The 43842-nt window shown below is 70.6% G+C and carries 44 protein-coding genes, 1 tRNA gene and 2 pseudogenes; 19 read left to right on the forward strand and 28 right to left on the reverse strand.

From position 1 onward, the window contains the following. Together DJ73_RS04560 and DJ73_RS04565 are read right to left on the reverse strand one after the other, a co-directional pair. Positions 1–644, reverse strand: a pseudogene (locus DJ73_RS04560) (sodium:solute symporter family protein); the annotation flags it as partial. Continuing rightward, positions 641–925 (reverse strand): hypothetical protein, encoded by a 285-nt coding sequence (locus DJ73_RS04565; RefSeq protein WP_094557395.1) that lies wholly within the window; start codon positions 923–925, stop codon positions 641–643. The pseudogene DJ73_RS04560 and the gene DJ73_RS04565, both read right to left, overlap by 4 nt. Positions 926–1099: 174 nt before the next feature. On the opposite strand from DJ73_RS04565, the gene dnaG reads away from it, so the two are divergent. Then, positions 1100–2755 carry a DNA primase DnaG gene (gene dnaG, locus DJ73_RS04570; protein WP_094557396.1) on the forward strand — a complete coding sequence of 552 codons (1656 nt, stop codon included), beginning with the start codon at positions 1100–1102 and terminating at the stop codon, positions 2753–2755. 50 nt (positions 2756–2805) lie between these two features. On the opposite strand, the gene DJ73_RS04575 is transcribed toward dnaG, so the two are convergent. From DJ73_RS04575 to gatD, 5 genes are all read right to left on the reverse strand, one after another. After that, a complete protein-coding gene (locus DJ73_RS04575; protein WP_094557397.1) occupies positions 2806–3813 on the reverse strand; it encodes an A24 family peptidase in 1008 nt (335 codons plus the stop codon). 81 nt (positions 3814–3894) lie between these two features. After that, entirely contained in the window at positions 3895–5172 is a 1278-nt protein-coding gene (locus DJ73_RS04580) for a DUF6498-containing protein (RefSeq protein ID WP_094557398.1), read from the reverse strand. A gap of 46 nt (positions 5173–5218) precedes the next feature. Beyond that, positions 5219–5434, reverse strand: coding sequence for a hypothetical protein (locus DJ73_RS04585; protein ID WP_094523515.1), 216 nt, complete (start codon positions 5432–5434; stop codon positions 5219–5221). A 24-nt stretch (positions 5435–5458) separates the two neighbouring features. Then, positions 5459–6574, reverse strand: a complete 1116-nt coding sequence (locus tag DJ73_RS04590; RefSeq protein ID WP_094557399.1) for a GNAT family N-acetyltransferase — start codon at positions 6572–6574, stop codon at positions 5459–5461. After that, the gene (gene gatD / locus DJ73_RS04595; protein WP_094523511.1) at positions 6571–7881 is read right to left on the reverse strand and encodes a Glu-tRNA(Gln) amidotransferase subunit GatD; all 1311 of its coding nucleotides are present in this window, start codon (positions 7879–7881) and stop codon (positions 6571–6573) included. The genes DJ73_RS04590 and gatD overlap by 4 nt, the downstream gene beginning before the upstream one ends. A gap of 234 nt (positions 7882–8115) precedes the next feature. Here gatD and DJ73_RS04600 point away from each other — a divergent pair, with 234 nt between their 5' ends. Together DJ73_RS04600 and deoC are read left to right on the forward strand one after the other, a co-directional pair. Beyond that, positions 8116–8484 carry an Hsp20/alpha crystallin family protein gene (locus tag DJ73_RS04600; RefSeq protein ID WP_170938243.1) on the forward strand — a complete coding sequence of 123 codons (369 nt, stop codon included), beginning with the start codon at positions 8116–8118 and terminating at the stop codon, positions 8482–8484. A gap of 89 nt (positions 8485–8573) precedes the next feature. Next, positions 8574–9221 carry a deoxyribose-phosphate aldolase gene (gene deoC / locus DJ73_RS04605; RefSeq protein ID WP_094523509.1) on the forward strand — a complete coding sequence of 216 codons (648 nt, stop codon included), beginning with the start codon at positions 8574–8576 and terminating at the stop codon, positions 9219–9221. On the opposite strand, the gene DJ73_RS04610 is transcribed toward deoC, so the two are convergent. Together DJ73_RS04610 and DJ73_RS04615 are read right to left on the reverse strand one after the other, a co-directional pair. Further along, positions 9218–11629, reverse strand: a complete 2412-nt coding sequence (locus DJ73_RS04610) for a methyl-accepting chemotaxis protein (RefSeq protein ID WP_094557400.1) — start codon at positions 11627–11629, stop codon at positions 9218–9220. The genes deoC and DJ73_RS04610 overlap by 4 nt on opposite strands. Further along, the gene (locus tag DJ73_RS04615) at positions 11629–12786 is read right to left on the reverse strand and encodes a BMP family protein (protein ID WP_094557401.1); all 1158 of its coding nucleotides are present in this window, start codon (positions 12784–12786) and stop codon (positions 11629–11631) included. The genes DJ73_RS04610 and DJ73_RS04615 overlap by 1 nt, the downstream gene beginning before the upstream one ends. A 186-nt stretch (positions 12787–12972) precedes the next feature. Here DJ73_RS04615 and DJ73_RS04620 point away from each other — a divergent pair, with 186 nt between their 5' ends. Further along, positions 12973–13203, forward strand: coding sequence for a hypothetical protein (locus DJ73_RS04620; RefSeq protein WP_094523503.1), 231 nt, complete (start codon positions 12973–12975; stop codon positions 13201–13203). Between the two features lie 192 nt (positions 13204–13395). Here the strand turns inward: DJ73_RS04620 and DJ73_RS04625 are convergent, their stop codons facing one another. Further along, positions 13396–14247, reverse strand: a complete 852-nt coding sequence (locus tag DJ73_RS04625) for a universal stress protein (protein WP_094557415.1) — start codon at positions 14245–14247, stop codon at positions 13396–13398. A gap of 177 nt (positions 14248–14424) precedes the next feature. Here DJ73_RS04625 and DJ73_RS04630 point away from each other — a divergent pair, with 177 nt between their 5' ends. Beyond that, complete coding sequence (locus tag DJ73_RS04630; protein WP_094523501.1) at positions 14425–14613, forward strand: hypothetical protein; 189 nt, start codon at positions 14425–14427, stop codon at positions 14611–14613. A 74-nt stretch (positions 14614–14687) separates the two neighbouring features. Here the strand turns inward: DJ73_RS04630 and DJ73_RS04635 are convergent, their stop codons facing one another. Genes DJ73_RS04635 through DJ73_RS04645 form a run of 3 tightly spaced genes read right to left on the reverse strand, consistent with a single transcriptional unit; the run spans position 14688 to position 17310 of the window. Beyond that, positions 14688–15497 (reverse strand): ABC transporter ATP-binding protein, encoded by an 810-nt coding sequence (locus DJ73_RS04635; RefSeq protein ID WP_094557402.1) that lies wholly within the window; start codon positions 15495–15497, stop codon positions 14688–14690. Continuing rightward, positions 15485–16288, reverse strand: a complete 804-nt coding sequence (locus DJ73_RS04640) for an ABC transporter permease (RefSeq protein WP_094523497.1) — start codon at positions 16286–16288, stop codon at positions 15485–15487. The genes DJ73_RS04635 and DJ73_RS04640 overlap by 13 nt, the downstream gene beginning before the upstream one ends. Then, positions 16288–17310: an ABC transporter substrate-binding protein gene (locus DJ73_RS04645; protein ID WP_094557403.1), complete on the reverse strand. Its 1023-nt coding sequence runs from the start codon at positions 17308–17310 to the stop codon at positions 16288–16290. Before DJ73_RS04645 ends, DJ73_RS04640 begins: the two co-directional genes overlap by 1 nt. Positions 17311–17536: 226 nt before the next feature. Between DJ73_RS04645 and DJ73_RS04650 the strand changes: the two genes are divergently transcribed. Together DJ73_RS04650 and DJ73_RS04655 are read left to right on the forward strand one after the other, a co-directional pair. After that, positions 17537–18448 carry a 1,4-dihydroxy-2-naphthoyl-CoA synthase gene (locus tag DJ73_RS04650; protein WP_094557404.1) on the forward strand — a complete coding sequence of 304 codons (912 nt, stop codon included), beginning with the start codon at positions 17537–17539 and terminating at the stop codon, positions 18446–18448. A gap of 45 nt (positions 18449–18493) precedes the next feature. Further along, a complete protein-coding gene (locus DJ73_RS04655) occupies positions 18494–18862 on the forward strand; it encodes a cupin domain-containing protein (protein WP_094523491.1) in 369 nt (122 codons plus the stop codon). 8 nt (positions 18863–18870) lie between these two features. Here the strand turns inward: DJ73_RS04655 and DJ73_RS04660 are convergent, their stop codons facing one another. After that, entirely contained in the window at positions 18871–19593 is a 723-nt protein-coding gene (locus DJ73_RS04660) for a hypothetical protein (protein WP_094523489.1), read from the reverse strand. 74 nt (positions 19594–19667) lie between these two features. After that, positions 19668–20219: a hypothetical protein gene (locus DJ73_RS04665; protein WP_094523487.1), complete on the reverse strand. Its 552-nt coding sequence runs from the start codon at positions 20217–20219 to the stop codon at positions 19668–19670. Between the two features lie 146 nt (positions 20220–20365). Between DJ73_RS04665 and DJ73_RS04670 the strand changes: the two genes are divergently transcribed. After that, positions 20366–23083 carry an AAA domain-containing protein gene (locus tag DJ73_RS04670; protein WP_094557416.1) on the forward strand — a complete coding sequence of 906 codons (2718 nt, stop codon included), beginning with the start codon at positions 20366–20368 and terminating at the stop codon, positions 23081–23083. Between the two features lie 33 nt (positions 23084–23116). Here the strand turns inward: DJ73_RS04670 and DJ73_RS04675 are convergent, their stop codons facing one another. Both DJ73_RS04675 and DJ73_RS04680 read right to left on the reverse strand, forming a co-directional pair. Next, positions 23117–23833 carry a DUF47 domain-containing protein gene (locus DJ73_RS04675; RefSeq protein WP_094557405.1) on the reverse strand — a complete coding sequence of 239 codons (717 nt, stop codon included), beginning with the start codon at positions 23831–23833 and terminating at the stop codon, positions 23117–23119. 100 nt (positions 23834–23933) lie between these two features. After that, a complete protein-coding gene (locus DJ73_RS04680; protein WP_094523483.1) occupies positions 23934–24983 on the reverse strand; it encodes a phosphoribosylaminoimidazolesuccinocarboxamide synthase in 1050 nt (349 codons plus the stop codon). A gap of 194 nt (positions 24984–25177) precedes the next feature. Between DJ73_RS04680 and DJ73_RS04685 the strand changes: the two genes are divergently transcribed. Then, on the forward strand, positions 25178–25765 hold the full coding sequence (locus tag DJ73_RS04685; protein ID WP_094557417.1) for a tRNA (cytidine(56)-2'-O)-methyltransferase: 588 nt from the start codon (positions 25178–25180) through the stop codon (positions 25763–25765). A gap of 35 nt (positions 25766–25800) precedes the next feature. Here the strand turns inward: DJ73_RS04685 and DJ73_RS04690 are convergent, their stop codons facing one another. After that, on the reverse strand, positions 25801–27282 hold the full coding sequence (locus tag DJ73_RS04690) for an ATPase domain-containing protein (protein WP_094557406.1): 1482 nt from the start codon (positions 27280–27282) through the stop codon (positions 25801–25803). Positions 27283–27356: 74 nt separating this feature from the next. On the opposite strand from DJ73_RS04690, the gene DJ73_RS04695 reads away from it, so the two are divergent. Next, positions 27357–28922: a PAS domain-containing protein gene (locus DJ73_RS04695; protein ID WP_094523477.1), complete on the forward strand. Its 1566-nt coding sequence runs from the start codon at positions 27357–27359 to the stop codon at positions 28920–28922. A gap of 40 nt (positions 28923–28962) precedes the next feature. On the opposite strand, the gene DJ73_RS04700 is transcribed toward DJ73_RS04695, so the two are convergent. Then, positions 28963–29961, reverse strand: a complete 999-nt coding sequence (locus DJ73_RS04700) for a hypothetical protein (protein WP_094557407.1) — start codon at positions 29959–29961, stop codon at positions 28963–28965. A gap of 245 nt (positions 29962–30206) precedes the next feature. On the opposite strand from DJ73_RS04700, the gene DJ73_RS04705 reads away from it, so the two are divergent. The 7 genes from DJ73_RS04705 (at position 30207) to DJ73_RS04735 (ending at position 35533) form a co-directional block, all read left to right on the forward strand. Then, positions 30207–30731, forward strand: coding sequence for a transcription factor (locus DJ73_RS04705; protein WP_094523473.1), 525 nt, complete (start codon positions 30207–30209; stop codon positions 30729–30731). Next, positions 30731–31426 (forward strand): DUF2110 family protein, encoded by a 696-nt coding sequence (locus DJ73_RS04710; protein ID WP_094526857.1) that lies wholly within the window; start codon positions 30731–30733, stop codon positions 31424–31426. The genes DJ73_RS04705 and DJ73_RS04710 overlap by 1 nt, the downstream gene beginning before the upstream one ends. Before the next feature lie 4 nt (positions 31427–31430). Continuing rightward, a complete protein-coding gene (locus DJ73_RS04715; RefSeq protein ID WP_094523469.1) occupies positions 31431–32195 on the forward strand; it encodes a DUF5803 family protein in 765 nt (254 codons plus the stop codon). Between the two features lie 83 nt (positions 32196–32278). Continuing rightward, on the forward strand, positions 32279–32971 hold the full coding sequence (locus tag DJ73_RS04720) for a molybdopterin-binding protein (protein ID WP_094523467.1): 693 nt from the start codon (positions 32279–32281) through the stop codon (positions 32969–32971). A gap of 318 nt (positions 32972–33289) precedes the next feature. Further along, on the forward strand, positions 33290–34429 hold the full coding sequence (locus tag DJ73_RS04725; protein ID WP_094557408.1) for an ATP-NAD kinase family protein: 1140 nt from the start codon (positions 33290–33292) through the stop codon (positions 34427–34429). Positions 34430–34604: 175 nt separating this feature from the next. Then, positions 34605–34955, forward strand: coding sequence for a 4a-hydroxytetrahydrobiopterin dehydratase (locus DJ73_RS04730; protein WP_094523463.1), 351 nt, complete (start codon positions 34605–34607; stop codon positions 34953–34955). Positions 34956–35050: 95 nt separating this feature from the next. Further along, entirely contained in the window at positions 35051–35533 is a 483-nt protein-coding gene (locus tag DJ73_RS04735; protein ID WP_094523461.1) for a hypothetical protein, read from the forward strand. Here DJ73_RS04735 and DJ73_RS20835 read toward each other — a convergent pair. From DJ73_RS20835 to DJ73_RS04760, 5 genes and pseudogenes are all read right to left on the reverse strand, one after another. After that, a pseudogene (locus DJ73_RS20835) lies at positions 35519–35683 on the reverse strand (RNA-guided endonuclease TnpB family protein); the annotation flags it as partial. The gene DJ73_RS04735 and the pseudogene DJ73_RS20835 overlap by 15 nt on opposite strands. A gap of 141 nt (positions 35684–35824) precedes the next feature. Further along, the gene (locus DJ73_RS04745; RefSeq protein ID WP_094557409.1) at positions 35825–36733 is read right to left on the reverse strand and encodes an ATPase; all 909 of its coding nucleotides are present in this window, start codon (positions 36731–36733) and stop codon (positions 35825–35827) included. Then, positions 36730–37065, reverse strand: coding sequence for a DUF5827 family protein (locus DJ73_RS04750; protein ID WP_094523457.1), 336 nt, complete (start codon positions 37063–37065; stop codon positions 36730–36732). The genes DJ73_RS04745 and DJ73_RS04750 overlap by 4 nt, the downstream gene beginning before the upstream one ends. A 190-nt stretch (positions 37066–37255) precedes the next feature. Continuing rightward, entirely contained in the window at positions 37256–37855 is a 600-nt protein-coding gene (gene sod / locus DJ73_RS04755) for a superoxide dismutase (RefSeq protein WP_094557410.1), read from the reverse strand. Positions 37856–38334: 479 nt separating this feature from the next. Beyond that, a tRNA-Ser gene (locus DJ73_RS04760) sits at positions 38335–38418 on the reverse strand. Between the two features lie 381 nt (positions 38419–38799). Here DJ73_RS04760 and DJ73_RS04770 point away from each other — a divergent pair. Continuing rightward, the gene (locus DJ73_RS04770) at positions 38800–39354 is read left to right on the forward strand and encodes an acyltransferase (RefSeq protein WP_254921587.1); all 555 of its coding nucleotides are present in this window, start codon (positions 38800–38802) and stop codon (positions 39352–39354) included. A 97-nt stretch (positions 39355–39451) separates the two neighbouring features. Here the strand turns inward: DJ73_RS04770 and DJ73_RS04775 are convergent, their stop codons facing one another. From DJ73_RS04775 to DJ73_RS04785, 3 genes are all read right to left on the reverse strand, one after another. Continuing rightward, entirely contained in the window at positions 39452–40432 is a 981-nt protein-coding gene (locus DJ73_RS04775; protein WP_141212902.1) for a type II CAAX prenyl endopeptidase Rce1 family protein, read from the reverse strand. A 63-nt stretch (positions 40433–40495) separates the two neighbouring features. After that, complete coding sequence (locus DJ73_RS04780) at positions 40496–41251, reverse strand: DUF2064 domain-containing protein (RefSeq protein WP_094557414.1); 756 nt, start codon at positions 41249–41251, stop codon at positions 40496–40498. An 84-nt stretch (positions 41252–41335) separates the two neighbouring features. Next, positions 41336–41932, reverse strand: coding sequence for an NUDIX domain-containing protein (locus tag DJ73_RS04785; RefSeq protein WP_094523451.1), 597 nt, complete (start codon positions 41930–41932; stop codon positions 41336–41338). A gap of 143 nt (positions 41933–42075) precedes the next feature. On the opposite strand from DJ73_RS04785, the gene DJ73_RS04790 reads away from it, so the two are divergent. Beyond that, positions 42076–43485, forward strand: coding sequence for an ATP-binding protein (locus DJ73_RS04790; protein WP_094523449.1), 1410 nt, complete (start codon positions 42076–42078; stop codon positions 43483–43485). A gap of 61 nt (positions 43486–43546) precedes the next feature. Here the strand turns inward: DJ73_RS04790 and DJ73_RS04795 are convergent. Next, positions 43547–43842: methyltransferase domain-containing protein (locus DJ73_RS04795; RefSeq protein ID WP_141212903.1), on the reverse strand; the 296-nt coding region annotated here is incomplete at its 5' end.

The raw sequence follows: 43842 nt of genomic DNA on the forward strand, positions 1-43842 counted from the left end.
GCCGCGCCGACGCCGCCGACGGCGGATACCACCCAGACCGCGGCGACCCAGACGACGGAGAGCATGAACAGCCCCTGGATCGTGTCCGTCCACGCGACCCCGCGCATCCCGGCGAGGACGACGTAGAGGATCATGAACGCCGTGATGAGCGCCGCGCCGCCCCAGTAGGGGACGACGCCGTTCGTGAGCCCGACGAGCGCCTCGCCGGCGCCCATCTGCTGGAGCATGACGTACGGGAACAGCCAGAGGAGGCTCACGCCGGCGACGAGCGCGCGGAGGCCCGTCGAGCCGAAGCGGTCGCCGAGCATCTCCCCGAGCGTCACGTAGCCGTTGCGGTTCCCGATCAGCCACTGCTTGTAGCCGATCGCGTACCACAGCACCGCGAACAGCACGCCGTCCAGCGTCCCCATCACGATCAGCCACTCCGGGCCGGCGGCGAACGCGAGGTTCGGACCGCCGAAGAAGGTGAACGCCGACAGCAGCGTGGCGAAGGTGGTGAAAAGCAGGACCACCGTCCCGATCGACCGGCTGGCCAGGTAGTAGTCCTCGGCCGTCGTCTCGGAGACGCGGTAGGCGACGAGGCCCACCGCGAGCGCGAGGAAGAGGTAGCCGACGACGATCCCGAGCGAGAGCCCGAGCGTCACGGCCGCTCACCCCCGGCGGCGGGGGCCCCCGCGTCGCCGCCCGCGGCCCGGTCGTCGCCGTCTCTGCCGGGGCGGAGCCCCATCCCGCGCTCCCACGCGCCGCTCCGAGCGAACCGGGAGAACAGGACCGTACACAGGCCGAGCCACGCGACGTGCCACCAGATCCACACCGGCAGCCCGGCGACGACGCGGTCGACGCCCCACAGCGGCCACGGCACCGCGAACGCGACGAGCAGTGCGAACGTCGGAATCCACACGATATCTCTCCGAGGTCTCCTCATGTCGAATCATAACTACTTTGAACGGATAAATCTTACCAAAAGAGTTCGATATTGGCTTTTGTAGAATATATTTCTTCAAAGGGCCTCGACGGAGGCGGGTGCGATAACTATTTTCGGCGACGCGCACAACAGCGCACGGGCGGCGACGCCGCCCGATCATCACCATTCACCATCATGAAAGACACAGAGAAATACCTGATACACGCCACCATCGCGGCGGACGGCGTCGTCGAGCGCAGCGACGTCGTCGGCGCGGTGTTCGGCCAGACGGAGGGGCTCCTCGGCGAGGAGCTGGACCTCCGCGACCTCCAGGAGTCGTCGCGGGTCGGCCGGATCGACGTCTCCGTCCAGTCCGAGAACGGGCAGTCGTTCGGCGAGGTCACCGTCGCGTCGAGCCTCGACAAAGTCGAGACGGCGATCCTCGCGGCGGCCTTGGAGACGATCGACCGCATCGGTCCCTGCCAGGCCTCCGTGGAGGTGACGAGCATCGAGGACGTGCGGGCGGCGAAGCGCCGCGAGGTCGTCGAGCGCGCCAAGGAGCTGATCGCCGGCGGCTTCGAGGAGACGAGCCTCGCGAGCGACGACATCCTCGAGGAGGTCCGCGAGGCCGCCCGCGTCGAGGGGATCGTCGACTACGAGGGGCTCCCGGCCGGCCCCCGCGTCGGCGACTCCGACGCCGTCATCGTCGTCGAGGGGCGCGCGGACGTGCTCACGCTGCTCGAGTGCGGAATTAAGAACGCGGTCGCCGTCGAGGGGACGAACGTCCCGGACGCGGTGGCCGAGCTCACCGCCGACCGGACCGTCACCGCCTTCCTCGACGGCGACCGCGGTGGCGAGCTCATCCTCCGCGAACTCGCGCAGGTGGGCGACGTCGACTACGTCGCGTTCGCGCCGCCCGGCGAGTCGGTCGAGGACCTCGACCGCAACGCCGTCTTCGAGTCGCTCCGCGGGAAGGTCCCGTACGACACCCTCGCCGACGAGCCCAACCTCCGCGAGGCGGCCGCGGACGACGAGGGTCCCGGGGACGTGGAACGCGAGAACGCCGGCGGTGCCGGGCGAGAGGGCGTCGGGGAGGACGACGCGGGTCGAGGGACCGGCGGCGACGCGGAGGACGGCGGGTCCGAGACGCCGGGCCCCGACGCCTCCGACCCCGGTTCGCCCGACCCCGAGGGTCCGGAGACCGACGGCGTCGTGGCCGGTGCGGCCAGCGACGAGACGGAGAGCGCCCTGGTCGAGGCCGTCGAGAAGCACCCCGCGACCGCGGGGGACGACGGGGGCGCCGACTCTGTCGAGGTCGACGTCGTCGACGCCGAGGCGACGGCCACCGAACCGGCGGACGACGGGTCCGCGGAGACGGCCGAAGCGGAGTCGGGGGCGGAGACCAGCGAGGGGTCGGGGACGAAACCCGGCGAGGAGCCGATGACGGAGACCGACGAGGAGCCGATGACGGAGACCGACGAGGGGTCGGGGACGGAGACCGACGAGGAGCCGGCCGAACCGTCAGACGACGCCCCCGTCGACGACGAGCCGCGATCGATCGAGGAGCACGTACAGGAGGTCGTCGACTCGGGGAGCGACCGCGCCCGCTTGCTCGGCGACGACCGCGGCGTCCTCGCGGAGGTCGACGCCGCCGACGCCTTCGACGCGGTCGAGGCGGCCGAGACGGCGCCGCACACGGTCGTCGTCGACGGCCGGATCGATCAGCGCCTCCTCGACGTGTCGGCCCAGCGCGGGGTCAGCGAACTGCTCGGCCGAGAGATCGGCGAGTTCGTGAAACGGCCCGTCGGGACCCGCGTGCTCACGGTCGGGGACCTCCGGGCCGGGAGCTGACAGCGCCGGGAGCTGGCGGCGCCGCGCGACGACCGTCCCGCGGGGTTCTCTCAGACCAGTCCGACGACGCCGAGCAGCGCGAACAGCGCGTCGCCGTACGTCAGCGCGACGACCAGCCCGACCGCCATCGGGACGACGAACGGCATGCCGGGCGACACCAGCACGCGGTCCTTCCGGGCGACGACCGCCAGTCCGCCGCGGAGCGTCTCGGCGTCGGTGCCGTACGCGCCGTGGTCGATCTCGGCGAGGAACCGCTCGGCGGCCCACGGGTCGTCGAACGCCGCCGGTCCGAGACCCGACTGCGAGGCGGCCTCGACGTCCGAGTCGGCCGCGGTCCCACCGTCGGTCAGGGGGCCGACGTGCGTCCCGCCGTCGGTCGGCTCGAACGTCTCGCCGACGCTCTCCGGGTCGCGGAGGCGGCCCGGGTCGGCGCGGACGTCGGCGAGCCGCAGTCCGCGCCACCGGAGGTACATCCGGAGCGCGTCCAGGTCCAGCCCGCTCCGGGTCTCCCCGTCGTCGTCCTCGAAGAGCCGACCGTGGCGGTCCGACAGCGACTCCGTCGCCACCGGGCGGGCGAGGAACATGTTCGCGGAGCGCTCGCCGCGCGCGAGGTTCACCGCGGCGAGGCCGAGGGGGTACGCGAGCCCGAGCAGCACCGTGTTCGTGAGGACCGTGAGCGAGAACACGCCGATCTGGGTCTCGACGAGCGGGAGTTCCGCGCCGGCGACGGCGTACTCCGGGAAGGTGGGAAAGATAATCGCGAGCGCGATCAGCGCCTTCGCGTCCGCCCCGCCGAACGCGCCGAGGAACCAGAACGCGTAGCCCAGCGGCGCGACGAACAGGAGGCTGATCGCGACCTGGACGGCGAACCGCGTCTCTTCTATCCCGGCGATCGGCCATATCGACGCCACCTCCCAGACCAACAGCAGCGCCCCGAACGCGTACAGCGGCGGCCAGATCCGGTTCGGGAGGCGTCGGGTCCGGACGTCCCGCAGCGCCGCCCACGCGAAGACGGGGACGACGAGCAGTCGCAGGAGGTCCGGCAGCGTGGCGACCATGTCTCCACGGCCGCCGCGGGCGTAATTAGGCGTTCGGGTTCGGGTATCGATATCGATAGCGGACCCGAGGGCGACGCGAAGTCAGTCGTCCGGTCGATCGGCGCGCCGATCGAACACCGCGAGCACCGTGTCCGGGTCCGACAGCCCCGGGACCCGGTGCTCCTCGTCGCGGAGTTCGATCACGACCGTCTCGGTGCCGAGCCGGCGGTCGAGCCACGTCCGTTCCACGCGCAAGCCGGTCTCATCCCACGACTCGACGCGCCACAGCGTCGCACCGAACAGGCGGTCGCGGGCGACGAGCGCGTCGTCGCCGGCGCGGTACGCGACGAGACCGTGCCGGAGCTCGTGGTCGACCGCGGCGAGAGAGAGCGGGACTGCGACGGCGACGACCGAGAGGACGGTGACGGTCGTCCAGTCGCCGCCGATCGCGAACAGCGCCGCGACGAACACGGGGACAGCGGCGAGCCACCACAGCCCCGGGTGGACGGAGACCGTCGCGAGCGCCCCGGCGAACCGCGAGCGCCGGGGAAGACGGACCGCATCGACCGGACCGTCGAGGGAGCTGTGGACCGAGTCGGTGGTCGGCGGGTCGTACGAGAACCCGAGGTCCAACGCCTGCGACTCGTCGAACGCGTCGAGCCGGTCGCGGTACAGCCCCGCGAGGTCGACGGCGGCCTTCAACCCGATCACGCCGAGCAGGAGGGGGAGGCCGACCGCGTCGGGATCGAGCGCCGATATCGGCGCGTCCCCGTCGAGCGTCGCCGCACCGACGAGCGCGACGGTGAACAGCGCGGCGAAGAACACGGCTCCGGCGTGGACGAACACGCCGCGAACGGCCGTCTGCGCGCTGTGGTCGCGGTACTCGCCGCCGGCGAAGTACTCGGCGAGCGTCGTCGCTCCCTCGCCGACGAAGACGGCGAGGACCGCGAGGGTCACGGTGTCGAGCGCGTCCGGCGAGAGGCCGCCGTCGGCGACGACGCCCACCGTGAGTCCCCCGACGAACAGCCAGACGGCACAGAGTATCGGAGCGATGACCGGGAGCACGAGCAGCGATGAGAGACGGATCTGAACTCCCGTGCGAGGGACGGAGAGCGCGGCGCGGCGGCTCGCGAGCGGCCCGGCGATCAGCGCGGTGCGCTCGATCTCGGACGGTCGGCCGGCGAACAGCGCGCGGACGAGGGCCCAGAGCGAGGCGATTCCGAGTTCGAACCAGTACAGCGTCATCAGCGCGGCCGCGTTCCAGCCGAGCGCGACGACGCCCGCGAGCGGGAGGAGATTCGAGACGAAGAGCGCGAGCGCCCTGAAGCGGCGACCCCGAGCGAGCGCGCTCAACGGACCGGAGCGAGCGGTAGAGGGCATTCCGATCGTCGATCTGTGTCCCGAGCCTAAAAACGGTCCGCGACGCTCACCGCGCCGGGCCGGCGTCGCGGTGGAGGTAGAGGTACGCGAGCACGGGGACGATGGTGAACGCGAGGGTCGCGACCGCCCAGAGGGGCGCGTAGCGGCTCCCGCGCTCCCTCGCGTCGCGGTAGATCCACGCCGCGGCGGCGACGACGACCCCGTAGACCACGAGCGTGAGCGGGAGCGACCACGGGAGGGCGACCCCGGAGAGGAGCGTCATGATACCCTGTTCGGCGGGCAACGCTTATAGTTCGCCCGTGAGGTCGGCCCGCATGACGAAGTCGGGCTCGCCGGCGACCGGCACCCGGTTCGCGCCGGTGTCGCTCACGTGCTCCACCGTCTCGGGGATCAGCACGCGCGCGGCGTCGGCGTCGACCGCGGCCGCGTCCGCGGCGATCGATTTATAAAGCGCGCCCGCCGCGTCGACGTCTCGCCAGGCGGCGGCGCCGTACACGGCGACGAGCTCGGGGGCGTCGTCCCCGTCGTCGCCCGGCCGCTCCGAGACGCGGGCGCGGACCGCGAACCCGGCGAGCGCGTCGGCGCCGGCGACCGCCAGGAGGCGGTCGTCGTCGGCCGCGACCCGGAGCCGCTCGCGAGTGAGTTCGGAACAGGCCCACGGCTCGCCGTCGTCGAGCGCGAGCCCGCCGAGGTGGTCGCGGGCGTCGCTGTCGGCCCAGAACGCCCACGCCGCGTTCGGGTCGGGGCCGTCGACGGCGCGGAGCCCGTCGGAGTCGGAGGCAGTCGCCGCGGTCTCCGGATCGCCGACGTCCGCCGCCGGCTCGGGCTCCGCGAACCGGAACTCCGTCGCCGGCTCGAAGCCGACCGCGCGCGACTGGCCGAGCCCGGCGATGTTCCACGAGAACACCATATTCCGGCAGACCGTCGCGCCGCGGTCGCGCGCCCAGTCGAGCGCGCCGGTCGAGAGGGCGGTCCCGACGCCGAAGCCGCGGGCGGCGGGGTCGACGCGGATCCCCTGTCCCCACGCCTCCCACTCGGTGAGCAGGGCGCCCCGGATGCAGCCGACGACGGCCTCCGGCTCGCCGGGGGCGGCGGCGCCCGCGCCGTCGCCCTCGATCACGGTGTCACCCGGATCGCGGTCGTCGTTCCCCGCGACCGCGTCGCTTCCGTCGATCGCCTCGGGCGGAAGCGTCGCGACGAAGGTGCCGCGGTCCGGGTCGTCGGCGGCGACCCACTCGGGGAACACCCGCGGGAGGTAGTCCTCGTGCCGCTCGCCCCACGTGTCCCGCGTGAACGCCGCGACCGCGTCGGCGTCGGCGGGGCGGGCCTCGCGGACGACGACGGTCGGTCCGGCGGGCGTCGAGCCGGGGGCGCGCGGCGGCTCCCCGTCCGACTCCGTCATCGCCAGGGCTGCGACTCCTCGGTGAGCTCGCCGGCGAGGTCGCGGGCCATCGCCTCGGCGGGGTCCGACAGGTTCGCGAGCGCCCACATGAGCTTCACCTTCGCGGTGCCGGGGAGGGTGTCGCCCGCCTCGACGACGCCCGCGTCGAGCAGGTCGCGGCCGGTGTCGTACACGCGGTCGCAGACGCGGCCGTCGAGGCACTGGCTCGTCATCGCGACGACGGTGCCGTCCTCGACCAGCTCCGCGATCCGCGGGACGAGGTCGGTGTGGACGTGGCCGAGACCAGTCCCCTCGATCACGACGCCGTCCTTGCCGTCGAGGTAGTCCCACGCGGCCGGGTCCATGCCCGGCGTGAACTTCGCGAGCTCCACGTCGCCGTCGAGGTCGGGCGCGAGGCCGGCCTCCGCGTCTCCGTCGCCCTCGCTCGCCTCACTCCCCCGCGGGAGCGGCTCTCGGTTCCACTCGATGGCGGCGTCGGCCGCGTCGCCCTCGGCGCCCGCCTCGGCCGCGGCCTCGTAGTCGATGACGCCGAGCGATCGGGCGCCGACCGTCTCGAAGGCGTCACGGCGAGAGGTGTGGTTCTTCCGGACGCGGGTGCCGCGGTGGAGCGCGCAGGCGTCGTCGGAGGGGCTCGCGTGCATGCAGACGAGCGTCTCCGCGTGGTCGGCCTTCGCGGCCTCGACCGCGCACACCGCGTTCATTACGTTGTCCGAGGAGGGGCGGTCCGCGGAGCGCTGGCTCCCGGTGAACACGACCGGAACGGGCGAGTCGAGCATGAAGGAGAGCGCGGAGGCGGAGTACTGCATCGTGTCGGTGCCGTGCATCACGACGACGCCGTCCGCGCCGGCCGCGACCTCCTCCGCGACCGCCTCGGCGAGCTCCCGCCAGATGGACGGCTCCATGTTCTCGGAGAGGATGTTGGCGACGACGCGCCCGCGGTAGTTCGCGCGGCCGGCCAGGTCGGGCACGGCCCGAAGCACGTCCTCGGCGTCGAACTGCGCGGTGACCGCGCCGGTCCGGTAGTCGACCGTAGAAGCGATCGTCCCGCCGGTCGAGATGAGCGACACCGTCGGCAGGTCGTCGTCGAAGGTGATCTCGGAGGCCTCGCCGCCGCCCGCGTCGGCCCCGTCGTCGACGTCGCGGGCGCCCGATTCGAGCACTTCGACGTCGGCCTCGTCGCGGTCGACGCCGACGTTGTACCCCCCGTCGAGCTTGACGACGAGGTGGTCGCGAGTCGTCGAGGGGAGCAGTACGCCCTCGTTCGTGACGTCCCCGCGCTCGACGCGGACGCGATCTCCCGGTTGCATACCACCCGCTTCCCCTGCGGCGGACTTGAATCCAACCGTTCGGCCGCGGCGACCGCTTCCGGGCGGCGACCGTTCCCAGGCCGGCGACGGCTCGCCCGCTTTTCACTCCCTCAGCCCCCTCCGCTCCCTCCGCTCCCTTAGCCCCAGGCTATAGTATTGCAAACAATCCACATGATTCAAAACATTCATATAGAATCGCTACCCTATAATTAACTGCATTCGAGGTGATGAGCAATGGCTCTGCCGACGCCGACCAGTTCGTGGACGCAGGGGTTCGACTTCCCGAACCGACTGTTCGAAACCGGTGGTAACGACTACGAACTGTACGAGGAGGAGGACGAGTTCGTCCTCTCCATAGAGCTCCCCGGGTTCGATCCCGAGGAGATCACGGCCTCGTGGGACGACGGCGTCCTCAACGTCGCCGCCGAACGCGAGGACGAACAGCGCGGCATGCGCCGGACCTACCACCGTCGGTTCCGCTTCCCGAAGACCGTCGACGAGGAGGCCATCGATGCCTCGTATCAGAACGGCATCCTCAGCGTTCGGCTGCCCGTCGTCGTCGACGCCGCGATGACCGGAACGGAGATCGAGATCGAGAGCTGACGCGGGCGTCTCGCCCGCTGGGACCGCTCGCGAATCGGTTCCCGTCCGGGGTCGGTACGCCTTTTACCGGTCGCGCAGACCGTGACGGCATGGACCGCGACGCGTTCGCCGCCAGCATCGACCACACCGTGCTCGGCCCGGAGACGACTTGGAGAGACGTCGAGGCAGTCCTCGCCGAGGCGGCCGACCACGGGATGAACGCCTGTATCCCGCCCTGCTACGTCGCAGAGGCGGCCGACTACGGGAACGCCCCGTCGACGATCGCGACCGTCGCGGGGTTCCCCCACGGTCAGCACGCGCCGGAGGCGAAGCGGGACGAGGCGGTCGGCGCGTGGGAGGACGGCGCCGACGAGATCGACCTGGTGATCAACGTCGGCCGCCTGAAGGCCGGCGAGGACGACGTCGTCGCCGCCGAGATCTCCGACGTGGTCGCCGCGGTGCCGGTCCCGGTGAAGGTGATCATCGAGACCGCGCTCCTGACCGACGACGAGAAGCGCCGCGCCTGCGAGGCCGCCGTCGAGGCCGACGCCGACATGGTGAAGACGTCGACGGGCTTCGCCGACGGCGGCGCGACCGTCGCCGACGTGGAACTGATGAGCGAGTACCTCCCGGTGAAGGCCTCCGGCGGCGTCGGCTCATACGAGGAGGCGAAAGCGATGCTCGACGCGGGCGCGGCGCGGATCGGCGCCTCCTCCGGCGTTGCGATCGTCGAAGGCCACCCCGAGAGCGGGGACTAGCGTTCGTCGGCCGACCGGTCTCGTCCGTCGCCGTCGGCGGCGAGGCCGTGTCCGGTTCGGTCGTCGCCGTCGGCGGCGAGGCCGTGTCCGGTTCGGTCGTCGCCGCCGACCCCGCCCTGCCCGGCGTTCTCGCCGTCCGTCTCGCTCTCGATATCGTCCGGGTCCACGTCGACCTCGAAGGCCGAGACGGACTCCGAGAGCGCCTCGGCCTGCTCCCGGAGCCGGTCGGCGTTTTCGGCGATCGTGGTGACGGTCGCCGTCTGCTGCTCGGCGGCGGCGGACACCTGCTCGGAGCCGGTGGCGACCTCCCCGCTCACCTCGGCGACGTCCTCCACCCCCTCGACCGCGCGCTGGGTCGACCGGGCCTGGTCCTCGGCGGCCTCGCTTATCTCCTGGACACCGTGATTCGTCTCCTCGACCGCGTCGACGACGGCCTCGAGGGACGACGACGCCTCGCGAACGGTGTCGGACCCCTCGTCGATCCGCGCGTTCGTCTCGCGGATGTCGTCGACTGTCTCGTCCGCCTCCCCGCGGACGGCGTCGATCTGCGACTCGATCTCGGCGGCCGCCTCCTGCGTCTCCTCCGCGAGGTCCTTGACCTCGTCGGCGACGACCGCGAAGCCCTCGCCGGCCTCGCCGGCGCGGGCGGCCTCGATGGAGGCGTTCAACGCGAGGATGTTCGTCTGCTCGGCCACGTCGGTGATGAACTCGACGACCTCGTCGATCTCGTCCATGCGGTCGTCGAGCGACTCCATCTGCTCGACCGCGGCCGCGGAGCGCTCCTCGATCGCGTCCATCTCGTCGAGCGCCTCCGCGGCGGCCTCGCGCCCGGTCGCGCCGCGTTCCGAGGCGGCCTCCGCGGTCTCCGCGACGGACGCGGCCGACGACGCGACCTCCTCGATGCTCGCGGAGAGGTCGCTCATTTCGCCGCTCACCGCGTCGAGCCGCTCGTCCTGTCTGACCGCCCCGTCGGCGATCTCCTGGATCTGCTCGCTGACGGTCCCGCTCGCGGTCTCGACCTCGTCGGCGCCGGTCGCGAGCTCCGCGCTCGCGTCGTCGACCTCGGCGGCGAAGGCGGCGACCCGCGCGGTGGTCCGTTCCAGCTGGGACACCATGTCGTTGAACTCCTCGGCGATCTCCCGCATCGCGTCGCGGTCCGCGTCGGGGTCCATCCGCCGGGTGAGATCGCCGTCCGCGACCGCTCCCATCACCTCGCTGTAGTCGGCCGCGCGGGTTTCCATGTCCCAGGTGACGGCCTCGGCCTCCTCGCGAGCCGCCTCCGCCTCGTCTGCCGCGGTCTCGGCCTCGGCGATCCGCTCGCGGAGCGCGTCCCGCATCTCGCCGAAGCTCGTGAACAGGCGACCGATCTCGTCGATCCGGCCGGTCGTCAGGTCGACGTCGAGGTCGCCCGACTCGATGCGCTCGGCGCGGTCTCGCAGCCGCGCGAGGGGGACGACCGTCCGGCTACCGAGCACGGCCCCGACGATACCCAGCGACGCGAGCGTGAGGAGGAGCAGCAGCAGCACCGAGTCCCCCACGTCGTTCCGGACGGCGAAGGCCGTCGACTGGTCGACGCTCGTGACCGCCACCCAGTCCGTGTCGGGGACCGACGCGTACGCGTGGACCTGGCCGTCGCCGATCCGCGTCGCGGTCGTTGCGTTCCCCTCTCGGACCGTCTCGACGGCGTCGGCGTGTTCGCCCTCGTCGACCGTGCCGTCGATGTCGAGGACGGTCTGCCCGGCGGCGTTGAGGATCATCGTCTCCTCGCCGGTGTCGGTGTTCTGGATCCGTTCGAGCTGCGGCTGGATGCGAGTCACCACGACGAGGTACCGACCGTCGGCCCGCGGCACGGAGCTGGCGAACGCCATCACCGGCCGGTCGTTGAGCACGGGCGACCGGTACGAGCGAGCCGACCGCCAGACGCGGTCGTCGCTCCCGACGCCCTCCGGGACGTCGGCGTCGCTCCACGGCGCGTCGAGGTCGCTCGGGGCGCGGCCCTCCAACGGCTGTTCCGTGCTTGCGACGACTCGGTCTTCCCCCGAGTCGACGAGGTGGATGCTGACGATGTCGTCGGAGAGCAGCTCGTCTTTCAACAGGATGTACGCCGGCGCGCGCCGGTCCGACCGGAGCGCGTCGGCCGCCGACATCGATCGGGTCTCCGTGCTCATCCGCTCGGTCCACGAGCCGATCGCGTCGGCCTGTAGGCCGCCGGTCTCGGCCAGTTGGGTCGTCGCGTCGGCCTCCACGGTCTCTCCGGTCTGGAGGTAAGTGAACGCGCCGCCCGCGACGACGACCGCCGCCACGACGAGGAACGCGAGCGCGAACTTGGCGGCGTACCGTCGCCGGACCGCGTCTGGAAGGACCCGACTCGCCGCCCGCGCCAGCCGGTCGATGACTCCGGGAGCCATCAGTTCAACTCCTCCGGGTCCGAGGGGACCGACAGGTCGCCGGCGACGATCCGGTCGCCGGACGCGGCGATTGCGGCGCGCACGTCGTCCGGGATCACCGGCCCGAGCGACGTGCCGTACACGAGCGCGACGCCGTCCTCGGCGAGGCCGAGCGCGGCCGTCTCACCCGTGCCGAGGTCGCCGTCGATGGTCCGTTCGGCGGCGTCGTAAACGGCGGTACCGACGCGTTTCACCATCGACGCGAGGATCACGTCCGCGTACCGCGGGTTGCTCCGCGACTGGTCGGAGTCGACGCCGATCGCGTACCGGCCGTACTCCTGTGCGGCCTGAAACACGCCGAGGCCGCTCCCGCCGGCCGCGTGATACACCACGTCGGCGCCCTGATCGTACATCTCCGCTGCGGCGGCGTACCCGCTCTCGGGGTCGTCGAATGCGCCGACGTACGTGGCGAGCGTCGACGCGTCCGCGGCCGCGTGGTCGACGCCGGCGCGGTAGCCGGCCTCGAACTTGCGCACGAGGTCCGACTCGACGCCGCCGACGAAGCCGACGGTCCGTTCGTCGGGAACGGTGGATCCCGCCCCGACCGACACGTCGCGGCCCGTCACCAGCCCGGCGAGGTGACCCGCCTGAAACGACCCCTCGTGTTCGCGGAACACGTAGCTCGCCACGTTGTCGCGGTCGACGGCGGAGTCGATGATCGCGTACCGCTGGTCCGGATGCTCGCTCGCGACCGCCGAGAGGCCGTCCGCCTGGAGGAACCCGACACAACAGATCAGGTCGTAATCGGGGTCGTTCGACTCCGACAGCGACGCCTGCTTGCTCCGAAGCTCCGGGAACGCGCTCGGCTCCTCGTTCGCGAACGCCACGTCGTGGTCGAGGCGCGCGCGTTGGATCCCCCTGTTGGCGGCGTCGTTGAACGATCGGTCGTCGAGTCCGCCGAGCGCGTAGATCATGCCGACCGTCGCGCTGGCGTCGCTCGCGTCGCCGATCGCCGATTCGTCGGCCGTCGTCGCCGCGTTCGTTCCGTCTCCGGCCGAAGTCGAACCGTCGCCGGGGTCGCCGCCCAGACACCCGGCGAGGCCGCCGGCCGCCGCGGCGCCGACTCCGGCGACGACCCGGCGACGTGAGACTGTCGTCAGCGATCGCGTATGCGTCATCTGATCTGGCGTCGACGGATCGGAGGGAAAACAGCTGCGCGTAAATTATCGACGATGATAGTAACTATTGACGAGGGATCGCGAGTCCGTCCGACGCGCCGCGACCCGAATCCGGCCCGTCCACGCATTCTCCGGGCGTGGGAACGCCCTCGTACCCATTTACCTATCGAGTCAGTATCAGGTGGTATGAGTCATTCGACCGGACCCGAATCGCGTGGTTTAGACCTCGACACGGCCTTCAAGGCGTTTGGCGCGGTGGGGATCCTCATCGCTATCGCCCTCACCGTCCTGGTATTCGCGCTGACGAACCCGTTCGGCGGCTACGTCGACGTCTCGCCGGCCGTGTACGGGAGCCTGCTTTCGACGGGCCTGCTCGCCGCCGTCGGCTACGCGACCTACGCGCTGCGGCGTCGCTGAGCGGTCGCCGAACGCTCCGGCCGAGAGGCCGACCGAGGCGGATCGTATCGACGCCCGTGCGGATCCGGCACGGGGCGGTCGGTCGCACGGCACGCTCCTGAGACGTAGTTGTGCGCGTACTATACAACAGCATTCAGCACCCGCCGCGGACGCGGCCGACGGCTCGTCCGCGGCGTGCGGCGCGCGGCGAGGTCACACCGACCGCGGCGGCGGCACGAGGAAGACGTTGCCCGTCGCCCGGGCGACCACTTCCTCGGAGACGCTGCCGAGCAGCAGTCGGCGCAGCCGGCTGCGACCCCGTGAGCCGATCATCAGCGTGCTCGGGTCGTGCTCCGCCTCTGCGGCGAGGATCTCGTCCGCGGGGTCGCCGCGGCGGATCTCCGTGCGGGCGTCGAGCTCCAGCTCGTCCAGCCGGTCGGCGAGGTCGCCGAGGCGGTCCTGCGGGTCGGCGCCCTCGCCCGTGTCGTCTTTCGGCGACTCGACGTGGACCAGCGTGACCTCCTTCGTCGCGTGCCGGAGGTACTCGAACGACCGAAACGCGCGCTCGGCGTTCTCAGAGAAGTCCGTCGCGAACAGCGTTCGCTTGAACAGGTGTCGGCGGACCGTCTCGGGCTCCTCGACGCCGCGCTCGATGCGGTCGACGATGAGCGGCACGACCGTCGTGCGGGCGAGGTTGCGCGCGGTCGACCCGATCACGCGGTTCTCGAGCGGGCTCTTCCCGCGCGAACCGACCATTATCAGGTCGGCGTTCACGGAGCCCGCGACCCCGTTGATCCGTCGGTGCGGCGTCCCGCGGACGACGTGCGTCTCGACGTCGAACCCGGCGTCTTCGACCGTCGAACTGTAGCGGCGAAGCGCCTCCTTCCGGCGCTTCTCGAACCCCATCCCTGGCATCCCCGAGTGGACGTTGGAGGGCACGACCGTCACGAGGTGGATCCGGTCGACGCCGATCTGTTCGAGGCAGTTCAGCCCGGTCTCCGACTGGATCATCGACTCGCTCGCCGTCGAGAGGTCCGTCGCGAGCACCGCCGACTTCCCGGTCATCGTCCCCACCCCGGCAGAACCGTCGCGCGACGGTTATCAATATTTCTCATACTGTACAATACTGTTGCTCGCATTATAAAACGCTCGGTCGGTTCCGATCCGGGCGATCCGGCGCGAACGGCGTGCGGTGCGCCCCGAGTCCTGAAGTATAACGGCCCGGAGAGCGAACCGGTGTCCATGAGCGACGAGTCGATCGAGGCCGCGGTCGAGCGGTTCCTCGACGAGACCGAGTCCGCGCTGAACGACTACGATCAGGGGTACGCCGACGCCGACGCGACGCTGTCGGTGGTCCGGACCCGCATCGACGAACTGGCCGCCGCCGCCGACGAGTCCGACGGAGCGGAGCCGCCCGAAGGTGGAGAGTAGCCGACGAAGGAGGGAAGAGTAGCCGACGAGGGAGGGGAGAGGAGAGAAGAGCCGCCGGGACGAGGAGCGACCGACTACGGTCGCGCGCCGATCAGCTCCCGGACGCGGGCCACGTGCTCCCCGAAGGCCGGGTCGCCGCGCTCTCGGGGCCGATCGACGCCGACGTCGACGACCTCGGCGACGCGGCCCGGCTCGGCGGCCATCACGACGATCCGGTCGGCGAGCGTCACCGCCTCGGCGACGTCGTGAGTGACGAACAGGACCGTCTTTCCGGTCGAGGCCCACACGTCGAGCAGTTCCCGCTGGAGCATCTCCCGCGTCTGCGCGTCCACCGCGCCGAACGGCTCGTCCATCAGGAGCAGTTCCGGGTCCACGGCGAGCGCCCGCGCGATGGCGACGCGCTGTTTCATGCCGCCCGAGAGCGACTTCGGGTACGACTCCCGGAACTCCGAGAGCCCGACGAGTTCGAGCATCTCGTCGACCCGACTCGCGCGCTCCGCCTCGGACCGGTCGCTCCGTTCGAGCCCGTAGCCGACGTTCTCCTCGACCGTGAGCCACGGGAACAGGTGGTACTCCTGGAAGACGACCCCCATGTCCGTCGTCGGCCCGGTGACCGGGGCGCCGGCGAGGCGGACCTGCCCGTCGGTGGCCCCGGTGAGCCCGGCGATGATCCGGAACAGCGTCGTCTTCCCGCAGCCGGACGGGCCGACGAGACAGACGAACTCGCCGCCGTCGACCCCGAAGGAGACGTCGTCGAGCGCCCGGACCGGGTTCCCGTCGCCGTCGTACGTCTTGCCGACGCCGTCGACGACGACGCCGGACTCTCCGGCGATCGCGCCCGTGCGGTCGTCGCCCGTGGTCGGCCCCTCGTTCACGCCCGCCACACTAACACCCTCCGTTGGACCGCGCGGAACGCCACGTCGACGAGGAGGTACATCAGGCTCAACACGAGGATGTACGCGATCACGGTGTCGACGAGCAGGTTGTTGCTCGCGCGCAGGATCTCGCGGCCGACGCCCGGCACGCCGAATATCTCGGAGGCCACCACGAGCATCCAGCAGCGTCCGAGCCCGGTCCGGATCCCGGTGAGGATCCCCGGCAGCGAGGCCGGGAGGACGATCGACCGGACCATGTCGAGGTCGCCGCGGACCCCGAGCGTGCGGCCCACGTCGAGCAGGTCCTCCGAGACCCCCTCGACGGCCTCGTACGCCGCGTAGTAGTTGATCCAGAACGCGCCGACCGCGATGATGAAGGCCGCGCCGGCGTCGTTGATCCCGAACCACGCGATCGCGAAGCCGATCAGCGCGAGCGGCGGGACCGGCCGGAGCGTCCTGACGAGCGGGGCGGTCACGTCGTCGAGGAGCCCGTTCCACGAGAACGCGACGCCGGCGGCGACGCCGAGTCCGGTGCCGACTATCGTCCCCGGGATCCAGTGTCGGACACTCGACCACAGCGCGGTCGTCATCGTGCCGGAGGCGAGCTCCTCGGCGAACGCGTCCCCGACCGCCGCCGGCGACGGCAGCACGTACGCCGGCTGGGTGAGCGAGACGAGGTGCCAGACGACCAGGAACCCGACGACGCCGGCCGCGCCGCGGAGGAGCCGGCGCGGGTCGTCGAGGCCGAGGCCGATGCGCAGTTCGTTCCCGTCGAACCGGCTGCCGGTGTCGGTCGCCATCAGAGCGAGTCGTAGACATCGAAGTCGAAGATCGTCTCGTTCGACAGCTGTTCGTCGATCTGCCCGTTGTTCGCGGCGAACTCGGAGAACACCGGGGTCGCCTCGACGATCTCGCGGGGGTCGGTGACGAAGTTCGACAGCGGCGAGTCGAGCGCGCGTCGGGCGCGGTCGGCCGGCATCCCGATCCCCGACTCGACGTGTCCGGCGGTCGCGTCCGGGTTCTCACCGATGAACTCGGTGGCGCGGACGTGCTGCTCGACGAACTGCGCGGCCAGCGGCGACTCGCGGACGGCGTCGCTCATCAGCGTGACCGCCGCGGGCTGGCCGGGGAGGATCTGCGCGGCCGTCCGGAGCATCGTCACGGACGACCCCTCCGCCTGCGCGATCGTCGGCACCGGCTCCATGATGGAGGTACCGTCGATCTCGCCGTTGGCGATCGCCTGCCAGACCGCGCTGGCCCCGTTGATCTCGATGATCTCGACGTGCTCGTTCGACTCGGGATCGACGTCGTTCTCTTGGAGCCAGTAGCGGAGCAGCACGTCCGGGACGCTCCCCTGCGGGAAGGTGCCGAAGCGGAAGGGGCCGCCGTTCTCCTCGGCCCAGGTCGCGAACGCGTCGCCGCCCTCCGCCTCGAAGGGCTCGTGGAACGACTCCGCGGTCATGATCCCCATCGGCTCGCGGATGTTCGCGGCCGTCACCTGCGCGGGGATGTCGCGGTCGATGACGATCATCGCCGGCACGATCCCGAACATGGCGACGTCGATGTCGCCGCCGCCGAACGCCTGCACGATCGCCGGGCCGTCGGTGAACTCCTTCCCGGTGACCTCGGCGTCGATCTCGGAGAAGTACCCCTCGCCCTCCATCACGTACCACTGGAGGTCGGGGTATATCGGCATGTGTGCGACCGTCAGCTCGTCGAGTCCGCCGCCGCCGCCGAGACAGCCGGCGAGCCCGAGCGTCGCGGAGGAGCCCGCGGCGGCGAGGAAGGACCGACGCGAGGTCGGCGCGCGTGTTCCGTGCATACGGTATAAACGGGCTCCCCGGGCAACACCCCCGCGTCACCAGCAACGAAGGCGTATTCCGATGACGGTCGAGAGTCGGTCGAAACGGAGAATATGGACGTTTGATGAGTTATGACACGCACATAGTCGAAAGAGACCTCTCACAGGTCGACGCAATATTTACTGCGGGGCGCGGCCACGCGGCGCATCCGCCGCCGTTTATGCGGTCGGCCGTCAATTGCGGCGCATGGTCTCGGAGATATTCGACCCCGACGCGTGGGAGCGGGTGACCGACGAGTTCGACGACGTCACCTATCACCGCGGCGTCGACGTCCCGGTCGTCCGGATCGCGTTCGACCGCCCCGAGGTCCGGAACGCGTTCCGACCGGGCACCGTCGACGAACTGTACGCCGCGCTCGACCACGCGCGCAAGCAGGCGGACGTCGGCTGCGTCCTCCTCACCGGCAACGGCCCCTCGGAGGAGGACGGCGGCTGGGCGTTCTGCTCCGGCGGCGACCAGTCGGTACGGGGCGGCTCCGGCTACGAGTACCGCGACGGCGACGAGGCCGGCGACGAGGACGACCCGCTCGTCAAGGAGGCGCGCGCCGGGCGACTCCACATCCTGGAGGTCCAGCGGCTGATCCGGTTCATGCCGAAGCCGGTCGTCGCGGTCGTCCCCGGCTGGGCGGTCGGCGGCGGGCACTCGCTACACGTCGTCTGCGACCTGACGCTCGCCAGCGACGAGCACGCGAAGTTCCTCCAGACCGACCCCGACGTGGCCTCCTTCGACGGCGGGTTCGGCTCCGCCTACCTCGCGAAGCAGATCGGCCAGAAGAAGGCCCGCGAGGTGTTCTTCCGCGGGAAGACCTACTCCGCCGAGGAGGCCGCGGACATGGGGATGGTCAACGAGGCGATCCCGCACGAGGAGCTGGAGGAGGCGGCGCTGGAGTGGGCCGACGAGATGACGAGGAAGTCGCCGACCGCGATGCGCATGCTGAAGTACGCGTTCAACATGACCGACGACGGCATGGTCGGCCAGCAGGTGTTCGCCGGCGAGGCGACCCGGCTGGCGTACATGACCGACGAGGCGCAGGAGGGGAGAGACGCCTTCCTCGAGAAGCGCGAGCCCGAGTTCCGCGAGCACCCCTGGCACTACTGAAGCCCGCCGCGGTCGTTTATAAGCGTGAAGCGCCCACGAAGCCGCATGGAGAAGGTAAGCCTCGCGGACGCGTTCGAGTCCATCGACGAGCGGTGGAACCCGCACCTCGCCGGCGAGCTGAACGGACAGGCGGTGAAGCTGGCGAAGGCCGAGGGCGAGTTCGTCTGGCACAGCCACGCCGACGCCGACGAGCTGTTCCTCGTCACGGAGGGGCGGCTCCGGATCGAGTTCCGCGGCGACGACGACGCGGTCCTAGAGGCCGGCGAACTGATCGTCGTCCCCCGCGGGACCGAACACCGCCCGGTCGCCGAGCCGGAGGCGCACATACTGCTTTTCGAGCCGGCCGGCACGCGGAACACGGGCGACGTGGAGAGCGAACTGACCAGAGAGGAGCCAGAGCGCGTCGATGGCTGACGCGGGCGCTACTCCTCGGGCAGCCACGCCGGTCGAGTCACTGTCGCGTTCCCGAACTCGGTGACCTCGTACGCGGTCCGGAGGGAGAAATCGTCGTTCCCCCTCGTGACGTCGTACGCCGCGATGTACCCCGCCTCGGTGACGACGACGTGCCCGCTCGCGTCGTCCGCCGGAACGTCGCCGGGGTCTTCGATACCGGTCACGTTGTACCTGACGGCCGTCCGCCCCTCGACGGTGACCGTCTCGGTGGCGTCGAGTTCGAGCGCCGTCAGCGGCCGTCGGACCCCGTCGTGAAAAGCCACCTCGGCCGGGGTCCAGTTCTCGCCGGGGTTCCGAGTCAGCTCCTCCGTCGCCGGGTCGTACGCGAACACGCCCTCGGCGCTGAGGTAGTGGCGCAGGGTGCGGCCGAACTCCGTGTCCGACCACCGTATCGAGACGGTGTCGTTCCCGGCGTCGAAGGTCCGCACGACCGTTCGGTTGGCGTCACCGTCGGCGGTGACCATGCGACTGCGGCGGGAGGTGTTGCGAAGCGTCTCGTCGTGCGTTCGCAGCGCGACGGAGAGGTCCGCGATCCCATCCTGTGACCACCCGGACGGGTACGAGAAGCTCTCCACCGTCGATTCCGGGCCCGACGCCTGTCCGTCCGTGACGGGCAGGGCCGTACAGCCGGCCGCGAGGACGAGCGCGACCAGTGCCATCGCTCGGAGGGAGCGTCGAGGCGGGGAGGCCATACCGACAGTGGCCGGCGTTCGGTGAAGACGTTTGTGGCCGCTTCGCGCCGGACGAGGGCTCGGGCCCGCCGGACTCAGTGGAAGCCGCGGTCGACGTCGTCCTCGTCGATCAGATCCTCCAGCTCCGAGGAGAGGAGCTCCTCGGCCTCGTCGAACGTGTCGGAGAGCTCATCGAGCTCGTCCGGTCGGCCGTCGAACCGGTAGTCCATCGGCCCGAACGCCGGCGAGTCGATCGCCTCCATCACGTCCTCGAATAGGTGGTCGGGGTCCGTCGGCGCCTCGGCGTGGACCTTTAGCGTCTCGCGCAGCCGCGTCGCGACGTCCTTCGCCGCCTCCTCGTCCTCCGGCGGCGACCGGACCGCGAACCGGCCGTCAGACCCCTCGTTCGGGAGGAGGGGGTCGAGCTCGTCGTCGACCTTGCGGGCCACCCGCGCGCCGACGCCGCGGAGGTCGCGCGGGTTCTTCGCGTACGTCTTGAGGTGGTAGACGCCGACGGTCGGGTGGCCGAAGTAGAGGTCCTCGCCGAGCCCCTCGCGCCGGGAGCCGGCGACGGCCCGCCAGCCGTCCGGATCGGTCGAGTCGCTCGCGACGTCGGCGAGGATGTCGTCCCAGTCTCGTACGCGCATGTCGGCGTAACGTAGCGGGGAGAGCCGCATGAGCGTGTCGGTCGCGGCGGGGAGCGAGCCGGGCGGCGTTCGCCCCGGGCGGCCGACCGCGACGGCACCGATCCCCCCACCGACAGCGTTTTTCGAGCCCGCTCCCGATGACGGCCGTGAACGTTCGGGGGCCGATCCTCTCCGTCGGAGAGACGCGGACGGTGTCGACGTCGTACGGGGACCGGGAGCTCCGCGAGCTCCGGATCCGGCCCGAGCGCGGCGCGGCCGACCCGGTCGACGTGACGCTGTGGGGGAAGTGGGCGGAGACAGCGGAACACGCCGAGACGGGCATGGAGCTGCTCGTCACCGACGCCGAGGAGGACGAGTTCGGCGGCGAGGTCGGGTACGCGACCACGGGCGACTCGTGGGTCGTGCTCGAGCCCGACTTCCTCGTCGACGTGACCGGGATCCGCTCGTGGGTGCAGTGCCCGCGGATGTACTATTTAAATAAGCTCTCGGGGATCCCGCTCAACTACCCCGTGGTCAAGGGGACCGTCGTCCACGAGGTGTTCGGCGACCTGCTGCGCGGGATGGACCTGGAGGCGTCGGTCGCGGACCGCGTCGAGGAGGCCGGCCTCGAACTCGGGCTGTTGGGCTACGAGCCCGAGGAGGTCGCCGACGAGGTGCGCCGGAACGCGGCGGCGATCGAGGGGTGGCTCGCGCAGGGGACGCTCTCGGACGAGGACACGTGGCGGTCGGAGTTCACCCTCATCTCGTCGACGTTCGGCCTGAAGGGGCGCGCCGACGCGCTCCGCCGCGGGACCCCCGTGGAGCTGAAGACCGGGAAGAACACCAAGCGCGAGCCCCGCTTCCACGACAAGATCCAGGCGGCCTGCTACGCCCTCATGCTGGAGGAGCGCGGCGTCGACCCCGACATCGGGACCCTCCTGTACACGAAGAACACCGCCCTCGACCGCAACGAGGAGTCTGGCGACCTCGCGCCCGCCAAGGAGTTCTCGGTGGGGCGGGGCCTGCTGGAGTTCGTCGTCCGCGAGCGCAACGCCCTCGCGGCGATGGAGTGGCGCGCGCTCAACGACCCCGGCGAGCGCCCGACCGTTCCCACGGGGTACGAGGCCGACGCCAAGTGCCAGTACTGCTTCGAGCAGGACACCTGCATGGTCGTCTCCGGCCGCCTCGACCAAGAGTCGAAGGCGGGGTCGGTCGGGAATCCGGTCCCCGACGAGGAGCGCGACTACTTCGACCGCTTCTACGTCGCCTTGGAGGAGGAGCGCCGCGAGACCCACGCCGAGTACCGGAAGCTGTGGGAGCAGACGCCCGCGGAGCGCGCCGCCGACGACCGCGCGCTCATCGATCTGGAGCCGGTCTCGCAGACGGAGATCGACGACGCCCGGTGGGAGCTCCGCGCTCGGAAGCCCGGCGACGCCGTCTCGAAGCTCCGCGAGGGCGACGTGGCGCTCGCGAGCGACGGCGACCCGGTCGGGGGACACGCCGAGCTCGGCCGCATCACCGAACTGGGCGACGAGGTCGTCGTCGAGACCGACGAGCCGGTGGAGCTCCGGCGGCTCGACGTCTACCCCTCCGAGATCTCGGTCGACCGCTCGCTCACCGCGCTCCACGACGCGATCTTAAAAGGGAGCGATCGGCGGAAAGACGTCCTGTTCGAGCGGCGCGAGCCCGAGTTCCGGGCGGAGAGCGAGCGACCGGCCGGAACGCCCGGAGGCGACGACCCGAACGCCCCCGACGCCTACATCGGAAACAACGCGGCCCAGAACGAGGCCGTCGAGCTCGCCGTCGACGCCGAGGACTGCGCGCTGATCCACGGCCCGCCGGGCACCGGGAAGACGTACACCATCGCCCGGACGATCCGCGCGCTCGTCGAGGAGGGCAACCGGGTGCTGCTCTCGGCGTTCACCAACCGCGCGGTCGACAACGCGCTGGAGGCGCTCCGCGATCAGGGGTTCGGCGACGTGCTCCGCGTCGGCACCGAGACCGGCGTCCGCGGCGACATGCAGGACGTGCGCCTCGTCCAGCGCGGCGACCCGAACGCGAAGGCCGCCGAGCTGCGGGACGCGCCCGTCGTCGCCGCCACCACCGCGGCCTGCGGCTCCCGCGTGATGCGCGAGTGCGAGTTCGACGTCGCCCTCGTCGACGAGGCCTCCCAGCTCACGGAGCCGGGAACCCACGCCGCGATCAACCTCGCGGACCGGTTCGTCCTCGTCGGCGACCACGAGCAGCTCCCGCCCGTCGTCCGCGCCGAGAACGACCTCCGGACGTCGCTCTTCCAGCGTCTCATCGAGGCGTACCCCGACGCGAGCGTCATGCTCGACCGCCAGTACCGGATGAGCCAGCGCATTCAGGCGTTCGCCTCCGCGGAGTTCTACGACGGCGCGCTCCGCCCGGCGACCCCCGAAGTCGCGGGTCAGACCCTCCGCGACCTCGGCGTCGACCCCGCGGTACTCCCGGACGGGCTCGCGGGGGGCGTCGCCTTCGTCGACCCCGACGGGACCCGCGACGGCAACCGGAACGTCCGGGAGGCCGAGCGCGTCGCCGAGGTCGTCGACGCCTACCTCGCCGCCGGCGTCGCCCCCGACGAGATCGGCGTCATCGCCCCCTTCCGCGCGCAGGTCGCTGAGATCGGCAAGCGGACCCCCGTCACGGTCGACACTGTCGACCGCTTCCAGGGCTCCTCGAAGGAGGTGATCGTCGTCTCGCTGGTCGCGACGGGCGACCTCGACGGGCCGATATTCGAGGACCACCGCCGCATGAACGTCGCGCTCACGCGGGCCAAAAAGCAGCTGACCTTGGTCGGCGACGCCGGCGCGCTCGCCTCGGAGCCGTTCTACGAGCGGCTGTTGAACTGGGCGCGGCGGTAGGCGGTCGCCGGCCCGACCCGCCGCCGGTCGGCCCTACTCCTCGCTCGCGTCGGGCTCCGCCTCCGTGACGATCCCCGGCTCCTTGCTGGCGATGACGACGATCCGGTCGGTGAGGTCCTCGATCGTGTTCGCCAGCTCGTCCAGCAGGATCGCCAGCTCGCGGTAGACGAGCGGGTCCTCGATCGCGTCGTCGGCGAAGGCGGTCGCGACGGCGTCGTTGCGAAGCTCGTCGCATTCGCTCTCGAGCCCGCGGATCGCCTCGACCCCCTCCGTGAGCGTCGCGGTGGCGTCGCTCCGGGCGAGCCCGCGGACGAACCCCTCCACCACGTCGCCGAGCACCACGGTCATCTCGGCGATGCGGCTCGCCATCTCGCGCATGTCCCGGAAGGGGTCGACGTCCGCCGCCGGTTGCATCATGACGACCTCCTGGACGATCCGCTCGGTGTGGTTCGCGACGACGTCGAGCTCGTTGTAGAAGTCGAGCAGCGCCGACTCGTTGAAGTTGATCCGCGTGTTGAGCAGTCCGACATCGTCCGGGCCGGCGTTCGTGATGATCCCGGTGATCTCGCGGACCAGCTCGTCGCACTCGCTCTCGATGGCGGCGATCTCGCCGACCGTCTCGCGGTACGGACCGTCGTTCGCGTACTCGTCGAGGGCGCGCGGGAGGAGCGCGACGCAGTCGTCGATCCGGTCGAGATACGTCCCGGTGCGTGACTCCAACCGTTCTCCGAAGTCGGCGTCGGTGGGCATGCCTCGACCCACGCGCGTCGGGAGTAAAGAGGTTCCCTCGCGTTTCGTCGATCGTGAGGATTTCGTCGGCGGTTCCCGGGGGTCGACCGTCCAGTTCTCCCTACAGCCCATCGACCGCGTCGAGCGCGGCCTCGATGTCCGGGACGTCGAACCACTCCCGGTCGGTGTAGGCGTTCGTCCCGGCCGCGTACAGCTCGGAGACCGCGTCGACGACGGCCGAGGGGAGGGGTTCGGGGTCGCGCTCGCAGAGCTCGCGCCAGTCGTCGATCTCGCGGCCCGCGACCGCCGCCTTCGCCTCCTTCACGGCCTCGACCCACTCCGGGTCGTTCGCCCGGTACCACTGCCGGACGACCTCCTTCGAGACCCCGCGGCCCCCGTACGAGAAGCGGTTCTCGTCGAACGTGCCGACCACGTCGGCGACGCGGAGCTCGCCGTCGGCGTACAGGCACTCGATCTTCCCGTCCTCGTGGGCGAAGCCGACGGCGTCGGCGCGCTCGGTGACGACGCGGTTCACGTCGAGCGCGAGCGACTCGAGGGCGTCGACATCGGCGGCGCCCGCGATCCGGTCGGCCTCGGCGCGGCTCAGGTAGCGGTCCTGCTCCTCGTACTTCGTGGAGAACTCCACGACCGGCTCCGGCAGGTCGACCGGCTCGTCGGGCCACTCGTCGGCGGCGATATCGGGGTCCGCGTCGAGGCCGAAGTCGGCGGGGTCGGCGCGCCGTCGCAGGCTGGAGCCGATCGGGACGCGGTTCCGGAAGACGACCTCCAGCGGGACGAGGTAGTTCCCGCCGCCCGCGGCGCGGAAGGCGTCGTAGTCGTAGCCGGCCTCGGGCCCTTCGTACGGCAGGTCGGGGACCTGCGTCAGGTCGATCGCCATCTCCGTCGGCGGGGCGGTCGCGTCGGCGAGGGCGACGGTCTCGCCCGTCTCGGCGTCCGCGACCCCGCGGTAGTGAGTCGGGAGGCCCTCGGCCTCCAGCAGCTCGAAGTTGAACGCGCCCATCGCGCAGAGGCTCGCGCCCTTCCGCGGGATCGCGTCGGGCATCTGGCCCCAGTCGAACACCGAGTACGCGTCCGTGAAGACGAACCGACCCCGCCCGAGCGAGTCGGCGGTCGCGGGCTCGTCGACGCGGAACTCCTTGACGCTCGTCATACCACACTCGGCGACCGCCTCCCCAATGAATCTTTCACTTACGTGGTCACCTCCCGGGTTCGACCGGATAAACGATCCATGACTGTGCTATGTTCCCGGACGACTGCGCGGTCCCCTCCGGCGGCGACTCGGACCGGTCCGACCGCCGCGACCGCATCGAAAGGACCACACCCGTCGCGGGCGCATCGCCGTTCATGCACGAGGCGCGCGAGGTCGCCGTCCTCCGCTACGGCCACCGGCCCGGACGCGACGACCGCATGACGACGCACGTCGGGCTCACGGCCCGGGCGCTCGGCGCGGACCGCGTGGTCTTCCCCGACAACGCCGGCCAGTCCGCGGAGACGGTGCGGGACATCACCGACCGGTTCGGCGGCCCCTTCGCGGTCGAGCTCCGCGGGGACCAGAAGGCGATCGTTCGAGGCTGGGAGGGCGTCGTCGTCCACCTCACGATGTACGGCGAGCGCGTGCAGGACGTCGAAGAGGAGATCCGGGAGGCGGCCGGGCTCCCGGACGCGGCCGAGAGCCCGACGACGCCTCGCGACCTCCTCGTCGTCGTCGGCGGCGAGAAGGTGCCGTGGGCGCTGTACGAGCGCGCCGACTTCAACGTGGGCGTGACGAACCAACCGCATTCCGAGGTCGCCGGGCTCGCAGTGTTCTTAGACCGGCTGTTCGAGGGCACCGAGCTGGACCGCGAGTGGGACGACGCAGATCGGAAGGTGATCCCGGAACCGACCGGGAAGACGGTCGTCGACGCTGACGAGGGCGACGACGGGCCGGACTGACTCGGGGCTCTCGTCGCGCTCCTACCGGGGCGGGATCACTCCTCGTCGATGCCCGCCAACTCCGACGCGTCGTCGACGACCTCCGGCGTCCCGCTCAGGATGCCGCGGAGCCCCGTCATCGGCTCGCCGACCGAGACGCCATCCTCTGTGATCCGGAACTCGCGGATCGTCCGCTCGAAGTCGCTCGTCCGCTTCTTCAGGACGCCGATGGCCTTCCGCATCTCGCCTTGGACCTCCAAGTGCCGGAGGAAGACGATGTTGTCCGCGAGGTAGCTGATGTTCTCGACGGTCGCCTGGAACTGACCGGTGATGTTGCGCGTCTCGTCGATGAAGATGGCGGTCGCGCCCATGTTCTTGAGGTACCGCCCCAGCGCGTGCATCTGCTGGAGCATCATCCCCTCCTCGCCGCGGAGCGTGAGCCGGTACCCCGCGATGCCGTCGACCATCACGATGTCCGCCCCACGCTCCTCGACCTCCTCGCGGACCATCCGGGCGAACTCCTGTGGCGACCGTTCGAGGGCCTCCACCTCGTTCACCTGGAGCGTCCCCCGCTCGATCATCTCGTCGGCCGGGATGTCGACGGCGCGGGAGCGCGTGAGGAACGTCTCGCGGTTCTCCTCGAACAGGTAGATGACCGAGCGCTCGCCGCGCTCGGCGGCCTCCTTCATGAACTGCGTGCTCAGCGTCGTCTTCCCGACCCCGGTCGGCCCGCTGACGATGCTGACCGTGCCGCGTTCGAGCCCGCCGTGGAGCAGCTCGTCGACCCCCTCGATCCCCGAGGAGATCTGCTCGAAGGCGAACTCGCCGTCGTGCTTCCCGGGCTGCAGCGCCGGGTACACCTCGATGCCGTGGTCGGTCACCCGGTAGGCGTGGTCGCCGCTCAGCGTCGACGACCCGCGGAACTTCGGCACCTCGACCGTCTTCCCGTACTCCTCCGTGCCCAGACGGATCGTCCCGTCCGTGATGAACTCCAGGTCGTCGGTCGGCAGCGAGGCGGTGTTCTGGACCGTGAACGCCACGGTCGCGCCCTGGTCCTTCAGGAACCGCATGAACCCGACTACCTGCTTGCGGAACTGGTAGTCGTCCGACAGCAGAAACCGGAGCTGGGTCAACGGGTCGACGACGACGCGGTCGGGGTCGACCGCGGTGACGCCGTCCACGATCTGCTCGGTGAGCGGCTCGCTCTCGACCTCCGACGGCGCGAACACCTCGTACGACTGCTCCTCGGTGAACACGTCGGCGCCCGGGCTCAGGTCGAGGAACTCGATCGCGTCCGTGTCGAAGCCGAGGGCCGCCGCGTTCGACTCGAGGTCGCGGATGTCCTCCTCCAAGTTGATGAACAGCGACGTCTCTCCCTCGTCGACGCCCCGCTGGAGGAAGTGAAGGCTGAGGATCGTCTTCCCGCTGCCCGCCTGACCCCGTATCATGTAGCTTCGATCCGGGATCAGTCCCCCGGACAGGATCTCGTCGAGGCCCGGGATGCCGGTCGACACGCGCTCGGGCAGTGACTCGGACATACCGATCCCTCCGCACGCGGGGTAGTTAATGAATGGGTAACTCTTTGTGGCCGTGTACTCACCGTCCACGAGAGATGGACACGGGTCCAGAGGGGCTCGCCGACGGTGCGCCCTCCCGAGGCGGCGGCGTCGACAAGCCCGCCGAGGAGGCCGCCGACAGCGGACCCGCGGACCGGACCGACGACGCCCCGAACGGAGGCGCGCCTGAGTCCGACCGGGACCCGCGAGTACTGCTTTTCATGCGGCCGGGACGCGACCGAGAGCTGGTGTCCGAGGCCCTGAGCGATCGGTTCCGGACCGACGCGACGACCGACGTGGAGTCGCTCGACTCGACGTTCGACTGCTGCGTCTTCGACGCCCGCGAGTTCAACCGCGTCGCCGGGTCGATCCAGCGGCGGCGAGAGCTGGCCGCTCCCGTCTTCCTCCCGTTCGTCCTCCTCGTGAGCGACGGCGCGGGCGCCCCGGCTGAGAAGACGTGGGACTACGTCGACGACGTCATCCGGCTGCCGGTTCGGAAGCGGGCCCTCCGCATCCGGGTCGGCAACCTCGTCGAGCGGCGTCGCACCTCGCTCCGGCTCGCGGCCCGGGAGCGGAAGCTCGAAGAGACCGTCGAGGACCTCCGACTGAAGGAGCGCGCGATGGACGAGGCGCCGGTCGGGATCACGATCGCCGACGTCGACGAGAGCGGCGACGGGGACAACCCGCTCGTGTACACGAACGACGAGTTCGAGGCGCTCACCGGCTACGGCACCGAGGTGTTCGGCGCGGACTGCCGGTTCCTTCAGGGCGAGGACACCGACCCGGAGACGACCGCGGCGATCCGAGAGGCGATCGACGAGGAGCGGCCGGTCGGGGTCGACGTCCTGAACTACCGCCGCAACGGCCAGAAGTTCTGGAACCGACTCACGGTCGCTCCCATCCGCGACGAGGCGGGGACGGTCACCCACTACGTCGGGTTTCAGACGGACATCACCGACCGGAAGATCCGGGAGCGCCGGATGGAGGTGATGAACCGCGTGCTCAGCCACAACCTCCGGAACAAGATGAACCTCATCTCGGGGTACACGGAACTGCTGCGGCAGGCCGTCGACGACGACGAGGCGCTCGGTTCGCTGGAGGTGATCGACGAGACGACGGACGACCTGATGGGGCTCGCCACCGCGGTCCAGAAGCTCGACCGGACGCTCTCGGGGCCCTCGACGGCCGGGACCGCCGTCGCGCTCCGCGATCGCCTGATCGAGGTGCGATCGAGGGTTCGAGACAGGTATCCCGAGGCGTCGGTGACCCTCTCGCTGCCGCCCGACGACCCGCTCGAAACGACGGTCTCCGGACTGGTGACGGCGATCGAGGAGGGAATGGAGAACGCCGTCAAGCACAACGACGGTCGGAGCCCGTCGGTCGAAGTCGACGTCGAGTGGGAGTCGGGGGAGTGGCTCGCGATCGAGATCGCGGACGACGGTCCGGGCATCCCGGACCACGAGACGCGCGTGCTCGAACTCGGCGAGACGTCGCTGAACCACGCGGACCGGCTGGGGATCTGGCTGATCTACTGGGTCGTGGCCAAGGCCGGCGGGGAGTTCTCGGTCGACACGTCGAGCGAGGGGACCACGCTCCGGCTGGCCGTGCCCGCGCACCCCTGAGCCGGCCTCGGCCGCGACGGCCCGGATCGGTCGGCGCCCGTCACAGCGACCGCTTCGACCGCAGCAGCGCGAGCCGGAGGCGCGCCTCCTGTCGGCTCGTCCCCCGCACGCGGCCCGTCTCGGCGTCCGCCATCGAGGCGAGCGACAGCCGGTCGAGCAGGGGCGGCCAGTCGGCGGCGCCCGCCGCCTCGCCCGCGAACGCGACCGCGTTCCCGAGCCCGTCGCGCTCGGCGCTCCCGAGCCGCGCCACCGCGGCGTCGGCGTCCCGGCGGCCGCCGCCGACGTAGAGCCGGTCGCCGAGGGCCGCGGGCGCCCACGCCGGCAGCAGGAGCAGCCACAGCAGGGCGCCGGCGACGGTGTACGCCCGCGGCGGGATCCGGTTCCCCTCGGGCTCGTACCCGTGGATCCGGTTGACGCGCCGGTCCGCCGCGGTCCGGTCGGCGCGGCGGCCGACGAGCAGCGTCGCCAGCAGCGCCACCGTCTCGACGAGCGCCAGCGCCGGCAGCAGGGCCGTGGTGACCGCCGCCTCGCGGGTCCGAAGCCGCACGAGCGCGTGGCGGAGCGCGGCGTCTCGGTCGGCCGCCGGGAGGGAGAGCAGCCGCGTCGAGACGACGAGCCGCGCGCCCCGGTGACCGTCCGCGACGGCGACGTTGGCGGCGTCGGCGCGGACGACCGTCACCGCCGGGACGTCGACGCCGACCTCCCCGGCGAGTGTCGCGACGCGGTCGGCGACGAATTCGGCCGGCCGGTCGTCGAGCTCGGCCTCAGGGAGGCGCGCGATCCGCCGGTCGACGAGCACCGGGCCCACGAGCGCCGACCCCCCGAGGCCGAGGACGACCGCGGCGAGCGCGGCGGCGGCGACCGGCGGGACCCCGCCGAGCGCGGCCGGGCCGACGACGCCGAGGCCGGCGGGGCCGAGAGCGACGGCGAGGAGGAGAAGCGGCGCCGCGGCGAGCAGCGCGGGGACCGTCGCGAGCGCGAACGCTCCGGTGGCTCGCCTGACGCGCGTTCGTCCGCTCCGTCCGTCGGACTCGCTCATTACGAACGAGTGGTGCGACGGGCGGGGTAAAGCTTTGCCGGAGCCCGCGGCGGTCGGTCTCACGAGGGCGGTCATCCGGGCCGTCGGCGGTCGGTCTCACGAGGGCGGTCATCCGGGCCGTCGGCGGTCGGTCTCACGAGGGCGGTCGTCTGGGCCGTCGGCGGTCGGATCCCAGGGCGTGCCGACGCCCGACGACGGTGGCCATTTCGGAGCTTTTAACCCGATTCCACCACCAATTTCGGGTAATGGCTTTTGAGGATCTACTGAACGACCCCGTCATCCAGAAGTACCTCCACGAGCTGGTGGGGCCGACGGGGATGCCGGTCGCGGCCGCGCCGCCCGACGGCGAGGTCACCGACGAGGAGCTGGCGGAGGAGCTCGGGTTGGAGCTCAACGACGTCCGACGCGCGCTGTTCATCCTGTACGAGAACGACCTCGCGACGTACCGCCGGGTGCGCGACGAGGACTCGGGGTGGCTCACGTACCTCTGGACGTTCCACTACGACAACATCCCGGAGAACCTCGAAGAGGAGATGTACCGTCTCCTCGAGGCCCTCGAAGAGCGCGAGGAGTACGAGCGCACCCACGAGTTCTACCTCTGTGAGGTGTGTTCTATCCGCTTCGAGTTCGGCGAGGCGATGGACTTCGGCTTCGAGTGTCCCGAGTGCGGCTCGCCGCTCGAAGCGATGGAAAACGACCGGCTCCGCGAGGCGATGGACCGGCGCGTCGATGAGCTCCGTGACGAGCTCAACGTGGACGTGACGGGCTGATGGTCGTCCTCGCAACAAAGTGCTACGTCGACGGGGACGCCCGCGACCGCGCGCTCGACGGGATGGGATCGCTCGTCGCCAACGACGTCGGCGAACTGAGCGTCGACTGGCAGGTCGGCGTCCGCGACGACGGCTTCGTGCAGGTGGACGTGACCGGCGAGGACGCCGAGGTCGCCCGGAACGTGCTCGCGGAGACGTGGGGCGAGATCGTCGCCCACGACGGCGGCCTGACCGCCGGCGAGGAGTACGTCGGCACCCTCGAGTCGTGGGACGACGACGGGTTCGTCCTCGACGCGGGCGTCGACGTCCGGGTCCCCGCCGACGAGATCGGGCTCGGACGGGGGTCGCCGGCGCAGGTCGTCGAGCGATTCGGGCTCGTCCAGCACCTCTCGGTCCGGTTCGTCTACGGCGGCGACGTCGGCGACCCGGACGCCGAGCCGAGCCGCCTCGCCGACGACGAGCGCGACCGCCTCTACGACTGGCAGCGCGGGAACGGCCGGGTCAACGTCAACTCGGCGACACGCGGCGAGGTGCGCGCGACGGTGAACCGCGCGGGCCACGCACAGGACATCGTCACCGTGGAGCGGCTCGGGCTCTTAGAACAGAGCATCGTCTGCACCGAGAACACCGACCCGCCGGGGCTGCTCGCCGCGATCGGCTCGTACCTCCCGGCGGAGATGCGCTGCGTCGTCTGAACCCGTGAACCGACGATTCGCCCTCGCGGTCGCCGTCGTCGCGCTGCTCGCCGTCAGCGCCGGCTGTCTCACCTACGTCAACGACGGCGGCGAGATCGCGAACGAGACGCTCGACGCGGAGCCGCCGACCGAGTACGAGTTCGACACCGACCGCGACGCCGCGTTCAACCTCTCGACCGGGAGCCAGTACACCGTCGTGTACGACGTCTCCGACGTCGAGGAGCTCCGGCTGTACAGGCAGACGCCGTACGCCGGCGACCAGCCGCTGGAGTTCGAGGCGTTCCGGTACCGCACCGCCGACGGCGAGGTGCTGAACGGCAGCGAGTTCCGGGCCCGCGGCGGCGAGGTCGACCGGACGCCCGACGAGACGTGGGTCCGCTTCCCCGAGGGGACGGGCGAGGGACAGGTCGCCTTCTCGGCGGCCGGCTCGCCCCGCCGGTTCACCACGCTGGCGTACGTCGACGGGTCGTACGCGGTGACGCTCCCGCCCGGGTTCAGCACGGACTTCCCGGTCGTGGGACACGTCGCCCCGCGGGACCACGAGATCGAGACGGTCGACGGCCGCGACCGGATCACCTGGGAGTCGGTGGAAGGCGGGTCGGTCGTGGTCCAGTCGTACCGCGAGACCGACCTGCTCGTCTTCGGCGTGATCCTCGCGGTCGCGCTCGTCGCGGCCGTCGTCGGCGTCGCCTACTTCCGGCGCCAGCTGGAGGCGCTCAAAGAGCAGCGCCGGGATCTGGGGCTCGGCGTGTACGACGACGAGGAGTAGCCGGTCGCCGGCCGCTCCCCGGGTCGCTGAGGACCGCGCGCCGAACTCGGGTGCTTTTGAGTGCGCGCCGCCTTGGCAGGGGTATGAACGCCGCCGTCGTCACCGTCGGGGACGAACTCCTCGTCGGTGACACCGAGAACACGAACGCGACGTGGCTCTGCGACCGGCTCGACGAGCGCGGGGTCGTCGTCCGCCGGGTGACCGTCGTCCCCGACGAGGTCGGCGAGATCGCGCGGGTCGTCAACGAGTACCACGCCGAGTACGACGCGGTGATCGTCACCGGCGGGCTCGGCCCGACGCACGACGACGTGACGATGGACGGGGTCGCGGCCGCCTTCGGCCGCGGGCTCGAACGGAACGATGAGGCCGCGTCGTGGCTCGCCGAACGCGGGTACAGCGCCGACGACCTCGCCGCGGAGACGACGCACCTGCCGGCCGACTGCCGGCCGCTCGCCAACGAGACCGGCGTCGCGCCGGGCGCCGTCGTCGAGTCGGTGTACGTCCTCCCAGGGGTCCCGACCGAGATGAAGGCGATGTTCGAGTCGGTCGCCGACGAGTTCGAGGGGACGCCGACGCACACCGTCACGGTCGACGTCGACGAGCCGGAGAGCGCCCTGCTCGAGCGCTTCACGGAACTGCAAGAGGAGTTCGACGTGAGCGTCGGCTCGTACCCCGGCGAGAGCGTCCGCGTGAAGATCACGGCGACGGACGCGGCCGAGGCCGAACGCGCCGCCGAATGGGTGCGAGAGCGGTCGACGCTGGTCGAGACGCGGTGAGCGGGGCGCGGCGCGGAGAGGAGAAGAGAGGCGGTCGACGCGGCGGGACGGCTACCGGACGGCTAGCGGTACAGGTACGCGAGCCACACGGCGGTGACGCCGAGGCTCGCGAGGAGCACGGCGGTCGCGGTCGCGTCGATCGGGAGCGGCTCGGTCACGGCGGCTTCGAGGAGCATGCGTGGCGGTTGCTCCGGGGGCGTCTTAAGTATTGAACTTCCGGACTCCGCGGCGCCCGGAAACGCTCGCGGCCCGCGGACGCCGGACGGACGCGGCGGGCGAGACGCGCCCGCTTAAGTTTCCGCCGCCGTAGGTCAGACCATGCACGTCGGCTTCGTGATGAACCCGGTGGCCGGGATGGGCGGCCGAGTCGGTCTCAAGGGCACCGACGGGAAGGTCGCCGAGGCGGTCGCTCGCGGCGCCGAGCCCCGGGCCCCCGACCGCGCGCGGCGGGCGCTAGAGCGGCTCGCGGCCGTCGCGCCGGAGGCGACGGTCTCGACCGCGGCCGACCCGATGGGCGAGCGACTGGTCAGGGAGACCGGCTTCGACCCGGTCCGCGTCGTCGACCCGTTCGACGAGGACCGGGCCGGGGAGGGGGACCCGCCGGGCCCCACGGAGACGACCGCCGCGCACACCGCGCGCGTGGTCGAGGCGTTCGCTGAGGGCGGCACCGCCGACGGCGAGGGCGACGACCCGGTCGACCTCGTCCTGTTCGTCGGCGGCGACGGCACCGCGGCCGACGTGGCGGCGGCGCTGGAGGCGGGGAGCAGCGAGGTCCCCATGCTCGGCGTCCCCGCCGGGGTGAAGGTGTACTCCTCCGTCTTCGCCGTCTCGCCGGAGGACGCGGCCGAGGTCGCGGCGGCGTTCTCGCGCACCGAGCGCCGCGAGGTGATGGACATCGACGAGGACGCCTACCGCGAGGGTGAGGTCCACCCGGAGCTCCGCGCGGTCGCTCGGGTCCCCGTCGCCGACGACCTCCAGTCCTCGAAACAGACCGCCAGCGGGACCGTGGAGTCGCTCGCCGAGGGCGTCGCCGACGACATCCGGGAGCGCGACGGCGAGGGCGTCACCTTCGTGCTCGGGCCGGGGTCGACCGTCGGCGCGATCAAGGCGGAGCTGGGGTTCGACCCGTCCCCGATCGGCGTCGACGTGTGGCGCGACGGCGAGGTGGTGGTCCGGGACGGGACCGAACGGGAGATCCTCGACGCGCTCGGCGAGGAGAACGTGATCGTCGTCTCGCCGATCGGCGGGCAGGGGTTCGTCTTCGGCCGCGGGAACCCGCAGCTGTCGCCGGCCGTGATCCGGCGCTGCGACCTGCGGATCGTCGCCTCGCGGGCGAAGCTCGACGAGGTCCGCGCCCTGCGCGTCGACACCGATGACCCCGATCTCGACGACGAGCTCGCCGGCTGGGTCCGCGTCCGCGTCGGGAAGTTCGAGACGCGGATGATGAAGATCGCGTGAGCGGGGCCGGTCGAACGCGGGTGAAGCGAGTGCGCCCGGAGCGAATCACGCTGGAGCCGACCGCGAGCGAGACGAACGCGGGGGAATCGACCGCAAGCGAGACGACCACGGGCGGAGACCACTGGGCCCCGTCCGCCGCGGAAGGTACAAACCGCTCGTCGTCCAATAGTGTCACATGCCATCATCGCTCGCGGACGAGCCGGTCGAACCGTCGGGAGAGGGAGACGAGCCGCTGACCGACGACGAGTACGACGAGTACTTCGCCGAGCTCGGAGACGCGTGGGAGGTCGTCGACGACCACCACCTGGAGGCGACGTACGACTTCGAGGACTTCGCGACCGCGCTGGCGTTCACGAACGACGTCGGCGAACTCGCGGAGGAGGAGTGGCACCACCCGGATCTGCACCTCTCGTGGGGCGAGGTGGGCGTCGAGATGTGGAGCCACGACATCGGCGGGCTCCACGAGTCCGACTTCGTGATGGCCGCGCGGATGGACCGGATCTACCGGGAGTACGGCGACGACTGAGCCCTCGCCCGCCGGGAGACGCTCGCCGTTACTCCGTTCCCGAGGCCGGCGCGGCAACGAACGGGTTTAAAACCCTCCCGGCGAAAGTGCAGGCAATGAGCGCGAACGTCTTCCTGGTCCCGATAGACCCGGAGAACTTCGACCGAACGGTCCGTTCCGCGGTCGATCTCACCGAGTACGACGACCGTCCGGAACCCCTCGCGGACCTCGACGAGGCCCGCCTGTGGGCGGTCGACGACGAGAGCGGCAACGGCTCTACCTTCGAGCGGATGGCCGACGGCGACCTCCTGCTGTTCTACCACGACGGCGAGTACCTCGCGACCGGTCGCATCGGGACGACGTTCGAGGACGAGGACCGCTGGGTCTCCAGCACCTTCTGGACCGCGTTCCCGACGACCCGCGTGTACACGGTCACCGACTTCGCGGCCGTCTCCGCGCCGAAGCGCGCCGTCAACGCCATCTTCGACTACTCCGCCTCCTACACCCCCGGATTCATGCGCGTCGCCGACTCGCGGGTAAACGCCGACCTCTCCTCGATCGAGTCCGCGATCGAGCACTACACGAAGCGGAACGCCTAAATCCGTTTCCTCTCGGAGTGCAGTGTAGAGTGCGTCGCGGACCTGTCGCTTGTTGGTCTTGCATTCGGTGTACGAGGTGTCGGACCAACAGTAGTCGGCAGTTCGGTTCGCGCAGTACAGGTATTGTTCGGCGGTTCGACGCACGTCCATACTTCAAAGAGTGTTCTACGTCCCCGACCTACTCCTCACTACGTTCGCTCCTAGAGGTCGAGGGCGCCACCTCGAATTTGCTGACTACCGCCGCCTTTTAAATAGCCGCGGAGACGCGTCTCCCGCCCGTCCCCAGAACAGTCAGACCGCCTCGAACAGCGCCTCGTACGCGGTCCCGTAGCGCTCCGCGACCCGTTTCGGATCCCCCCGTTCGTCGCCGCCGAGCGCCGGCAGGGCGACCGTCGTCAGCGGTTCGATCATGTCGGTCACGGTCCCGGTGTGCTCCTCCATCGTCCCCTCGCGGGGGCTCCCGGAGGCGACCGCGCGGGCCCTCGCGTACCGGTCGCCCGCGTAGATCCGCGCCCGGCCGGGGTCGACGACGGCGACCGCGTCGGGCGTCACGGGTCCGTCTCGCGGGAGCGGGCCGGCGACGTCCGCGTACGACTCGACGACGACGGGGACCGCCGTCGCCGCGATCCGCTCCGCGAGCCGGTCGAACGCCGGGAGGTAGTCGGCGGCCATCACGTCGTTGAACCCCGCGACGTCGTCCACGCGGGTCGCGTCCGCGATCGGGAGCCGGTCCGCGAGCCCCTCCGGGAGGAGTCCCGCCGCCTCGGCGGCGCCGTTGACGACGAACCGGGTGCCGTCCGCCCCGGTGACGCGGTCGCAGAGGAACGTGCGGTCCGCGTCGCCGAGCATCCCGGTCCGCCCGGGGGTCGGCCGCCAGAGCCGGTGGACGGGGTTGATCGACTCGGGCGCGACCGCCTCGGGGCGACGCCGTCCGCCGACCGCGGCGAGCGGTCGCGTGCTCGCGGCCGCGAGCCGCCGCGCGTCCTTCCCGTAGAGCCGTCCGCCGTCGGTCGCGATCCGGTAGTCGTCGTGGTCGAACCAGTGGTCGTTGCCGGCGCGGGGCTTGACGCCGACCGCGTCGCCGCGTCGCTCGGCGAGGCTCGCCGCCAGGCCCGTCGAGAACGTCGTCTTGCCGGCGTCGACGCGGGCGCCGCCCGCGACGAGCAGGACCGGCGCGTCGGGGGGTCGGTCCCCGCTCACGCGTCCCCGTCGCCCGCGTCGGCGCCGGCGGCCGCCTCGCCGTTCGCGTCGCCCTCGTCGACGGCGTGCTCGGCGACCCCGTAGTAGCCGGGGCCGTCCTCCGACAGCGGCTCCGCGATGACCATGTCCTCGGCGTGGCTCATCACCCACGGGATCGCCCAGTCGATCAGCACCGCCTCGGTGTCGGCGTCGACCTGCGCGTCCGGCTCCAACCCCTGCAGGAGCCGGGCGATCTCGGGGACGGTGTACATCAGGTCCGGCTCGAACAGCTCCGCCGGCTCGTAGAACTCGCACGGGTAGGTCGCGTCGAACGTCGACTTCGGCTCGGGCATGGCCGGCGGTACGGCGGCGACTCCGTAAACGCTGCCGATACGGCGACCGGCGGTGCGTTCGGAGTCCCGCGGCTCGCGTTCGGGCGGTCGCGGACCGTGGGAGGCGCGGCCTCGCGGCTCTCGGCGCGCAGCGGGTCGAAAAAAACGTCGGGATTCGACGCGCGTCTCGGAGCGCGTCCGGCGTGGACCGTTACTCGAAGAGCTCGACGGCCTGCTCGTAGCGGGCCGCGGGCTCGGACCAGTCGACGACCTCGAAGAAGTTGTCGACGAACTCGCCGCGGGCCGGGCCGTAGTCGTGGTAGTAGGAGTGCTCCCAGACGTCCAGCGCGAGGACCGGGTGACCGCCCCAGACCGCGCCCTGGTCGTGCTTGTCGACCACGACGTTGCGGAGCTGGTTCGAGAACGTGTCGTACACCAGGAGCGCCCAGCCGGACGCGTCGCCGGCGGCCGCCTCGAACTCGCCCTTCCACGCCTCGTATGAGCCGAAGTCCTCCTCGATCCGGTCTGCCAGGTCACCGGAGGGCTCGTCGCCGCCCTCGGGCGACATGTTCTGCCAGAACAGGTCGTGGAGGATGTGGCCCGACGAGTTGTGGGTCACGTTCCGAATCGCGCCGGCCGACGAGGAGAAGTCGTGCTCCTCGCGGTTGCCTTCGAGCGTCTCCTCGGCTGCGTTCCAGCCGTTCACGTACCCCTGGTGATGGGTGTCGTGGTGCCAGTTGAGCACCTGCTCGGAGATGTGCGGTTCAAGCGCGTCGTAATCGTACGGAAGCGGATCGAGTTCGTAGCTCATCGTTGTATCACCTAGCCTGAACATGTGCCGGAAACCTGTTAAAGATAATGCGGTCCATGATACCACACGACACTGGACGCGGGTGTTATCGGGTGGCCCGGATCGAGAACCGTAGGCTTGCGGTTCAGGCCGAAACGGCGACGGCGTGGGGCGTCGGACGGTCCCGTCTGCCCTCGGCCGAACGTAACTAAAATAGGTTTCTCGGTGCTGCGGACTGGCGCAAAATCGCGCGACGCGGCGTGCGACGGACGCGTTACGATGGGACTGGGGTTCGAACCACGGTCGCTCCCCACCGGTCGCTCTCTGATTCAAATCCAGCACGAACCGCGTCCGATGCAAACTGCGCCGGACGCGTTACGGTGGGACTGGGATTTGAACCGATGCGAGACGGTCGCCCTCGTTTCACTCGGACGCTGCGACTCGCAGGCTTCGAATCCTCTGCACGACACGCGCGCAGCGCGAGCTGCGCTGCGCGTTTACGGTGGGACTGGGATTCGAACCCAGGAAGCCGTGAGGCTACCGGTTTTCAAGACCGGCGCAATGGGCCACTCTGCCATCCCACCACCATGTTTGGGTCTATACCCCTGTGGTATTGCGGCTTTCTGGCTTCGAGAGCTGATACGACCGATGAGAATCCAGCCATTCCACGCACGATTGAACCGTGCCAGAACAGCCGAATTCCACCGTCATAGGGGTATACGGATGAATAAGCCAGACAAAGTTCAAGGTATCGTTCTGATGACCGCCGCGTCGCGCGATTCCCTCAACGAACGCCAGCTGGGAGCCCACGAGAGTCACCAGCAAGACTTTCTCCTGAGCCACGAGCGGGTCCACTCTGAACAGGTCGGAATATGTGAAAAAAATGGTTAAAGGAAGCCCGCAAGGTTAGCATCATGTCGCGTGTTCTGGATACGGCCGTTCGAATCGCGGGACGGTCCGACGCGTTGAAATCCCTCCTCTCGCGCGCGACCGTCTCCACCGTCACCATCTTCAAATCGGTACAATCCCTGTACCACGATTACGCGGAACGAATGTACTACAAGACCAAGGCACGCAAAACCGCCCAGACCGTCGGTCCGGGCCTCTACGTCAACGGGAAAATCAACCTCAACAGCAACACGGTGCTCGGGGAGAACGTCCACCTTCACGGGCTGAACGTCCGTGGGCCGGGAACGGTCACGATCGGTGACTACGTGCACGCCGGCACGGACTGCGAGATACTCACCGAGAACCACAACTACGACCGGGGCGACGCGATTCCGTACGACGACTCCTTCACGGTGAAACCGGTGACGATCGAGGACTGTGCCTGGCTCGGGATCGACGTCACGCTGCTCCCGGGGGTCACCGTCGGCGAGGGAGCGATCGTTCAGGCAGGGTCGGTCGTGACCGACGACGTCCCCAAGGGGGCGATCGCGGGCGGCCACCCGGTGGAGGTGTTCGGACAGCGAGACATGCAGCACTACGAGACGCTCAAGTCGGCGGGAAAGTTCAACTGAGGGCCCGGACCTCTCCGGGGCACCGTCCGGCGTTGAGGAGCTTGCCGTCGACCGGGTATTTGACGAGGGGCTCGCCGCCAGAGCGATCAACGGCCGGCTACTCGGCGGCGGCAGATCCGCGGCGGCGCTCGATCGCGTCCCGCAGCGACTCGTCCGTCGACACCTGTCCCCGCGTCGCGAGAACCCACGCGACGATCAGTCCGAGCAGCACGAGCGACGGGATCACCAGCGACAACAGGTCGATCGGCCCCGCGCCGACGCTCCGTTCGAGCCGGACGAGCGCCGGGAATCCGCTTCCGGCCTGCCCGAACACCGACACGACCCACACGTTCGTGGCGAAGTGCAGTCCGACGGGGAACGCCAGGCTCCCCGTGAAGACGTAGGCGACCGCGAAGTACACCGCCGCCGCGGTCGCCTGTACGGCGGCGAACAGCGGGCTCGCTCCCTGTGCCGCCACGAGCGCGTGCGCGGGACCGAACGCGAGGGCGCTGGCGCCGACCGCGGCCCAGACCGCTCGCCGGGGTTCCAGCCCGCGCGCCGCCAGCCCCTCGCTCGCGTTCACGATGAACACGCCTCTGAACAGCGGCTCTTCCCAGAGCCCGATGGCGGCGAACGCGACCGCCGTCGCCGCGACCGCGATCGCGACCGCGACGGGGCCGCCGCCGCTCGCCGCGCCGGGAGCGAACGTCTCCACCACGCGCCCGGAGCCGGAGGCGAGCAGCATACCCGTGACCAGCGCCTGAAAGACGCATCCGGCGACGACCGCCGCGAGGGCGTCGAGCGCCCATCGGCGGTCGAACGAGAATCCGTATTCGCGGATCGGACGCTCGCCGGGAATCAGCGACGCGGCCAGCGCGTACGCTCCCACGGCGACACAGACGAGCAGCGCCACCGGTCCGTTCACCAGTACGTCCGGAAAATCGACCCGTCCGAGGAGACGTCTGCCGCCGAGCAGCACGCCGAGGACGACGCCGAACCCGAACAGGATCCGCCACGTCGCGCGTATCCGATCGCGGTTGCGACCCCACACCGCCCGCCGGAGGAGCGCTCTCGCTGACAGCGCAATCTTGACAATCAAATAAAACTTAACGCGACCGATAAAATCTGTGAGCGTTATCGGTCGCGTCCGCCGCCGAATCCCTCAGTCTCGCACGACTCGCTCCGCACCGTCCTCGACGACCACGTCCAGCCCGTGTTCGTGGACGAACGCGGCGGTGTAGTCCGGGACGACGCGTTCGGCGGCGAACCGCGCGCGCAGCAGCGGGACGGCGTCGAGGAGGTCGTCGCCGTCGACCATCGACGGCGACGACTCCAGGAACTCGACGTCGCGGTCGGCGTCGCGGCCGCGCGCCGCCAGCGTCGGGAGGCTCGGCGCCTCGAACGCGCCGTCGAAGTCGATGGGCGCGGTGAAGCCGGCGTAGTAGGTGCGCCCGCGGGTGGAGGGGCCGAGCACGACCTCGTTCGTCCTGAGCTTCATCGCGGCCGAGTCGATGACGGTGCGCGAGAGCAGCGGCGCCTGCGGGGTGACGACGGCGACGGAGTCGGCGTTCTCCTCGCGGAGCAGATGCGTGACGGTGTTGCCGGCGCGCGCGCCGAACGACGAGCCGACCTGCCGCTCGAAGCGCGCGTCCCCGGTGCCGCCGAGGGTGTCGGCGACGAGCGTGCGCAGCTCCGCCTCGGGGGCGGCGTCGGTGCGGTGCTCGGCGGGGAGGTCGTCGTCGACCGGGTAGTTGACGAGGAGCTCGCCGCCGGAGCGGTCGACCGCGAGGACGGCGTCGCGGAACAGGGCCTCGTACAGGTCGGCGGCCTCTGCGGTCGAAAGCGGCGTCGACTCCGCGATCTCGGTCGCGACGAGCCCCTCGCGGGGCGGCTGCGCCATGACGACGACGACGGTCATATCGGGTCGAGTCGTCCGCGCGTCTTCAAGTCGCCGTTTTGTGCCGCAACCGACGGGCCGCTCGGGAGCACTCCGGCGGGCCGCTCAGGAGAAGTCGCGCCGCATCGCGATCTCGAACCACGGGCAGAGCCGGAGCTGACGGTACAGCGCCGGGTTCTCGTGGAGGTGCTCGTAGTCGGCCCACAGCATGCCGCCGATCTCCGCGTCGTCGGGGTCGAGCGACGTGTCGTCGAGGGTGACCTTCAGCACCGAGCAGACCTCCCACTCGACGCCCGCGTTGGGGTAGTAGCGCTTGTACTCGAACTTGTCCGTCACGCGGAGGTCGTCGTACTGGTCCGGCGTGATCCCCAGCTCCTCATCGAGCCGCTGTTCCGTCGCGTCCTCCTGCGTCTGCCCCTCGACCGGGTGAGAGGCGACGGTGCCGTCCCAGTGGCCGTCCCAGAGCCGCTTCGTCGGCGCGCGCTGAGCCAGCAGGATCCGGCCCTCGGCGTCGTAGACGAGGCAGGTGAACGCGCGGTGGCGGATCCCGTCGCCCGTGTGTGCGTCGAGGCGGTTTACCGTCCCCTGCTCGGTGTCGTCGGGGTCGACGGCGATCACGTCCTGAAGCGCGTTCTCGTGGTCCGCGTCGGCGTCAGCCTCCCCGGAGGGGTCACCAGGGGCGGTCGCATCCTCTGAGCTCATGGGAACTAGGTCGATCACCAGGGCTAATAAGCGTTCGATACGTCGGCAGCGGTTCGTCGCCTCCCTCGCCGCGAGGCGGGACGCGCCCCGACGACGGGCGCGGTTCGACGCGCTTAACCGCGTCCCGCGGCTACGTCGCGCGGATGAGTAACCCGGCGCTCGACGTCGTCGAGTTCGTGCTGACGACGCACCTCTACACCGAGAACCGCGACCTCGACGAGAACGATCTGCCCCCGCGCTTCCGGCAGGTGTTCTGGTCGGACGACGCCGCCGACGACGCTCCGGGCGGCGTCGAGCGGCCGCTCAAAGCGACCAGCGAGACCACTCGCACCGCCACGGGCGTCGATCACCCCTGGGAGGCCGTCTCGGACCTCCTCTTCACCCAACGCACCGAGTTCTCGGGCGAGATTTCCCTCACCCAGCCGGCGATGGCGCTGGAGTGGTACCGCGACCACGCGGGCGACGATCGACTCGCCGAGAACCCGACCGTCGTCGCCGCGCTCGAGCTCGCCGAGGACCTCGACGCACCCGTGACTCACGAGGAGGCGCGCGACAGCGTCCGGCCGATTCAGGCGGACCGCGTCTGGATCGACGCCCTGCTCGAGGAGTACTTCGACGAGGACGAGGACGGCGAGATGCTCGATCTCGTCAGCGTTCAGGCCCCCGAGGAGATCGAGACGACGCTCGCGGACCTCGTCCTCACGGGCGACCAGGAGGGCGAGATCCAGAAGATCGTGAAGGCGATCGAGCACCGCGAGTACCTCGCGAGCATCGGCCTCCGCGAGATCGGGAAGCTGCTGTTCGTCGGCCCGCCGGGGACCGGGAAGACCACCGTCTCGCGGGCGCTCGCGCACGAGCTCGGCATCCCGCTCGTCGAGGTGAAAATGTCGATGATCACGAGCCAGTACCTCGGCGAGACGGCCAAGAACGTCGAGAAGACGTTCGAGGTCGCCAAGCGGCTCTCGCCGTGTATCCTCTTCATCGACGAGTTCGACTCGGTGGCGAAGACCCGCCGCTCCGACGAGCACGCCGCGCTGAAGCGCGCGGTCAACACCCTGCTCAAGTCGATCGACGAGGTGTCGCTCGTCCGCGACGAGGTCCTCCTCATCGGCGCGACGAACCACCCCGACCAGCTCGACGCGGCCGCGTGGCGCCGCTTCGACGAGATCGTCAACTTCCCCAAGCCGGACCGAGACATGCGCTCGGACATCCTGCGAGTCGTCACCCGCGAGATGCAGATCGCCGACTTCGACCCCGAGGAGGTCGCCGACCGCACGAGCGGGCTCACGGGCTCCGACCTCCGGATGGTGTTGCGCGAGGCCGTCCTCGGCGCGCTCACGGAGGACCGGATGACGATCACCCAAGAGGACGTGATGGAGGCCGTCGAGGACTTCGAGGAGCGCGACAACCTCAAGAACATGGACATGATCGACGGCGAGGGCGCGGAGGTGCTCGGCGAGACGGACTCCGGCGAACAGGACCACACCCACGACGACTCGGCCGGCGGAGACGCGACCCACGACCACGGCGCGCACAGCCACTCGCACGACTAGTTCGCGTTCGCTTGCACGGCTGGTTCGCGTTCGTTTGTCGGGCCCTCCGGCCGACCCCTTCTCACTCTCCCCGTTTGACTCCAGCCACCGTGTAGCCGAAGCCGCGGTCGACGATCCGGGGGTCGAGCCCGACGTCGTCGAACGCGGCCGCGAGGTCCGACGGCGTCCGGAACCGCGACGCCATCCCGATGGCGTGCTCGGCCGCGACGAGGGCGCGTCCCAGCGGGTGCGCGGGGTCGAACTCTCGGATCACGAGCGCGCCGCCCGGCGCGAGCACCCGCGCGACCTCCCGGAGAGCGGCGTCCTGATCCGGCAGGTGGTGGAAGGCGTCGACGATCGCGACCGCGTCGACCGCCT

It is taken from the genome of Halorubrum sp. Ea1 (assembly GCF_002252965.1).
GTDB lineage: Archaea > Halobacteriota > Halobacteria > Halobacteriales > Haloferacaceae > Halorubrum.

Excerpts from the sequence above, each read along its gene's own strand:
- DJ73_RS04565 (WP_094557395.1), bottom strand. The coding sequence starts at position 925 with ATGAGGAGACCTCGGAGAGATATCGTGTGGATTCCGACGTTCGCACTG.
- dnaG (WP_094557396.1), top strand. The coding sequence starts at position 1,100 with ATGAAAGACACAGAGAAATACCTGATACACGCCACCATCGCGGCGGAC.
- DJ73_RS04575 (WP_094557397.1), bottom strand. The coding sequence starts at position 3,813 with ATGGTCGCCACGCTGCCGGACCTCCTGCGACTGCTCGTCGTCCCCGTC.
- DJ73_RS04580 (WP_094557398.1), bottom strand. The coding sequence starts at position 5,172 with ATGCCCTCTACCGCTCGCTCCGGTCCGTTGAGCGCGCTCGCTCGGGGT.
- DJ73_RS04585 (WP_094523515.1), bottom strand. The coding sequence starts at position 5,434 with ATGACGCTCCTCTCCGGGGTCGCCCTCCCGTGGTCGCTCCCGCTCACG.
- DJ73_RS04590 (WP_094557399.1), bottom strand. The coding sequence starts at position 6,574 with ATGACGGAGTCGGACGGGGAGCCGCCGCGCGCCCCCGGCTCGACGCCC.
- gatD (WP_094523511.1), bottom strand. The coding sequence starts at position 7,881 with ATGCAACCGGGAGATCGCGTCCGCGTCGAGCGCGGGGACGTCACGAAC.
- DJ73_RS04600 (WP_170938243.1), top strand. The coding sequence starts at position 8,116 with ATGGCTCTGCCGACGCCGACCAGTTCGTGGACGCAGGGGTTCGACTTC.
- deoC (WP_094523509.1), top strand. The coding sequence starts at position 8,574 with ATGGACCGCGACGCGTTCGCCGCCAGCATCGACCACACCGTGCTCGGC.
- DJ73_RS04610 (WP_094557400.1), bottom strand. The coding sequence starts at position 11,629 with ATGGCTCCCGGAGTCATCGACCGGCTGGCGCGGGCGGCGAGTCGGGTC.
- DJ73_RS04615 (WP_094557401.1), bottom strand. The coding sequence starts at position 12,786 with ATGACGCATACGCGATCGCTGACGACAGTCTCACGTCGCCGGGTCGTC.
- DJ73_RS04620 (WP_094523503.1), top strand. The coding sequence starts at position 12,973 with ATGAGTCATTCGACCGGACCCGAATCGCGTGGTTTAGACCTCGACACG.
- DJ73_RS04625 (WP_094557415.1), bottom strand. The coding sequence starts at position 14,247 with ATGACCGGGAAGTCGGCGGTGCTCGCGACGGACCTCTCGACGGCGAGC.
- DJ73_RS04630 (WP_094523501.1), top strand. The coding sequence starts at position 14,425 with ATGAGCGACGAGTCGATCGAGGCCGCGGTCGAGCGGTTCCTCGACGAG.
- DJ73_RS04640 (WP_094523497.1), bottom strand. The coding sequence starts at position 16,288 with ATGGCGACCGACACCGGCAGCCGGTTCGACGGGAACGAACTGCGCATC.
- DJ73_RS04645 (WP_094557403.1), bottom strand. The coding sequence starts at position 17,310 with ATGCACGGAACACGCGCGCCGACCTCGCGTCGGTCCTTCCTCGCCGCC.
- DJ73_RS04650 (WP_094557404.1), top strand. The coding sequence starts at position 17,537 with ATGGTCTCGGAGATATTCGACCCCGACGCGTGGGAGCGGGTGACCGAC.
- DJ73_RS04655 (WP_094523491.1), top strand. The coding sequence starts at position 18,494 with ATGGAGAAGGTAAGCCTCGCGGACGCGTTCGAGTCCATCGACGAGCGG.
- DJ73_RS04660 (WP_094523489.1), bottom strand. The coding sequence starts at position 19,593 with ATGGCCTCCCCGCCTCGACGCTCCCTCCGAGCGATGGCACTGGTCGCG.
- DJ73_RS04665 (WP_094523487.1), bottom strand. The coding sequence starts at position 20,219 with ATGCGCGTACGAGACTGGGACGACATCCTCGCCGACGTCGCGAGCGAC.
- DJ73_RS04675 (WP_094557405.1), bottom strand. The coding sequence starts at position 23,833 with ATGCCCACCGACGCCGACTTCGGAGAACGGTTGGAGTCACGCACCGGG.
- DJ73_RS04680 (WP_094523483.1), bottom strand. The coding sequence starts at position 24,983 with ATGACGAGCGTCAAGGAGTTCCGCGTCGACGAGCCCGCGACCGCCGAC.
- DJ73_RS04685 (WP_094557417.1), top strand. The coding sequence starts at position 25,178 with ATGCACGAGGCGCGCGAGGTCGCCGTCCTCCGCTACGGCCACCGGCCC.
- DJ73_RS04690 (WP_094557406.1), bottom strand. The coding sequence starts at position 27,282 with ATGTCCGAGTCACTGCCCGAGCGCGTGTCGACCGGCATCCCGGGCCTC.
- DJ73_RS04695 (WP_094523477.1), top strand. The coding sequence starts at position 27,357 with ATGGACACGGGTCCAGAGGGGCTCGCCGACGGTGCGCCCTCCCGAGGC.
- DJ73_RS04700 (WP_094557407.1), bottom strand. The coding sequence starts at position 29,961 with ATGAGCGAGTCCGACGGACGGAGCGGACGAACGCGCGTCAGGCGAGCC.
- DJ73_RS04705 (WP_094523473.1), top strand. The coding sequence starts at position 30,207 with ATGGCTTTTGAGGATCTACTGAACGACCCCGTCATCCAGAAGTACCTC.
- DJ73_RS04710 (WP_094526857.1), top strand. The coding sequence starts at position 30,731 with ATGGTCGTCCTCGCAACAAAGTGCTACGTCGACGGGGACGCCCGCGAC.
- DJ73_RS04720 (WP_094523467.1), top strand. The coding sequence starts at position 32,279 with ATGAACGCCGCCGTCGTCACCGTCGGGGACGAACTCCTCGTCGGTGAC.
- DJ73_RS04725 (WP_094557408.1), top strand. The coding sequence starts at position 33,290 with ATGCACGTCGGCTTCGTGATGAACCCGGTGGCCGGGATGGGCGGCCGA.
- DJ73_RS04730 (WP_094523463.1), top strand. The coding sequence starts at position 34,605 with ATGCCATCATCGCTCGCGGACGAGCCGGTCGAACCGTCGGGAGAGGGA.
- DJ73_RS04735 (WP_094523461.1), top strand. The coding sequence starts at position 35,051 with ATGAGCGCGAACGTCTTCCTGGTCCCGATAGACCCGGAGAACTTCGAC.
- DJ73_RS04750 (WP_094523457.1), bottom strand. The coding sequence starts at position 37,065 with ATGCCCGAGCCGAAGTCGACGTTCGACGCGACCTACCCGTGCGAGTTC.
- sod (WP_094557410.1), bottom strand. The coding sequence starts at position 37,855 with ATGAGCTACGAACTCGATCCGCTTCCGTACGATTACGACGCGCTTGAA.
- DJ73_RS04780 (WP_094557414.1), bottom strand. The coding sequence starts at position 41,251 with ATGACCGTCGTCGTCGTCATGGCGCAGCCGCCCCGCGAGGGGCTCGTC.
- DJ73_RS04785 (WP_094523451.1), bottom strand. The coding sequence starts at position 41,932 with ATGAGCTCAGAGGATGCGACCGCCCCTGGTGACCCCTCCGGGGAGGCT.
- DJ73_RS04790 (WP_094523449.1), top strand. The coding sequence starts at position 42,076 with ATGAGTAACCCGGCGCTCGACGTCGTCGAGTTCGTGCTGACGACGCAC.